The sequence below is a fragment of the Burkholderia sp. ZZQ-2 genome, assembly GCF_050768715.1.
Taxonomy (GTDB): Bacteria; Pseudomonadota; Gammaproteobacteria; order Burkholderiales; family Burkholderiaceae; genus Burkholderia; species Burkholderia cepacia.
Genome location: NZ_LDVA01000092.1, coordinates 1 through 56,383 on the forward strand (window position 1 = coordinate 1; position 56,383 = coordinate 56,383).

The 56,383-nt window shown below is 67.2% G+C and carries 52 protein-coding genes and 2 tRNA genes (1 of these 54 cut by a window edge); 24 read left to right on the forward strand and 30 right to left on the reverse strand.

The features are described from left to right. The coding region (locus ABY44_RS04295; protein ID WP_431640898.1) for a DUF4880 domain-containing protein at positions 1 to 242 on the reverse strand (242 nt) is incomplete at its 3' end. Positions 243 to 245: 3 nt separating this feature from the next. Further along, on the reverse strand, positions 246 to 755 hold the full coding sequence (locus ABY44_RS04300; RefSeq protein ID WP_060173837.1) for a sigma-70 family RNA polymerase sigma factor: 510 nt from the start codon (positions 753 to 755) through the stop codon (positions 246 to 248). Between the two features lie 473 nt (positions 756 to 1,228). Here ABY44_RS04300 and ABY44_RS04305 point away from each other — a divergent pair, with 473 nt between their 5' ends. The 3 genes from ABY44_RS04305 to ABY44_RS04315 all read left to right on the forward strand — a co-directional run bounded on the left by ABY44_RS04305 (position 1,229) and on the right by ABY44_RS04315 (position 4,026). Next, positions 1,229 to 2,389 (forward strand): porin, encoded by a 1,161-nt coding sequence (locus ABY44_RS04305; RefSeq protein WP_060173836.1) that lies wholly within the window; start codon positions 1,229 to 1,231, stop codon positions 2,387 to 2,389. After that, positions 2,389 to 2,565: a hypothetical protein gene (locus ABY44_RS04310; protein ID WP_155637968.1), complete on the forward strand. Its 177-nt coding sequence runs from the start codon at positions 2,389 to 2,391 to the stop codon at positions 2,563 to 2,565. The genes ABY44_RS04305 and ABY44_RS04310 overlap by 1 nt, the downstream gene beginning before the upstream one ends. Before the next feature lie 237 nt (positions 2,566 to 2,802). Then, positions 2,803 to 4,026 (forward strand): transglycosylase SLT domain-containing protein, encoded by a 1,224-nt coding sequence (locus tag ABY44_RS04315; protein WP_060173835.1) that lies wholly within the window; start codon positions 2,803 to 2,805, stop codon positions 4,024 to 4,026. Positions 4,027 to 4,057: 31 nt separating this feature from the next. Here ABY44_RS04315 and ABY44_RS04320 read toward each other — a convergent pair whose 3' ends face one another. The 3 genes from ABY44_RS04320 to ABY44_RS04330 all read right to left on the reverse strand — a co-directional run bounded on the left by ABY44_RS04320 (position 4,058) and on the right by ABY44_RS04330 (position 5,981). After that, on the reverse strand, positions 4,058 to 4,576 hold the full coding sequence (locus tag ABY44_RS04320; protein WP_226230569.1) for a hypothetical protein: 519 nt from the start codon (positions 4,574 to 4,576) through the stop codon (positions 4,058 to 4,060). A gap of 47 nt (positions 4,577 to 4,623) precedes the next feature. Beyond that, complete coding sequence (locus ABY44_RS04325; protein ID WP_060173876.1) at positions 4,624 to 4,959, reverse strand: hypothetical protein; 336 nt, start codon at positions 4,957 to 4,959, stop codon at positions 4,624 to 4,626. A 275-nt stretch (positions 4,960 to 5,234) separates the two neighbouring features. Beyond that, positions 5,235 to 5,981 (reverse strand): MipA/OmpV family protein, encoded by a 747-nt coding sequence (locus tag ABY44_RS04330; RefSeq protein ID WP_060173834.1) that lies wholly within the window; start codon positions 5,979 to 5,981, stop codon positions 5,235 to 5,237. 246 nt (positions 5,982 to 6,227) lie between these two features. Here ABY44_RS04330 and ABY44_RS04335 point away from each other — a divergent pair, with 246 nt between their 5' ends. Both ABY44_RS04335 and ABY44_RS04340 read left to right on the forward strand, forming a co-directional pair. Continuing rightward, positions 6,228 to 6,953 carry a response regulator gene (locus ABY44_RS04335; protein WP_059682155.1) on the forward strand — a complete coding sequence of 242 codons (726 nt, stop codon included), beginning with the start codon at positions 6,228 to 6,230 and terminating at the stop codon, positions 6,951 to 6,953. Next, on the forward strand, positions 6,954 to 8,330 hold the full coding sequence (locus ABY44_RS04340; RefSeq protein WP_060173833.1) for an ATP-binding protein: 1,377 nt from the start codon (positions 6,954 to 6,956) through the stop codon (positions 8,328 to 8,330). It begins immediately after the preceding gene. 54 nt (positions 8,331 to 8,384) lie between these two features. Here ABY44_RS04340 and ABY44_RS04345 read toward each other — a convergent pair whose 3' ends face one another. The 6 genes from ABY44_RS04345 to ABY44_RS04370 all read right to left on the reverse strand — a co-directional run bounded on the left by ABY44_RS04345 (position 8,385) and on the right by ABY44_RS04370 (position 16,028). Further along, entirely contained in the window at positions 8,385 to 9,425 is a 1,041-nt protein-coding gene (locus ABY44_RS04345; protein ID WP_060173832.1) for a FecCD family ABC transporter permease, read from the reverse strand. Beyond that, positions 9,422 to 10,438, reverse strand: a complete 1,017-nt coding sequence (locus ABY44_RS04350; protein ID WP_060173831.1) for an ABC transporter substrate-binding protein — start codon at positions 10,436 to 10,438, stop codon at positions 9,422 to 9,424. Before ABY44_RS04350 ends, ABY44_RS04345 begins: the two co-directional genes overlap by 4 nt. Further along, positions 10,435 to 11,202: an ABC transporter ATP-binding protein gene (locus ABY44_RS04355; protein ID WP_431640900.1), complete on the reverse strand. Its 768-nt coding sequence runs from the start codon at positions 11,200 to 11,202 to the stop codon at positions 10,435 to 10,437. The genes ABY44_RS04350 and ABY44_RS04355 overlap by 4 nt, the downstream gene beginning before the upstream one ends. Positions 11,203 to 11,231: 29 nt before the next feature. After that, positions 11,232 to 13,322, reverse strand: coding sequence for a TonB-dependent receptor (locus ABY44_RS04360; RefSeq protein ID WP_060173875.1), 2,091 nt, complete (start codon positions 13,320 to 13,322; stop codon positions 11,232 to 11,234). A gap of 711 nt (positions 13,323 to 14,033) precedes the next feature. Beyond that, on the reverse strand, positions 14,034 to 14,942 hold the full coding sequence (locus ABY44_RS04365; RefSeq protein ID WP_060173830.1) for a SphA family protein: 909 nt from the start codon (positions 14,940 to 14,942) through the stop codon (positions 14,034 to 14,036). Between the two features lie 162 nt (positions 14,943 to 15,104). Further along, entirely contained in the window at positions 15,105 to 16,028 is a 924-nt protein-coding gene (locus ABY44_RS04370; protein WP_027787832.1) for a LysR family transcriptional regulator, read from the reverse strand. A gap of 117 nt (positions 16,029 to 16,145) precedes the next feature. Here ABY44_RS04370 and ABY44_RS04375 point away from each other — a divergent pair, with 117 nt between their 5' ends. Genes ABY44_RS04375 through ABY44_RS04395 form a run of 5 tightly spaced genes read left to right on the forward strand, consistent with a single transcriptional unit; the run spans position 16,146 to position 21,200 of the window. Beyond that, positions 16,146 to 17,027 (forward strand): intradiol ring-cleavage dioxygenase, encoded by an 882-nt coding sequence (locus tag ABY44_RS04375; RefSeq protein WP_027787833.1) that lies wholly within the window; start codon positions 16,146 to 16,148, stop codon positions 17,025 to 17,027. After that, complete coding sequence (locus tag ABY44_RS04380) at positions 17,024 to 17,326, forward strand: Dabb family protein (protein WP_081072825.1); 303 nt, start codon at positions 17,024 to 17,026, stop codon at positions 17,324 to 17,326. Before ABY44_RS04375 ends, ABY44_RS04380 begins: the two co-directional genes overlap by 4 nt. A gap of 7 nt (positions 17,327 to 17,333) precedes the next feature. Further along, positions 17,334 to 18,401: a maleylacetate reductase gene (locus ABY44_RS04385; protein ID WP_060173829.1), complete on the forward strand. Its 1,068-nt coding sequence runs from the start codon at positions 17,334 to 17,336 to the stop codon at positions 18,399 to 18,401. Between the two features lie 50 nt (positions 18,402 to 18,451). Further along, positions 18,452 to 20,110 (forward strand): bifunctional 3-(3-hydroxy-phenyl)propionate/3-hydroxycinnamic acid hydroxylase, encoded by a 1,659-nt coding sequence (locus ABY44_RS04390; RefSeq protein ID WP_060173828.1) that lies wholly within the window; start codon positions 18,452 to 18,454, stop codon positions 20,108 to 20,110. A gap of 13 nt (positions 20,111 to 20,123) precedes the next feature. After that, on the forward strand, positions 20,124 to 21,200 hold the full coding sequence (locus tag ABY44_RS04395; RefSeq protein WP_060173827.1) for an alpha/beta hydrolase: 1,077 nt from the start codon (positions 20,124 to 20,126) through the stop codon (positions 21,198 to 21,200). A 183-nt stretch (positions 21,201 to 21,383) separates the two neighbouring features. Here ABY44_RS04395 and ABY44_RS04400 read toward each other — a convergent pair whose 3' ends face one another. Beyond that, positions 21,384 to 21,824 carry a nuclear transport factor 2 family protein gene (locus ABY44_RS04400; protein ID WP_060173825.1) on the reverse strand — a complete coding sequence of 147 codons (441 nt, stop codon included), beginning with the start codon at positions 21,822 to 21,824 and terminating at the stop codon, positions 21,384 to 21,386. 44 nt (positions 21,825 to 21,868) lie between these two features. Continuing rightward, the gene (locus ABY44_RS04405) at positions 21,869 to 23,893 is read right to left on the reverse strand and encodes an FAD-dependent oxidoreductase (RefSeq protein WP_060173824.1); all 2,025 of its coding nucleotides are present in this window, start codon (positions 23,891 to 23,893) and stop codon (positions 21,869 to 21,871) included. A gap of 150 nt (positions 23,894 to 24,043) precedes the next feature. Here ABY44_RS04405 and ABY44_RS04410 point away from each other — a divergent pair, with 150 nt between their 5' ends. Further along, positions 24,044 to 24,580, forward strand: coding sequence for a PadR family transcriptional regulator (locus tag ABY44_RS04410; RefSeq protein WP_021157238.1), 537 nt, complete (start codon positions 24,044 to 24,046; stop codon positions 24,578 to 24,580). Positions 24,581 to 24,680: 100 nt separating this feature from the next. Here ABY44_RS04410 and ABY44_RS04415 read toward each other — a convergent pair whose 3' ends face one another. The 6 genes from ABY44_RS04415 to wecB all read right to left on the reverse strand — a co-directional run bounded on the left by ABY44_RS04415 (position 24,681) and on the right by wecB (position 33,189). After that, positions 24,681 to 25,661: an NADPH:quinone oxidoreductase family protein gene (locus ABY44_RS04415; RefSeq protein ID WP_060173823.1), complete on the reverse strand. Its 981-nt coding sequence runs from the start codon at positions 25,659 to 25,661 to the stop codon at positions 24,681 to 24,683. 148 nt (positions 25,662 to 25,809) lie between these two features. Next, a complete protein-coding gene (locus ABY44_RS04420; protein ID WP_060173822.1) occupies positions 25,810 to 27,639 on the reverse strand; it encodes an acyl-CoA dehydrogenase in 1,830 nt (609 codons plus the stop codon). A gap of 108 nt (positions 27,640 to 27,747) precedes the next feature. Beyond that, positions 27,748 to 28,515: a class II aldolase/adducin family protein gene (locus ABY44_RS04425; protein ID WP_060173821.1), complete on the reverse strand. Its 768-nt coding sequence runs from the start codon at positions 28,513 to 28,515 to the stop codon at positions 27,748 to 27,750. Between the two features lie 68 nt (positions 28,516 to 28,583). Beyond that, entirely contained in the window at positions 28,584 to 30,908 is a 2,325-nt protein-coding gene (locus tag ABY44_RS04430; RefSeq protein ID WP_060173820.1) for a xanthine dehydrogenase family protein molybdopterin-binding subunit, read from the reverse strand. After that, on the reverse strand, positions 30,905 to 31,366 hold the full coding sequence (locus ABY44_RS04435; RefSeq protein ID WP_021157241.1) for a (2Fe-2S)-binding protein: 462 nt from the start codon (positions 31,364 to 31,366) through the stop codon (positions 30,905 to 30,907). Before ABY44_RS04435 ends, ABY44_RS04430 begins: the two co-directional genes overlap by 4 nt. A gap of 605 nt (positions 31,367 to 31,971) precedes the next feature. Continuing rightward, positions 31,972 to 33,189, reverse strand: a complete 1,218-nt coding sequence (gene wecB, locus ABY44_RS04440; RefSeq protein ID WP_059695625.1) for a non-hydrolyzing UDP-N-acetylglucosamine 2-epimerase — start codon at positions 33,187 to 33,189, stop codon at positions 31,972 to 31,974. Positions 33,190 to 34,512: 1,323 nt separating this feature from the next. Between wecB and ABY44_RS04445 the strand changes: the two genes are divergently transcribed. Then, the gene (locus ABY44_RS04445; RefSeq protein ID WP_060173819.1) at positions 34,513 to 35,601 is read left to right on the forward strand and encodes a hypothetical protein; all 1,089 of its coding nucleotides are present in this window, start codon (positions 34,513 to 34,515) and stop codon (positions 35,599 to 35,601) included. 49 nt (positions 35,602 to 35,650) lie between these two features. Next, on the forward strand, positions 35,651 to 37,468 hold the full coding sequence (glmS, locus tag ABY44_RS04450; RefSeq protein WP_059695619.1) for a glutamine--fructose-6-phosphate transaminase (isomerizing): 1,818 nt from the start codon (positions 35,651 to 35,653) through the stop codon (positions 37,466 to 37,468). A 46-nt stretch (positions 37,469 to 37,514) separates the two neighbouring features. On the opposite strand, the gene ABY44_RS04455 is transcribed toward glmS, so the two are convergent. Further along, positions 37,515 to 37,591: transfer RNA gene (locus tag ABY44_RS04455), tRNA-Arg, on the reverse strand. Between the two features lie 187 nt (positions 37,592 to 37,778). Beyond that, positions 37,779 to 38,609, reverse strand: coding sequence for an undecaprenyl-diphosphate phosphatase (locus ABY44_RS04460; RefSeq protein WP_027787856.1), 831 nt, complete (start codon positions 38,607 to 38,609; stop codon positions 37,779 to 37,781). 478 nt (positions 38,610 to 39,087) lie between these two features. Here ABY44_RS04460 and ABY44_RS04465 point away from each other — a divergent pair, with 478 nt between their 5' ends. From ABY44_RS04465 to ABY44_RS04485, 5 genes are all read left to right on the forward strand, one after another. Continuing rightward, on the forward strand, positions 39,088 to 39,999 hold the full coding sequence (locus tag ABY44_RS04465) for an aldose epimerase (RefSeq protein WP_060173818.1): 912 nt from the start codon (positions 39,088 to 39,090) through the stop codon (positions 39,997 to 39,999). Between the two features lie 161 nt (positions 40,000 to 40,160). Then, a complete protein-coding gene (locus tag ABY44_RS04470) occupies positions 40,161 to 40,862 on the forward strand; it encodes a peptidoglycan DD-metalloendopeptidase family protein (RefSeq protein ID WP_027787858.1) in 702 nt (233 codons plus the stop codon). Between the two features lie 368 nt (positions 40,863 to 41,230). Beyond that, on the forward strand, positions 41,231 to 42,850 hold the full coding sequence (locus tag ABY44_RS04475) for an acyl-CoA synthetase (protein WP_060173817.1): 1,620 nt from the start codon (positions 41,231 to 41,233) through the stop codon (positions 42,848 to 42,850). A 76-nt stretch (positions 42,851 to 42,926) separates the two neighbouring features. After that, on the forward strand, positions 42,927 to 43,250 hold the full coding sequence (locus ABY44_RS04480) for a DUF2288 domain-containing protein (protein WP_060173816.1): 324 nt from the start codon (positions 42,927 to 42,929) through the stop codon (positions 43,248 to 43,250). 10 nt (positions 43,251 to 43,260) lie between these two features. Next, complete coding sequence (locus ABY44_RS04485) at positions 43,261 to 44,631, forward strand: MATE family efflux transporter (protein ID WP_060173815.1); 1,371 nt, start codon at positions 43,261 to 43,263, stop codon at positions 44,629 to 44,631. A gap of 49 nt (positions 44,632 to 44,680) precedes the next feature. Here ABY44_RS04485 and ABY44_RS04490 read toward each other — a convergent pair whose 3' ends face one another. After that, a complete protein-coding gene (locus tag ABY44_RS04490) occupies positions 44,681 to 44,857 on the reverse strand; it encodes a hypothetical protein (RefSeq protein WP_091922310.1) in 177 nt (58 codons plus the stop codon). A gap of 136 nt (positions 44,858 to 44,993) precedes the next feature. On the opposite strand from ABY44_RS04490, the gene ABY44_RS04495 reads away from it, so the two are divergent. Next, a complete protein-coding gene (locus ABY44_RS04495; RefSeq protein ID WP_162922944.1) occupies positions 44,994 to 45,164 on the forward strand; it encodes a hypothetical protein in 171 nt (56 codons plus the stop codon). Between the two features lie 209 nt (positions 45,165 to 45,373). On the opposite strand, the gene ABY44_RS04500 is transcribed toward ABY44_RS04495, so the two are convergent. Beyond that, on the reverse strand, positions 45,374 to 46,180 hold the full coding sequence (locus ABY44_RS04500; protein ID WP_021157266.1) for a GNAT family N-acetyltransferase: 807 nt from the start codon (positions 46,178 to 46,180) through the stop codon (positions 45,374 to 45,376). Positions 46,181 to 46,350: 170 nt separating this feature from the next. Next, positions 46,351 to 46,812, reverse strand: coding sequence for a phosphohistidine phosphatase SixA (gene sixA / locus ABY44_RS04505; RefSeq protein ID WP_027787862.1), 462 nt, complete (start codon positions 46,810 to 46,812; stop codon positions 46,351 to 46,353). 161 nt (positions 46,813 to 46,973) lie between these two features. Between sixA and ABY44_RS04510 the strand changes: the two genes are divergently transcribed. Continuing rightward, positions 46,974 to 47,050: transfer RNA gene (locus tag ABY44_RS04510), tRNA-Pro, on the forward strand. A gap of 97 nt (positions 47,051 to 47,147) precedes the next feature. Here the strand turns inward: ABY44_RS04510 and ABY44_RS04515 are convergent. Next, on the reverse strand, positions 47,148 to 47,699 hold the full coding sequence (locus tag ABY44_RS04515) for a hypothetical protein (RefSeq protein ID WP_060173814.1): 552 nt from the start codon (positions 47,697 to 47,699) through the stop codon (positions 47,148 to 47,150). Positions 47,700 to 47,886: 187 nt separating this feature from the next. Between ABY44_RS04515 and ABY44_RS04520 the strand changes: the two genes are divergently transcribed. The 3 genes from ABY44_RS04520 to ABY44_RS04530 all read left to right on the forward strand — a co-directional run bounded on the left by ABY44_RS04520 (position 47,887) and on the right by ABY44_RS04530 (position 49,301). Continuing rightward, on the forward strand, positions 47,887 to 48,210 hold the full coding sequence (locus tag ABY44_RS04520) for a hypothetical protein (RefSeq protein ID WP_060173813.1): 324 nt from the start codon (positions 47,887 to 47,889) through the stop codon (positions 48,208 to 48,210). 40 nt (positions 48,211 to 48,250) lie between these two features. Next, entirely contained in the window at positions 48,251 to 48,688 is a 438-nt protein-coding gene (locus ABY44_RS04525; RefSeq protein ID WP_081072824.1) for a DUF3592 domain-containing protein, read from the forward strand. 178 nt (positions 48,689 to 48,866) lie between these two features. Next, entirely contained in the window at positions 48,867 to 49,301 is a 435-nt protein-coding gene (locus tag ABY44_RS04530; RefSeq protein ID WP_027787865.1) for a hypothetical protein, read from the forward strand. A gap of 80 nt (positions 49,302 to 49,381) precedes the next feature. On the opposite strand, the gene ppx is transcribed toward ABY44_RS04530, so the two are convergent. Continuing rightward, positions 49,382 to 50,896: an exopolyphosphatase gene (gene ppx, locus ABY44_RS04535; RefSeq protein ID WP_027787866.1), complete on the reverse strand. Its 1,515-nt coding sequence runs from the start codon at positions 50,894 to 50,896 to the stop codon at positions 49,382 to 49,384. 277 nt (positions 50,897 to 51,173) lie between these two features. Between ppx and ppk1 the strand changes: the two genes are divergently transcribed. Further along, on the forward strand, positions 51,174 to 53,237 hold the full coding sequence (ppk1, locus tag ABY44_RS04540) for a polyphosphate kinase 1 (protein ID WP_027787867.1): 2,064 nt from the start codon (positions 51,174 to 51,176) through the stop codon (positions 53,235 to 53,237). Positions 53,238 to 53,372: 135 nt separating this feature from the next. Here ppk1 and phoR read toward each other — a convergent pair whose 3' ends face one another. The 4 genes in view from phoR to pstB are tightly spaced (at most 57 nt apart) and all read right to left on the reverse strand, a layout consistent with a single transcriptional unit that may run on beyond the window. Beyond that, entirely contained in the window at positions 53,373 to 54,692 is a 1,320-nt protein-coding gene (gene phoR / locus ABY44_RS04545) for a phosphate regulon sensor histidine kinase PhoR (RefSeq protein WP_027787868.1), read from the reverse strand. A 57-nt stretch (positions 54,693 to 54,749) separates the two neighbouring features. After that, positions 54,750 to 55,451 carry a phosphate regulon transcriptional regulator PhoB gene (gene phoB / locus ABY44_RS04550; RefSeq protein ID WP_027787869.1) on the reverse strand — a complete coding sequence of 234 codons (702 nt, stop codon included), beginning with the start codon at positions 55,449 to 55,451 and terminating at the stop codon, positions 54,750 to 54,752. 32 nt (positions 55,452 to 55,483) lie between these two features. Continuing rightward, positions 55,484 to 56,188, reverse strand: a complete 705-nt coding sequence (gene phoU, locus ABY44_RS04555; protein WP_027787870.1) for a phosphate signaling complex protein PhoU — start codon at positions 56,186 to 56,188, stop codon at positions 55,484 to 55,486. A gap of 18 nt (positions 56,189 to 56,206) precedes the next feature. Next, positions 56,207 to 56,383, reverse strand: the 3' portion of a protein-coding gene (pstB, locus tag ABY44_RS04560) for a phosphate ABC transporter ATP-binding protein PstB (protein WP_027787871.1). 672 nt of this gene lie beyond the right edge of the window; the window shows 177 of its 849 coding nt (coding positions 673–849); its start codon lies off the right edge, out of view; it ends in the stop codon at positions 56,207 to 56,209.

Sequence of the window (56,383 nt, forward strand, 5' to 3'; positions counted from 1 at the left end):
CGCGGCGACAGCAGCGCCGCGTGTGCGGCCTGCGGGTCGAGCCCGGCCGTGAGCCCGCCCAATCTGTGCTGCATCGTTTCGATATGGCGCCATGCCGCGTCGTGCGCCGGATCCTCCGCGCGCCAGCGCGCGAGCGCGGCGTCGAACGCTTCGCCGGTGCGGCCGGCCTGCCGGTCGACCCACCATTCGACCGCGCGACGCGCAACCTGCGGCGGCACCGCCGGCGCTCCCGGGGCGGCCATCGGTCAGGCCGCCATCGCGAAGAAACACTGCGTGCCGGCCTTCACGAGATAACGCTTCACCGTCGCGAGCGACACGCCGAGTTCGCTCGCGATCTCGGCCTGCGTGAGCCCGTCGAGTTGCGCGAGCAGGAACGCTCGCTTCGCCGCGAGCGGCAGGCCGTCGAGCAGCCGGTCGATTTCGAGCAGCGTCTCGAACACGACGGCCCGCTCCTCCGGCGACGGCGCATGCGCTTCGGGGCGCTGCGCGAGCGCATCGAGATACGCGCGCTCGATCTGCTCGCGCCGCCAGTGGTTGCTCAGCACGCGCTGCGCGACCGTGGTGAGGAACGCGCGCGGCTCGTCGGCGCCGATCGGCTCGTCGCGTGCGAGCAGGCGCATGAAGGTGTCGTGCGCCAGATCGGCCGCGCGGTGCGCGCAACCGAGCTTCCGGCTCAACCAGCCGCGCAGCCACGCGTGGTGGCCGGTATAGAGGGCGTCGATTTCTCGATGGAGGGACAGCTGGTCAGCAGACATGGCCGGGTTCCGGGGTGCGCAGGCGTCAACGATCTTGTAAATGAGAATGATTATTATATACAAGACCGGATCGACGACCGGCGTGCCACGCGCGCAACGACAACGCGACAGGAAGGGAGACGCCGCCGCGATGCCGTCGCCCGATGCGTCGTTAACACATTCATTACACCGTGGCCAAATCGATTCATTAAATAGTTATTTGACGGATCGATAACAATATCCGGGCCGCCTCGACGCCCCGTCAAATCGATCGAGATTATCGCGAGATATGCAAGCCGGAATGACAAAATTGCGAAATGACAATCAATTGATACGCAATTTTCAATAATTCAAATCCCTCGATCGTCGAGACTGGAGCACATCCCTGTCTGCCTCAAGCCACAAAAGAGAATTTCGTTTTTCCGTTTTAATCGCACTCGGTAGTCTCCTGCCATTCCGGATCACGAATACAAGCCAATGCGCAAGGAGATGAAATGAAACGCACGACCCTCTCGCTGATTTCCATCGCGTCATTCGCGGCGATACCCGTCGCGCACGCGCAGTCGAGCGTCACGCTGTATGGCGTGATCGACACGTCGATCACCTACGTGAACCATGCGCAGGGCAAGGACAACGCGTGGATGCTCGGCAACAGCAGCGCCGGCAACCTGGCCGGCAGCCGCTTCGGCGTGAAAGGCACCGAGGATCTCGGCGGCGGGCTGAAGGCGCTGTTCCAGCTCGAGAACGGCTTCGACCCGAGCAACGGCCGGCAGGGCCAGGGCGGCCGCATGTTCGGCCGGCAGGCGTTCGTCGGCCTGACGAGCGATCGCTACGGCACGCTCACGTTCGGCCGCCAGTACGATCCGCTCGTCGATCTCGTGCAGGGCATCACCGCCGACAATTATCTCGGCAGCGTGTTCGCGACGCCCGGCGACGTCGACAACTACGACAACAGCTTCCGCGTCGACAACGCGGTGAAGTACACGTCGGCCGTCTATGCGGGCCTGCAGTTCTCCGCGATGTATTCGTTCGGCGGCATCGCCGGCAGCACCGGCGCCGCGCAATCGTATTCGGCCGCCGTGTCGTACAACAACGGGCCGTTCAGCGTCGCGGGCGGTTACTTCCACGCGACCAACAGCCCTGCGTCGAACGGGCTGCGCAACGGCTGGACCAGCTCGTCGGACGGCACCTTCGACGGCCCGATCAACAACGGCTATGCAAGCGCGCACTCGATCGGCATCGCGCGCATCGCGGGCCAGTACGTCGCCGGCCCGTTCACGTTCGGCCTCGGCTACAGCAACGCGCAGTACCGCCGCGATGCGAGCTCGGTATTCAACTCGAACGAGCACTACAACACCGGGCAAGGCTTCGTGAACTACCAGGCGACGAACGCGCTGCTGGTCGGCGTCGGCTACAGCTATACGCGCTCGGGCGGCGACACGTCGGCCACCTATCACCAGGTATCGGCCGGCGCGGACTACAACCTGTCGAAGCGCACCGACGTCTACCTGACCGCCGCGTACCAGCACGCAAGCGGCCAGACCGGCGACGGCAACGGCGGCTCGATGGGCGCGCAGGCGTCGATCGGTTCGTACGGCTACGCGGGCACGAGCGCGCAGACGATGGTCAACCTCGGCCTGCGTCACCGCTTCTGATGCAAAACGGCCGGCTGTCCGCCGTGCGGCCGGCCGAATCCGCATCGACCGATACGGCGGCACCGGCCGCCGGCGTGTTTCCCGATCGCCTTTTCATCGCCCATTTCACCCCGGACATCGGCTGCCTGTCGATTTTCATCCGGTTTGATTCAGCACCGATTTCCTGGAACGAATGACGCGATGCGTCAGTATTCCGGCGCCGCCATTGCCCCGGCATTCACCGTGAAATCCGGCCATATTTACCGATAATGCTTCGCCGCACGCCGCGATCGGACACGATAAAAAGGCGTGTCGGGCGCATGGGCAAATGCAAAGGAAAGTTTGACGCGAGCCATTTGCCTGCTCGCTATGGCACACTTCGCGTCTCGCGTAATTTCCTTGCACCGGGCGCCCGGATTCCGCCCCATCCTGCCATGCCGCGTCAGACCACCCGTTCGATCAGCCGAGAAACGCTGAAAATCGCCTCGACGATTGCGCTGTCGTGCGCGCTGCACGGTGTCGCGCGGGCCGATTGCCTCGACGACGCGGCCGCGTTCCAGCACGTGAGCGTCAGCCTGATGCGCGGCATCGCGCAGGTGGAGTCGGGCATGAACCCGAACGCCGTCAACACCAACACGAACGGCACGGTCGACATCGGGCTGATGCAGATCAACAGCACCTGGCTGCCGACGCTCGCACGCGAAGGCATCACGCGGGAGAGCCTGTTCGATGCGTGCACGAACGCGTATGTCGGCGCGTGGATCCTGTCGCAGAACATCCGCCAGCTCGGCGCCAACTGGAACGCGATCGGCGCGTACAACTCCGCGTCGCCCGACAAGCGCCTCGCGTATGCGCGCAAGGTCTATGATGCAATCCGGACCATGCCGGATTCGCCGGATACTCCCATGCCCATCCTTCCACCGTCCTTTACGCCGCCGCAACAGGCCCAGGCGTACAACCCGTTCGCGAGCCTGAGCGTGTCCGCCCCGCAGCAGGTCACGCGCCCGCGCACGATCTCGTCGGCTCCGCCGCCGGCGCCCCCGCAGGGCGGCCCCGCCGGCCCGGCCGGCACGTACAACTTCGGCTGGACGGTCACCGGGGCGGACCAGGCCAAGCCGACCCAGGTGTTCGACGACGGCGCGCGGGTCTACGTGCAGTTCAGCGACATGAAGCACCTGCCGGCGATCTTCACGGAAACGTCGTCAGGCCGCGTGCTGATGTCGTGGGAGCTGCAGTTCCCGTATGCCGTCCTGACGCGTCCCGCGCAAACGTTAATCTTCCAGCTCGGGCCGTTCGAGGCGCGTGCGCAGCGTGGTGGAGCCGGTGGCGCAGGCATGACTGCGCAGGCCGGTACGGCGAGCCCAGCGACGACGGCCGTATCCTCGAAGAAGCCGGCGAATGCCGCGACGAATACGGCAGCCGGTCCGGCGTCGGCAGCGACGACAAAACGCACGGCATCGGCCGATGCGCTCTGGTACGTGAATACGCCTTCGACGTCAGGAACGACGGCAGCCTCGCCGTCCACCGCGAACATTCCGGCCACGCTGCCGACGGCCATCACGTCGAACACGCCGCCGCCCGCGCCGGCCCAGGTGCCGGCTGCGGCCGCTCAGCCTTCGCGCGTCAGCACGGATGCGCTGTGGTACATCTCGAAGTAACGCATCCGGGATCGCCCGCGTAGCACGGCGATCATTTCTCCACGGTCGGCGGCAGCTCGGGCGCGTTCATGTCGTCCACCCATTGCAGTTCGGCCGTGCCGTTCTTCCTGAAATACACGCGCAGATAGCGCGACGTCGACGATTCCGGCTGCGGAATCGTCACGTCGATCGCCTTGTGCTCCGCCTGGGCGCCACGCCGGATCTCGGCCAGCGGTTGCGCGAACACCCATGTGAGCTTCGCCGTTTGCCCCGGCGTGACCCGGCAGCCGCACGCAAACCCGCCGCCGCCGCCGAAGGCCTCGCCTGCCTCCCGCGCCGAAGGATTGCCGAAGCATCCCGACTTGTGCTCGTTGTCGAGCCAGAACTCGTGAAGCTTTCGCGTGTACTCGTTATAGCCGGTGATGCATACGGTGCGCGGCCCGGATGCAGTGCCATCATGTCGTCCGCATCCGGCCAGCACACCCAGCGCCGCCAGTGTCAGCGCGCGGACCCCTGCCCGGGCCATCATCGACAGCCTCGCAGACGCGGCGATCCCGGGCACTGCACGCATGCCGACGACCCACGCTCGCGTACCCCTATCGCCACCGGCAAGCCCCCTCACCCGCGCCGCAGCCAGATCACCTTGCCGTCGCGAATGCCGAGGTCGCGTCGCTCCTGGCGATAGTCCATCGTGCCCGGCAGCGATTTGCCGTCGCGCTCGAGCACGCGCCACAGGCAGCCGTCGAGCAGCGCGGCCGCATCGGCCTCGGTTTTTCCGACCAGCGCGTCGTCCGGCGCGGCGTCCGCCTTGCACGCGCTCGCGGCGCCCGACGGTGCGGGGTTCATCACCGCGCCGCCGGCGGTGGCGTTGGGGTGCTTCGCGTTCATGTCCGCACATCCTGCAAAGGTTGCGCTCGCAACGAGTGCAACGAGTGTCGCGATCGTGTTCTTCATCGGTTTCTCCCTGTCGCGCCCCGGTGCGCCGTGTACGGCCTTCGTGCACGGCCCGGCGTCGCATGAATGATCGGTGCCGCGCGCCGCCGACCGTTCCTCGACGAAGGCCGGCCGGCGCATGTCGGCGGTGACGCGATACGGTCCGGCCGTGGCGGCGAACCGGGTCGCAAGTCCGGCACGGCGCCGGACCCGCCTGCATGTTACCGCACGCGATTCGCCGCGACGGCTGCAACACCGACGCCGACGCGTACGGCATGCGCGCGCCGGCAACTCACTCAGAACTTGTAGGTCACGCCCGCGATGCCGTAATAGTTGCTGCGCGACTGGACGATCGGACTGTCGCCGTAGCGACCAAGCAAGCGCGTCACGCCCCCCGTCGCGAGCACCGACCAGTGCTGCGACAGCGTCCAGTTCCACGCGATCGCCATCGACGCGCTGTCGATCCCGCCGCTCGTCGAATACGGCCGGAACCGGCTCGTCATCGACTGTGCATCGGTCACGCCGTAGAACGTCTGCGTGTAGCGCCCCGAGCCCCCGTGCACGGTTCCCGTCACGATGATCTCGTGCTGCGAGGTCTTGAACACGGGCACCGCGAGATCCACGTGCCCCGACACGCCGCGCGACGTATGTGTCACCGGGGTGTCGATCGTGACGCTCAGCTCCGCCGCGTTGAAGAGCGTCACGCCCGCGCGCACGCCCACGAGCACCGAGCCCGGAATCCGGCCCATGCCCTTCAGGTAGTCGGAGCCCGGCATGTCGAAGCGGTTCTCGTCCGCACGGCCCGCGTCGTAGCTCACAGCCGCCGACAGGAACACACCGTGCGGCAGGTCGAGCCGGTAGCCGGCGCCCTCGGTGCTGTCGATGAAGAAGCCGTTACCGAACTTCGCGGAAAGCCCCGGCGCAACGACGCCGCGGTACTGGTTGCTGCCCGGGTAGCGCGGTGCGAAACCGCCGCCAAGCGACAGCGAATACTGGTTTTCCGCGTGGGCGGCGGCGGCGAGGGTCAGGCCGGCGAGCGGCATGCAATAGCGGTAGCGGCGAAGTATTGGGCGCACAATATTGAGATAGAAGTGACGGAGCCCGCAGTCTAGGTGCCGCCCTGCGCCGAGACTGTCCTGAATCTTCGGAGAATCTGTGCTCAATTGTGTTTGATTGTTCGAGATTGTCGTACCGCTTCCCCGGCGTTCGGTGCGCCGGATAGAATCTGCGGGCCGCGCCGCACCCCGGCTTGCCACGGCGTGAGATGGCGCGCGCATCCTGAGGAGACCATGAACGAAGATCCGCTCAAATACCGCGTACTGCTGATCGAGGACGACGACCGCCTCGCGCAGCTCGTCCGCGAATACCTCGACAGCTATGAATTCGCGGTGACGGTCGTCCGGCGCGGCGACCTCGCCGTCGCGGCGGTGCGCGAGCACCAGCCGGCCCTCGTGATACTCGACCTGATGCTGCCGAACCTCGACGGGATGGAAGTCTGCCGGCGCATCCGCGCGTTCACCAACGTGCCCGTGCTGATCCTGACCGCGCGCGCGGACGTCTACGACCAGGTCGCGGGCCTCGAGACGGGCGCCGACGACTACGTGACGAAGCCGATCGAGCCGCGCGTGCTGGTCGCGCGCGCCCGCGCGCTGCTGCGCCGTGCGCAGCCGGCCGCCGCCGACACGCCCGTGGCCGCACCCGAAGCGCTCGTGTTCGGCGAGCTGGCGATCTCGCCGCCGAACCGCACCGTGACCTGGCGCGGCGAGCCGGTCGACCTCAAGACTGCCGAGTTCAACCTGCTGCTGATTCTCGCGCGCGCGGCCGGCACCGTGCTGAGCCGCGACGACATCCTGAAGCAGCTGCGCGGGATCGAGTTCGACGGACTCGACCGCTCGGTCGATTCCGGCATCTCGAAGCTGCGCCGCCGCTTCGAAGATGCGTCGTCGGAGCCGCACAAGATCAAGACGATCTGGGGCCGCGGCTACCTGTTCAGCCCTTCTGCGTGGGACGAATAAATGCTGCGCCCGTTGATCAGGCTGTACCTCGTCGTGATCCTGTTCGTCGTCGCGTCGATCCTGTTCATCCAGTTGTCGTTCGACCGGATCTTCTACGAACGCAGCGCACAGGCGCAGCGCGACTCGCTGACGACCTATGCGTTCGTGCTCAACGACTACCTCGAACGCCATCCGGGCGGGCAGCGCGCACTCGCGCTGCGCGAGCTCGCGAGACACGGCAACGAAGGATTCGGCTTCCTGTCGATGGCCGCCGCCCGTGCGCAGTTGAGCGGCGCGCCGCTGCGCGACCTCGATGCGGGCCGGATCGCGATCAGCTACAACAGCAAGGATTACTACATGCCGCTCTCGGACGGTACGGTCCTGCATGCGCGGCCGATCGAAGCGTCCGATCTCGACATCAAGATCTATGCGTACCTGCTGCTCGCGCTCGGCACGCTGTTCGCGGTGGTGCTGTGGATCCACTATCACTGGCGCGACCTGCGCAAGCTGCAGGATGCCGCCCGCGCATTCGGCACCGGCACGCTGTCGACGCGCGTGAAGCTGTCGGGCAAGTCGAACATCGACGAACTGTCGCAACAGTTCAACGACATGGCCGAGCGCATCGAGGCGTCGATCAAGCAGCAGCGCGAAATGATGCACGGCATCTCGCACGAACTGAAGACGCCGCTCGCGCGGCTCGAGTTCGGGCTCGCGCTGCTCGCCGAGCCTGGTGAAACGGGCCGGATGCGCGAACGCCGCGACGCGCTGCGCCGCGACGTGCGCGAACTCGACGAGCTCGTCACCGAGCTGCTGACGATCGGCCGGCTCGAACAGGGCGCGAGCCAGCTCGCACCGATGGAAGTCGTCGTCGACGCGCTGATCGACAGCGTGGCCGGCAACGTCTCGAACGATATCGCCGATCGCGGCATCTCGCTCGACGTATCGACGCTCGGTGCCCCCGCGACCCACGTGTGCGACCCGAAGCTGGTTGCCCGCGCGTTGCTTAACCTGATCCGCAACGGCGCACGCTATGCATCGCGCACCGTGCTGCTCGCCGCCGCACGCGACGCGTCCGGCGCGCTCGTGCTGAGCGTCGACGACGACGGCCCCGGCATTCCGGCCGCCGAACGCGCCCGCGTGTTCGAACCGTTCCAGCGGCTCGACTCCAGCCGCGACCGGCAAACCGGGGGCTTCGGGCTCGGGCTCGCGATCGTGAGGCGCGTCGCGCAGGTGCACGGCGGCGACGTGCGGCTCGAGGATTCGCCGCTCGGCGGCGCACGCTTCGTAATCACGCTGCCCGTGCGAACGCTGCCGGACAACCTGTTCGACGTGCCGGATACCGTCGCGCGGGGCGACCCATTCGGCCGCGGCACGGGCATGGCCATCCCGCGGCAATGACGCGCGCCGCAAGCGCCCTCGCCTGAGCGCCCGCCGCCGGTGCGCGCGCGCCGCTCAGCGGCGGCGCAACAGCGCGACGAAGAACAGGCTGCCGAACATCGCGGTCACGATACCGATCGGCAGATCCTCCGGCGCCGCGAGCGTGCGGGCGGCCACATCGGCCCACACGAGCAGGATCGCGCCGGTCAGCGCGGCAACCGGCAGCAGCCTGCCGTGCTCGGCACCGACGACGCGGCGGCACAGATGCGGCGTCACCAGCCCGACGAAGCCGATCGCACCGCTCACCGCCACCATCGCACCGGTCGCGAACGACGCGACGACGAACACCTCGCGCCGCATCCGCGCGCTCGGCACCCCGAGCGCGGCCGCGGCCACGTCACCCGACATCAGCGCATTCAGTTCGCGCCGGCGCGCGTACAGCGCGCCGCCGGCAAGCACCGCGCATGCGGCCGGCACCGGCAGCAGATCCCAGCGCGCGAGCCCGACGCCGCCGAGCATCCAGAACAGCACCGACGACGCGGCGCGCTGATCGCCGAGATACAGCAGCAGGTTGCCGAACGCGGCCATCATGAACGACACCGATACGCCCGCGAGCAGCAGCCGGTCCGATTCGAGCCGGCCGCGCCGGTAAGCGAGCGCGATGACGCAGGCGGTCGCCGCGAGCGCGCCGGCGAACGCGGCAGCCGACAGCGTGAACGGGCCGAATGCCGCACCGGCCAGCACGGTGACCGCGACGGCGCCGAGCATCGCGCCCGCGCTCACGCCGAGCAGGTGCGGATCGGCCAGGCGGTTCGCGGTCGCCGCCTGCAACGCGACGCCCACCGCTGCCAGCGTCGCGCCGACGATCGCGGCGAGCAGCGCGCGCGGCATCCGGATCAGCCAGACGATGCTGTCGTCGCCTGCCCCCGCCGCGAACGCGCCGGCCTCGCCGAACGCCGGCACGATGTGCGTGGCGACGATCCGCACCGCCGCCGGCATCGCGATCGGCGCCGGACCGAACGCGGCCGATACGACGATCGACACGACCAGCAGCAGCGCCAGCGCCGGCAGCACTGTACGCATGCCGGGCCGCGCAGCACGCACGTGCCCGCTCATCGCGCCGGCCCGGCGAACGCGGCCGGATACAGCGCGCGCGCCAGCGTCTCGACGGCCGCGACGTTCTCGGGGCCCGGCGTCGCCGCATCGTAGGGAATCACGATGAAGCGCCGGTCGCGAATGGCGGCCACGCGCGCGAGCGACGGCTGGCTCAACAGGAACTGCTGCTTCTGCGCGGCCGTCACGGCCGAATAGTCGACGATCACGATCACCTGCGGATCGCGCGCGACCACGCTTTCCCAGCTCACCTGCGTCCAGCTGCGCGGCAGGTCGGCCATCACGTTGCGCGCCCCGGCCGCCGTCAGCAGCGCGTTCGGCATCGCGAGCGCGCCGGCCGTCATCGGCTTGTCGGTGCCGCTGTCGTAGACGAACACGCGCAGCGGCGCCGGACGCCCGATCGCGCGCGACACCGCCGCGAGACGCGCGCGCATCGCAGCCACGACCTGCGCGGCGCGCGCGTCGACACCGAAGATCCGGCCGAGATTGTTCAGGTCGCGGAACACGTCGTCGAACGACGCGGCCGTCTGCTTCATCACGTGCGAGCACGATTCGGTCAGCTCGTACGTCCGGATGCCGAACGGCGCGAGGGTTGCCGGCGTCACCGCGCCGCCGACATGCATCCCGTAGTTCCAGCCCGCGAGATAGAAGTCGGCACGCGCGGCCGCCAGCACCTCGAGCGACGGATACTGGCTCGCGAGTTCGGGCACGCCGCGCAGCGCGTCGCGCACGCGCGCGGTGCCCGTCTTCCAGCCGCCGATGCCGGTGTAGCCGACGAGCCGGTCCTTCAGGCCGAGCACGAGCATCATCTCGGTCAGGTTCACGTCGTTGCTCACCGCGCGCGTCGGCGCGCGGTCGAACGTCACGTCGCGATCGCAACTGCGCACGGTGACGGGATAGGCACCCGCATGCGCGGCCGCGCAGCCGAGCAGGATCGCGGCAACCAGCCGGCGGAATGCGGATGACGACACAGACTGCAACGCGGAGGGCAGGACAGGAAACGGCATGGCGGTCATTCCGGATGAAGCGGCGTGATGCGCGGGCGGCTCGTGACCGGATGGCGATCGACGAGCGCGACGACGCCGAACACGTCGCGCAGCAGCGCTTCGGTCAGCACGTCGGCCGGCGCGCCCGATGCGACGACCCTGCCGTGCGCGAGCACGTGGAGCCGGTCGCAATACGCGGCCGCGAGATTGAGATCGTGAATCGTGGCGAGCGTCGCGATGCCGAGGCGCCGCACGCGCGCGAGCAGTTCGAGCTGATGACGCAGGTCGAGATGGTTGGTCGGTTCGTCGAGCAGCAGCAGTTCGGGCTGCTGCGCGAGCGCACGAGCCAGCAGCGCGCGCTGCTTCTCGCCGCCCGACAGCGACGCGAAGCGTTGCGCGCGGCGCTCGACGAGGCCGACGTCGTGCAGTGCGGATTCGACGATCCGGCGATCGTCCGCCGTCTCCGCGTCGAACGGCCGCTTGTGCGGCGTGCGCCCCATGCCGACCAGTTCGTCGACCGTCAGCCCGAAATCGTCGGGCGTCTCCTGCTGCAGCACCGCGATGCGCTGCGCGACCGCGCGCGGCCGCATGCGCCACACGTCCTGCGCGTCGAGCGCGACACGGCGCGCATCGGGCCGCGCGTAACGGAACACGCAGCGCAGCAGGCTCGTCTTGCCGCTGCCGTTCGGGCCGACCAGCCCGACGAACTCGCCGTCGGCCACGCTCAGAGTCACCGAATCGAGCACGGCGATCGCGCCGCCGGGAGACCAGCTCACGCGTTCGATGTCGAGCATGTGCGCCACGGGAGGCTCGCCGCGCCGCACTAGAAGCGCATCGTCGCGACGAGCTCCGCCGAGCGCGACGGGCCGAGCAGCCATTGCTCGCCGCCGTTCGACGTCGTCACCGCGTACGTGCGGTTCGCGAGATTGCGCAGGTACAGCGCGAGCTCGGTGCGCGACGTCGGCTGCCAGCGCAACGACGCACCGAACACCGTGTACGACGGCACCTGTATGCGGTTCGCGTCGTCGCCGTACGTCGCGCCGACGTAACGCATGCCCGCATTCGCTTGCCAGCGCTCGGCAAACGCCCAGCCGAGCCACAGGTTCGCCGTCTGCTGCGGCACGTTGGCCGGCGCATTGCCGGCGCGCGACACCGTCGCGCTGCCGACCTTCTCGTTGAACGCGTCATAGCGCGCGCGCAGCAGCGCGACGTTCGCGTCGACCGTCCAGCCGTGCGGCAGCCGCGCGCCGCCCGTCAGCTCGATGCCGCGCGACGATTGCCGGCCGACCTGCCGGCGCAGCGCAGGATTGAACGGATCGGTGCTGAGCAGGTTGCGCTTCGTGATGTCGTACACCGCGAAGGTCCAGTAGGCGCGGCCGTCGAGCAGCGTCTGCTTGACGCCGGCCTCCCACTGTTCGCCGGTGGCGAGCCGGTAGTTCGCCTGCGACGCGGACAGCGTCAACAGCGAGCCGAGGCCCTCCGCGCCTGTCGTGTACTGCGCATAGGCGCTGAGCGTCGGCGCGACTTCGAACACGAAGCCCGTGCGCCAGCCGACGTTCGCGAAGCGCTTGTCGAAGCCGGCGCCGCTCGCCGCCTGCTCGCGGCTGAACGCGATGTGGTCGTAGCGCAGGCCGCTCACCCACGCGAGCCGCGGCAGCACGTCGAGCCGGTTCTCGGCGAACACCGCCGCCTGCCGTGCCCGCGTGCTGAACTGCGGCACCGTCGGGTCGGGGCTCGTGAACACGCCGGGATCGAAACCGTGCGCGGGCACCGTCGATTCGCCACCATACGGCGAATTGTTGGTACCACTGAACGTGACCTGGCTGAATTCCGTGCCGACGACGAAGCGGTTCGCGCGGCCGAACAGCGTACCGTCGAAGCGTGCGCTCAGCCGATCGCCGATCTGCCGCTGGTGATGGCCGATGTCCAGATAGTCGCCGCGCGTGACGAGACCCGTCGCGGTGTCGAGCGCATACGATTCGGCATTGCGCCAGTGGCGGTTCGACGTCAGGTAGTAGAGCTGGTTGTCGATCGTCACGCCGGCCGTCGGCCGGTAGCGGGCCGACAGGCGCGTCCACTGGTCGTAGTAGGCAATCGTCGCATCGCCGACGTTGTAGTTGAGCTTGCGCAGCGACGGATCGAGCACGCCGTTCGGTGCCGGCACGCCATGGTAGGTCGCCGGCATCTGGCGGCCGTAATCGAAGTCGAGCGTCAGCGTGAGCTTCGGGCTCACATCGAACTTCAGCGCGCCGCCGACGGCCGTCGTATGCGTATCGGCCCGCTCGGCGAGGCCGTTCGCACGTGCATCGCTCGCGTAGAAGCGATACGACAGCCTCGGGCCGAGCGCGCCCGTCGTATCGAACGCAAAGCGCTTCGCGCCGTCGGCGCCGACACCGGCCTGCAGCGTCGTCTCGCGCGTGCGCTGCGGCCGCTTCGGCACCACGTTGACGACGCCGCCGATCGCCCCCTCGCCATACAGCACCGACGCCGGGCCGCGCAGCACCTCGATGCGCTCGACCGACCACGTGTCGAACGGGAAGGTGATCGTGCCGGCCGCCGGCATCAGCCGCACGCCGTCGAGCAGCGTCATCACCGATTCCTGCCCGCTGAAGCCGCGCACGCTCAATGCGGTGCCGCCGGTACCGGGCGCCATCGCGCTCGCGAACCCCGCGGTGCGCGTCACCGCGTCGAGCACCGTGCGATCGCCGCGTGCCTCGATCGTGCCGGCCGTGACCGACTCGACGCTTGCCGGCGTATCGAGACTTGCCAGCCCGAGCCGCGAGCCCGTTTCGAGCGGTTGCGTCAGCGGGGCGGCCGGTGCGGATCGCGCGCTGACGTTGATCGCCGGCAGCGCATGGCGGTCGTCGGGTGCAGGTGCGGCCGCTTCCGCGGCAAGCGCGGCGGACGTCGCCATCGCGCACCCCACCCAGGTTGCGCAACCATACGCGGCACGCGAGCGCCATCCCCCGTCGTACCGGCGCGAGCCGGCGTGCAGCCGCGCGTCGCGCGCCCGCATGTGTTTCGTCTTCGTCACTTCGTATCGGTCTTCGTGTGGTTTCGTCGCACGTGGCTTGCCCGACAGCGTCGGACGGCCATCGATCCAAACGTCGGATGATACGTTATATCAATTTATCCCGTCAGGGTTTTGTCAGGATCCGTGGGCCAGCACGCCCGGCCTATGGCTGAACCCGTGACGGGTCGCCTCGACAGCATCACTGGATAAATCGGCCGGTACGCCGGCTCACGTGTCGCCGACACGACCGCGTCGGCCGCCGGGAAGCCGGTCCGCCCGATGCATGTCGCTTTCGGCGACGCGATGCAAACGCAATCGCAAAAACGCACCGGCTCTCGTCGACCTGCCGCTCGCGAATATGCGACAACCGTCGCGTTGCATGACGTCCCGGTCGCACCGGGGAAACGGCTATCGGCCGATGCGCTGTTCGCATTCGATCGTGGCGCCCTGACCGATATCCTGGCCGGCGGTCGCGCCGACATCCGCCGGATCGCGGCCACGCCGAGCGCCAAGCGTCTCCGTCGGGATTGCGACCGGCACACGCAGACGACCGCTACGACCCGCCGCCGCACCCGTGACGCGCGCCGCGACCGGCCGGCGCAACTTCGCCGCCTAGATCGGAAAACTGAACTGCACCCACAGCTTGTCGCCCTGCGGCCGGTTGCGCACCGCGACCTCGTGCTGGTATTTCACGACCACGCCCGACGCCGGTCCCCACATGTAACGCAGCTGCGGGCCGATCGCGACCGACTGCCCGCGAAAACCGTCCGACGCGACCTTGATGCCGTCCTGCGTATCGTCGGTGAACTGCTTCAGGAACGTGCCCTGCACGCCGACCTGCACGCGCCGGTCGATCGAATAGCCGACCAGGTAATCGAGCACGGCCACCGCACCCGAGTGGTACCGCGTCGCATGGTTCGGCGAATTCAGCTCCAGCAGCGTGGTCGTCGAGATCTCCCAGTCGCGGCCCGGAAACCAGGTCGTGCTGACGTACGGCAGGAACGCATACGTGTTCAACCCCGTGTTCGCGATCCGGTTCGCCGCATACGCGCCGCTCGGCACCGCGAACGACGGCGAGAAGAACGCGAAGAAGGTCTTCGATGCGTTCGCGTAGTTGATCATGAACGGCTCGAGGATCACGTCACCGAGCGACGTGCGGTTTCCCGTACCGCCCGGCGTCGACAGATGCAGGTGCACGATCGGTACGATCGCGCTGCTCGACAGCGAGAACGGCCCGAACGTCGCACCCCAGGTGTGGACCACGCGCGGCGTTTCCGCGACGACGCTCAGGTGAAACCCCGGCACCGCGCTGCCGCCGTCCGGCCCGGCAAACCGGTTCGATACCGAGTACAGCGCGTAGTTGAAGTACTGCGTGTTGCCGGGCGGCGGAAGCAGCCCGTTCAGCACGGTGTTGACGCCGAACGGATAGCTGACCTGCCCGTTCTCCGTGGCCGACGCCGGAACCTGCATGGCGCCGGCGATCAGGAATGCCAAGGGTACCCGTCGCAAGGTGAATTTCATGTCGTCTCCAGACCGGATTGTTATCGTGTCATCGCGTGCCGGGCATCGCAGGCCCGGGGAGACGCAATGTAAAGCGCACGACAGCGGCGAAAAAGACGACCTTCAGGAGAACAGTTCTTCGTTACACGGAGAAATGCGCGGCGGTGCGGCGACGGCCCACGATCAGCGGCCGACTTCCTTCCATTTGCGCGCGAGCCCGAGGCGTTCGAAACGCTCGATCAGGAACTCGGTGAAGACACGGATCTTCGCCGGCTGGTGACGGCGGCTCTGGTACGCGATGTTGACGGTGAGCGCCGGCAGTTGCCAGTCGGTGAGCACCGGCACCAGCTTTCCCGCGACGATATCCTCGTGGATGATGTAGAGCGGCTGGATCAGGATGCCGAGCCCGGCAAGCGCCGCCGCGCGGATCACCTGCCCTTCGTTCGCATCGAGCACGCTCCTGATCGTGACCGACTGCTTCTTCGCGCCGCGGCGGAAATGCAGCACGTACGGATCGTTCGCGAGGTTGTAGACCAGCAACCGGTGGTCGCACAGCGCATCGGGCGTCGCCGGCGCGCCGTGCTTCGCCAGATACCCGGGCGACGCGGCCAGCACGCGCCGTGTCTCGGCGAGCTTGCGCACGGTGATGCCCGAATCCGCTTCGTGCTCGCGCGTGCGGATCGCCACGTCGATGCCCGCCTCGATGAAATCCGGGTAGCGGTTCGCCGCGATGATCTGCACGTTCAGGTTCGGGTAGCGCCGGTGAAACTCCGGCAACGCCGGCGCGATATAGATCGACGCGAACGATACGGAAGCGGTCACGCGCAGCGTGCCGGCCGGGTTGACGCTCGTTTCGTTGACCGCCGCATCGGCCTCCGACAGCTCCGTCAGGATCGCGACGCAGCGCCGGTGGTATTCGTGCCCCGCGTCGGTCAGCCACAGGCGGCGCGTGGTCCGCTCGACGAGCCGCGCCCCCAGCCGTTCCTCCAGCGCATTCAGGCAGCGGCTCGCCGCCGCGCTCGACATGCCGAGCCGCTCGGCGGCCTTCGACAGGCTCCCCAGCTCGGCGACCTGCACGAAAAATTCGATCTGCGTCCACTTGTCCATGCGTTGGATTCTTCCACTTGGCGGAGAACAAAACTCCTCCAAACCATCTTTTTTACGATCCGGGGAGGAATTAATGTTACGTCAACGCGCCATCCAACGACATCAGGAGACAACCCCATGCGCAATCTCAACGAAGACACCATCACGCAGGCCGTGATCGCATCGCTCTCCGGCTGTCGCGACGAGCGGCTGCGCACGGTCATGACCAGTCTCGTCCAGCACCTGCATTCGTTTGCGCGGGAGACCCGACTCACCGAGGCCGAATGGCAGGCCGCGATCGGCTTCCTGACCGCGGTCGGGCACATCACCGACGACAAGCGCCAGGAATTCATCCTGCTTTCCGACGTGCTCGGGCTGTCGACCCTCGTCACCGCGCAGAACCATGCGAAACCGGCCGGCTGCACGGAAGCGACCGTGTTCGGCCCGTTCTATGTCGACGGCAGCCCCGAGTTCGCGATGTTCGACGACATCGCGAACGGCGCATGCGGCGAGCCCTGTTTCGTATCCGGCCACGTGCGCGGCATCGACGGCATGCCGGTCGCGCACGCGTCGCTGGAAGTCTGGCAAGCCGACGAGGACGGGCACTACGACGTCCAGCTTCCGGCCGACGACGGTTCGGTCACGCATCGCGCGCGCGGCCGGCTGCGCACCGGCGCCGACGGCCGTTACGCGTTCCGCTCGATCCTCGCCGAACCGTATCCGATTCCGCACGACGGCCCCGTCGGCGCCATGCTCGATGCGCTCGGCCGTCATCCGTGGCGCCCCGCGCACCTGCATTTCATGATCGCGGCGCGCGGTTACGAAACGCTGATCACGCACGTGTTTCGCGACGGCGATCGTTATCTCGACTCCGACGCGGTATTCGGCGTACGGTCGACGCTCGTCGCCGACTGGGTGCGGCACGCGCCCGGCATCGCGCCGGACGGTTCGCGCATGGACACGCCGTTCTACACGCTCGATTACGACTTCGTGCTCAATCCCGCCGGGCGCGGCGCGTGATCCGGCACGTCGTGATGTGGAACGTCGCAGGCGAAACCGACGGCGAACGCGCGGCGGCACGCGCCAGTGTGAAGCGTGCATTCGAAAGCCTGCGCGGCCGGATTCCAGGCATGACGCACCTCGAGGTCGGCGCGGATTTCAGCGCGGCCGATTACGCGTGCGACCTGATTCTCGTCGCCGAATTCGAGTCGCGCGAAGCGCTCGACGGATACGCGACGCATCCTGAACACGCACGCGTACGCGACTCACTGGCCGGCCTGCGCATCGCGCGCTACCAGGTCGACTACGCAATGGAGTGACGACGACATGAATTTCATTTACCAGGCACGCCCCGCACGCGTGATCTTCGGCGCAGGCAGCCTCGACCATCTCGAACGCGAAGTGCTGGAACTGGGCGCGCAGCGTGCGCTCGTGCTCTGCACGCCGGAGCAGCGCGACCTCGCACTACACATCGTCGAGCGGCTCGGCGCGCGCGCGGCCGGGTTGTACGATCGCGCGACAATGCACGTGCCGATCGAAATCGCCCGCGATGCGCAGGCGTTCGCCCGGTCGTGCGGTGCGGATTGCGCGATCGCGATCGGCGGCGGCTCGACGATCGGCCTCGGCAAGGCGATCGCGCTCGAAAGCAGCCTGCCTATCCTCGCCATCCCGACGACGTATGCGGGCAGCGAGATGACCCCGATCTACGGCCTGACGGAAGGCGGCATCAAGCGCACGGGCTCCGACGCGCGCGTCCTGCCGAAAACGGTGATCTACGATCCCGCGCTCACCGTCACGCTGCCCGTCGAGCTGTCCGTGACGAGCGGGCTCAATGCGATCGCGCACGCAGCGGAAGGCCTCTACGCGAACAACGCGAACCCGGTGATGAGCCTCGTCGCCGAAGAAGGGATTCGCGCGCTGGCGCGCGGCCTGCCCGGCGTGCGTCGCAACACCGCCGATCTCGGCGCACGCGGCGACGCGCTTTACGGCGCATGGCTGTGCGGGATGGTGCTCGGCAACGTCGGCATGGCGCTGCATCACAAGCTCTGTCATACGCTCGGCGGCAGCTTCAACCTGCCGCACGCGCCGACCCATACGGTCGTGCTGCCGCATGCGCTCGCGTACAACGCGGCGCACGCGCCGGACGCGATGCAGCGCATCGCCCGCGCGATCGGCACGAACGACGCGGCGCGCGGCCTCTACGCACTGGCGCTCGACAACGGTGCGCCCGTTTCGTTGAAGGCGATCGGCATGCAGGAAGCCGACCTCGATCGCGCGGCCGATCTCGCGGCCGCCAATCCGTACTGGAACCCTCGCCCGATCGAACGCGACGGCCTGCGCGCGCTGCTGCAGGACGCGTTCGACGGCAACCTGCCCGGCTCGACCGCGCGCTGAATCGAACACACGACAAACCAACAAACGCCACCATCATGGAGACATCCCACATGAATACCGAATCGAGCGCGCACGGCGACGGCACCGCCGAACACTGCGACGTCGCGATCGTCGGCTACGGCCCGACCGGCCTCGTCGCCGCATCGATGCTGGGCCGCGCCGGCCATCGCGTGATCGTCCTCGAACGCTGGCCGACGCCCTACGGCCTGCCGCGCCTCACGCACATCGACGGCGAAACCGCGCGCATCGTGCAGGCCAGTGCCGACGTCGATCACGCGCTGCGCAACGCGAAGGCAGTCGACACCTACCATTACTGCGACGCGAACGGCGACCTGCTGCTCGAACTGAACTGGACCGGCCGCGCATGCGGCTATCCCGCGCACATCTCGATCTACCAGCCCGACATCGAGGACGCGATCGATGCGCGCGCCAGCGCCTTCAGGAACGTGACGATCCTGCGCGGCTGGGAAGTCGACGCACTGCGGCAGGACGACGACGGCGTGACGCTGACCGCGCATCCGTCCCGCTGCGGCCAGGACGCGCAATGGACCGACAGGCCGCGCGTCATTCGCGCGCGCTACGTGATCGGCGCCGACGGCGCGAACAGCCTCGTGCGCCGCACGCTCGGCATCGAACGCTCCGATTTCGGCTGCAACGAACGGTGGCTCAACCTCGATTCGGAAAACAAGCGCGATCTCGGCGACGGCTGCGCGCGCACGACGATCTACTGCGATCCGGCGCGCGCGTACATGCACATGCCGATCGGCACGAAGCGCACGCGTTTCGAGCTGCGCGTGCTGCCGAACGAATCGACGGCCGAATGGGAAACGGAAGAAGCCGGCTGGAAGTGGCTCAACGACCACTACGGCTACGGCCCGGACGACCTGACGCTGCTGCGGCACGTCGTCTACACGTTCGAGACGCGCATGGCCGAACGCTGGCGCGCCGGCCGCGTGCTGCTCGCGGGCGATGCGGCGCACACGATGATGCCGTACATGGGGCAAGGCGCGTGCTCCGGCATGCGCGACGGCATCAACCTCGCGTGGAAGCTCGACCTGGTGCTGACCGGGCGCGCGTCCGCCGACCTGCTCGACACCTATGAAGCCGAGCGCCGCCCGCACGTGACGGCGATCACGCAGATGTCGCTGTTTCTCGGGCAGGTCGTCAACGAGGACGATCCGCGCAAGGTCGCCGAGCGGGACGCGGCGTTCCGCTCCGGCAACATGCCGCCGATGCCGCCGTTCCCGAAGCTCGGCCACGGCATCGTGCACGCGCAAGCCGACGGCACGCTGCTGCCGACGACGGGCGCACCGGCCCCGCAAGGCCGCGCGCGTCGCGGCGCGGCCGAGGGCCGTTTCGACGACGTGGTCGGCCAGGGTTTCCAGCTCGTCACGCGCGAGCACCCTGCCCGCCATCTCGACGACGCGCAGCGCGCATTCCTCGCGCAGCTCGGCTGTCACGTGGCCGTGCTGGCCGACGACGTGTGCGCGCCGGATGCCGTGGTCGATCTCGACGGCGAGCAGCACGCGTTCATGCACGCGCACGGCATCGCCGCGTATATCAAGCGGCCCGATTTCATCGTGTTCGGTTCGGTAAGCGACCTGCGCGATCTCGGCGCGCTCGTCGACGCGCTGCGCGCCGCACTGCACTGGTCCGCCGTTTCGAGCGAGCCTGCCGCGGCTTCGGCAGCCGTCACCCACGCATCGTGAAGGAGACCGACGCATGACGACCGAACTGTCACCGTTCGCGCTGTCGCTGCAGCGCGCGATGCCCGTCACGCGCCTGCTCGATTGCGGGATGGACTACGCGGACGCAACCGCGCTGCACGCCCGCACGTCCAACGGCGAGCCGTGGGACGTCGCGGCCGAAGCGCTGGCCGACGCGCAGCTCGCGCGCGCCGCGCAGGCGGCGGATGCCGGCCATCTTGTCACGGCCGCCGACGCGCAGGCGATGGCCATCGCGAACCTGCTGTTCGCGCAGATGGCGTTCAACCACGACGTGCCGCGCAAGCGCGCGCTCTATGCGCGGCTCGTCGACGCGTCGCACGGCCTTGCGCGCTGGTCCGACAAGCGCATCGAACGCGTCGAAGTGCCGTACGGCGATGCGCGCCTGATCGGCTGGCTGGTGCGGCCGCCGGCGGAGCGCGTACGCGGCACCGTGATCGTGTTCGGCGGCCAGAGCGGCTGGGGCTTCGCGTACTGGCCGATCGCGCGCGCACTCGCGGCACGCGGCCTCGCCACGCTGCTCGCCGAGGGGCCGGGCCAGGGCGAGACGCGGCTCGAACAGCGGATCTTCGTCGACGTCGACATGAGCGCCGCCTATCGGCGCTTCGTCGATCACGTCGCCGATCGTGTGCCCGGGCCGATCGGTATCTGGGGAAACAGCATCGGCGGATTGTGGGCGGCGTCGACTGCCGCGAGTGACCGACGGATCGCGGCCTGTTGCGTGAACGGCGCGCTCGCGGCGCCGACGCTGCTGCCGTTCCGCACGTTCGTCGAGCAGGCCGCGGCGATGCTCGGCAACGACGATCCCGATGCCGTGGCGGCGAACTTCGCGCGGATGCGTTTCTCGTCCGAACGCAACCGTATCGCGTGTCCGCTGCTGGTGCTGCACGGCGGCGAAGATCCGCTGATCCGGATCGACGATCAACAGCCTTTTCTCGATGCCGCGACGTCCGGCGATGCGACGCTCAAGGTCTGGCCGGACGGCGAGCACACGATCTACAACCACGCGTCCGAGCGCACCGCGCTCGTCTGCGACTGGTTCGCCGAGCGGCTGGCGCGAGCGGCAGCCGTGTGAACACGCATGCGGTGCCGGCCGTGCCGACGGTCGACACCGCGCGTGGCATCCGGCATGACGACGTCGCACCGCCGCCTGCCGCGACGCCGTCGATTTCCACGCGCGTGAAGCCGTACTTCGCCATCCGCTCACGATGGCCGACCGAACCGGGACACGCGTGCAGTTGTGCGGTCATCGTCCGCTTCAACCGCCAACCTTGAACGCCGGCAGCTGCTGCCCGAGCCGCGCCCCCATTTCCGTACCGAGCGCCTGCAGCGCATTGAACGGCCGGACCATCACTTCGAATTCCACGATCCGCCCTTCTTCGTCGAAGCGGATCATGTCGATCCCCTTCAGCGCCTTGTCGCCGACGCTCGCGCTGAATTCCAGCACCACGCTCAGGCCATCGTCGGTGACGAACTGGCGGTAATAGACGAAATTCTCGAGGATCGTGATCACCGTGCGCAGCGCCATCAACAGCGCGGGCGCCGGCCCGTACGGCTTGAACGCCATCGGCGAACGGAACACCGCATCCGGGTGAACGATCGATTCGAGCGCACTGAAATCCTTGCTGTCGATCATCGCGTGCCACACGTCGAGCGATTTCGCGACAGCGGGATGAACTTGCAGCGGTGAGTGTGTCATCGGAAGTCTCCTGACTCATCGGACGGAAAAGAAACGAATCGGCGTCAAAGCGTCGCGGCCAGCGTCGTGCCCTGGTGAATCGCGCGCTTCGCATCGAGTTCGGCGGCCTCGTGTGCGCCGCCGATCAGATGCACGCGGCATCCGGCGGCCTGCAGTTGCTCTGCCAGTTCGCGCGACGGCTCCTGCCCCGCGCAGATCACCACGTTGTCCACCGGCAGCGTCTGTTCGACGCCGTCGATCGTCACGTGCAATCCTTCGTCGTCGATGCGACGGTACGTCACCGCCGACGACATGCCGACGCCGCGCGCCTTCAGCGCCGTGCGGTGGATCCACCCGGTGGTCTTGCCGAGCCCGTCGCCGATCTTCGATGCCTTGCGCTGCAGCAGATGCACCTGCCGCGCGGCCGGCTCGGGTTGCGCACGGCCCAGCCCGCCGGCACTCGCATACGATCGATCGACGCCCCATTCGTTGAAGAACCGGTCCGCGTCCACCTGTTCGCCGCCATCGCGATGAACCAGATATTCCGCGACGTCGAAACCGATGCCGCCGGCGCCGACGATCGCAACGCTGCGGCCCACGGCCTTGTCGTCGCGCAGCACGTCGAGATAACCGAGCGTCTTCGGATGCCCGACGCCGTCGATCGGCGGCGTGCGCGGCACGATGCCCGTCGCGATCACCACCTCGTCGAATTCGCCCTGCAGCAGCATCTCGGCGCTCGCGCGCGTGTTGACATGCAGCGTGATGCCGCGCAACTCGATCTGCCGGCGGAAGTAACGAAGCGTCTCGTTGAACTCTTCCTTGCCGGGCACCTTCTTCGCGATGTTGAACTGGCCGCCGATCTCGGCCCCCGCTTCGTACAGCGTCACCGCGTGACCGCGTTCGGCCGCCGTGACCGCGAAACCGAGGCCCGCCGGACCGGCGCCGACCACCGCGATACGCTTGCGCTGCCGTGCGGGGCGGATCACGAGCTCGGTTTCGTGGCAGGCGCGCGGATTCACGAGGCAGGACGTGATCCTGCCGCTGAACGTATGGTCGAGGCACGCCTGGTTGCAGCCGATGCACGTGTTGATTTCGTCCGCGCGCCCTTCCCGCGCCTTGCGCACGAATTCGGCGTCGGCGAGGAATGGCCGCGCCATCGACACCATGTCGCAATAGCCGTCGGCGAGCAGCTGTTCGGCGACTTCCGGCGTGTTGATCCGGTTGGTCGCCACGAGCGGGATGCCGACCTTGCCCATCAATTGCCGCGTGACCCACGCGTACGCGGCGCGCGGCACCTTGGTCGCGATGGTCGGAATGCGCGCCTCGTGCCAGCCGATGCCGGTATTGAGGATCGTCGCACCGGCCGCCTCGATCGCCTGCGCGAGCCGGATCACCTCGTCGAGCGTCGAGCCGCCTTCGACGAGATCGAGCATCGACAGCCGGTAGATGACGATGAAGTTCTTGCCCACCCGCTCGCGCACGCGCCGCACGATCTCGACCGCGAAACGGATGCGATTCTCGTAGGCGCCGCCCCACGCGTCGTCGCGGTGGTTCGTGCGCGCGGCAATGAACTCGTTGATCAGGTAGCCCTCGGACCCCATGATCTCGACACCGTCGTAGCCCGCATGCTGCGCAAGCGCCGCGCATCGTACGAAATCGGCAATCGTCTCGTCGACTTCGTCGCCGCTCAACGCATGCGGCGTGAACCGGTTGATCGGCGCTTTCAGCGCACTGGGCGCGGCGAGCGCCGGGTGATATGCGTAGCGCCCGAAGTGGAGAATCTGCAGCGCGATCCTGCCGCCCTCCGCATGCACCGCGCGCGTCACGACGCGATGGCGTTCGGCTTCCGCTTCGGTCGTCAGCATCGCGCCGCCCGGCGCCGGGCGGCCGCGTTCGTTCGGCGCGAAGCCACCCGTGACGATCAGGCCGGCCTCGCCTCGTGCGCGCTCCGCGTAGAACGCCGCCATTCGCTCGAATCCGTGCGGCGCTTCCTCGAGGCCGACGTGCATCGACCCCATCAGTACGCGGTTCCTGAGCGACGTGAAGCCCAGTTCGAGCGGGGTCGTCAAATGCGGATAGCGGGATGCCATCGAGTGTCTCCATTTTTATGCAACAAGTTGCACAGATGGTAGTTCACCGCGTTCGTTTACGCAACAAGTTGCATAAACGTGGCCCATGGCTTGTACTGTGGCCCCGATATGGCAAGATGCGGTTCATTCCGCTGCCTCCGCCGATCCGACATGTCCCTGCCTCACGCACTCCTCACCGCGCTCGCCGAACGTCCCGGTTCGGGGTCCGAGCTCGCCGACCGCTTCGATCGCTCGATCGGCTATTTCTGGCAGGCCACGCACCAGCAGATCTACCGCGAACTGGGGCGCCTCGAGGAAACGGGCTGGATCGAATCGCTGCCCGCCGAATCGGGGCGCGGCCGCAAGCGCGCGTACCGGATCCTGCCGGCCGGCAAAAAGGAACTGCGGCGCTGGATCGCCGAACCGGAAGATCCGACGCCGCTGCGCGAAGCGTTGATGGTGCGCCTGCGCGCGGAAGCGGTGCTCGGGCCGGCCGGCCTCGAGGACGAAATCAGGCGGCGCATCGCGCTTCACCAGGAAAAGCTCGACCTGTATCTGCAGATCGAGGCGCGCGATTTTTCGACGCCCGACGATTCACGCACGAAGCGCCTGCAGCATCTGGTGCTGCAGGCCGGCATTGCGAATGAGCGGTTCTGGGTCGAGTTTTCGCAGCATGCGCTCGACACGCTGCGCCTGCCGAAGGACTGAACCGGGTTCGCGCAGCGGCCGCCGGCACGGCTGCACCGGTGTCGCACCGGCGCACGCGGCCGTCGTGGCGCGCTTCGCGCCGCGACGCGCCATACCGTAGTCACGCGTCCGGCAGAATCACCACCTTGCCCTTCACCTGCCGGTTTGCCATCCGCGCGATCGCGTCGGTCGCGCCGGCCAGCGACACGCGCTCGGTGATCGCGGGCCGCACCTTGCCGGCCGCGAACCATTCGGCCAGCAAGCGCATGTTCGCGACATGCTGCGCCGGGTCGCGGCGCACCGCGTCGCCCCAGAACACGCCGAGAATGTCGCGCTCCTTGAGCAGCGCGAGGTTCAGCGCGATCTTCGGAATCTCGCCGGCCGCGAACCCAACGACGAGGAACCGACCGCGCCACGCGGTCGCGCGCAGCGCCGCCTCGCTGTATGCGCCGCCCACCGGATCGTAGACGACGTCGGCGCCGCGCCCGCCGGTCAGTTCGTCCACACGGCGGCGCAGGTCTTCGGTTGCATAGTCGATCGTCTCGTCCGCGCCGGCTTCACGGCACAGCGCGAGCTTGTCCGCGCTCGACGCCGCCGCGATCACGCGCGCGCCGAGCGCCTTCGCGATCTCGATCGCGGCGAGCCCGACCCCGCCCGCCGCGCCCAGCACGAGCAGCGTCTCGCCCGCCTGCAGCCGCGCTCGCTGCTGCAACGCATGCAGCGACGTGCCGTATGCGAGCACGAGCGCCGCGCCCTGCTCGAACGTCATCCCCGGCGGCAACGGAGCGATCTGGTGCGCATCGGCCAAACACTGCTGCGCGAACCCGCCGTGCCCCGTGAACGCGACCACCGAATCGCCGGGCCGCCACGCGGTAACGCCCTCGCCGACCGCGTCGATCACGCCGGCAAACTCGGCACCCGGCGAAAACGGCAGCGCCGGCTTCACCTGATACAACCCCTGGACGATCAGCGCGTCGGGAAAATTGAGCGACGCGGCCTTCACCCGGACCCGGACCTGGCCGGCCGCCGGTTCGGGAATCTCGACGTCTTCGATGCGCAGGCTGTCGATCGGGCCAAATGCGGTACACAACAGGGCTTTCATGCGCTTCTCTCTCCTTGCGCGGCGCGGCCGCGCATCGATGCGGTTTGCGGGATGTTCCCGCGCGCCCGGTTCAAGACGCATGTGCGATGGCCATCCGAGCCGGCCTTCGCGACATCGTCAGCATTCCGGAATGTCGGTGCGGCCACGTTCAGAACCACGCGTCGCGCATGTCGAGCGTCGTCGTGTCGACGCTCGACAGCAGATCGAGCTGTGCGTCCACTTTCGGCAATTCCCAGCGGAAGAAGTAGCGGGCGGCCGCACGCTTGCCGTCGTGGAAATCGCCGGTTTGCCCGTGCGCGGCGAGCGTCACGTCGAGCCACAGCCACGCGACGACGAGATGGCCGAACGCTTCCAGATAGACACTCGCGTTCGCGAGCCGCGCCTGCTGATCGCCGATCGCGCCGAGCTGCCGCGTGACGTCGACCAGCCGCGACCAGCGCTGCGCCAGCGCATCGGCCTGTTCTCGCAGGCCGGCATCGAGCGCCCGCGCGCGTTCGACGCTCGCGCCGATTCTCCCGTCGAGTGCGCGCAGCAGTGCGCCATCGTCCTGCGCGACCTTGCGGCCCAGCAGGTCGAGCGCCTGGATTCCGTGCGTGCCTTCGTGTATCGGGTTGAGCCGATTGTCGCGATAGAGCCGCTCGACCGCGTAATCGCGCGTGTAGCCGTAGCCGCCGTGCACCTGGATCGCGAGGTCGTTCGCCGCGAGACACCACTGCGACGGCCAGCTTTTCGCGATCGGCGTCAGGATGTCGAGCAGCCGCTCGGCCTGGGCGCGCACGGTCGCGTCGTCGTGCGCGCGCGCTTCGTCGACCAGCTTCGCGCAGTACAGGATCAGCGCGAGACCGCCTTCGACATAGGCCTTCTGCGCGAGCAGCATGCGCCGCACGTCAGGATGCTCGACGATCGGCGCCTGCGGCGCGGCGGCATCCTTGCCCGCCGGCCCCAGCGGACGCCCTTGAGGCCGGTTCCGCGCGTAGTCGAGCGCGTGCAGATAACCCGTGTAGCCGAGCGCCACCGCGCCCGCGCCGACACCGATGCGCGCCTCGTTCATCATGTGGAACATGTACGCGAGGCCGTGGTTCGGCCGGCCGACCAGATAACCGATCGCACCCTCCCGCCCTTCCGGCCGGTAGCGCGTGCCTTCGCCGAAGTTCAGCAGGCAGTTGGTGGTGCCGCGGTAGCCCATCTTGTGGTTCAGCCCGGCGAGCACCACGTCGTTGTGCTCGCCCTGCGCGGCGCCGTCGGTACCGGGCAGGTACTTGGGCACGATGAACAGCGAGATGCCCCGCGTGCCGGGAAGCAGCCGGCCGTGTTCGTCGGGGATCTTCGCGAGCACGAGGTGGACGATGTTCTCCGTCAACTCGTGTTCGCCGCCCGAGATCCACATCTTGTTGCCGGTCAGCCGGTAGCGCGGGCCGAGCGGCGAGTCGCACTCGAAATCCGCGCGCGTCGCGATGTCGGACAGCGACGACCCGGCTTGCGGCTCGGACAGGCACATGGTGCCGAAGTAGCGCCCTTCCAGCTCCGGGCGCGCAAACGCGTCGATCTGCGCGGGGGTACCATGCGCGACGAGCAGGTTCGCGTTGGCGACGGTCAGGAACGGATAGGCGGCGGTCGCGATGTTCGCGGCCTGGAAGAACAGGAACGACGCGGCTTCGACCAGCTTCGGCAAGCGCATGCCGCCGAGCGCTTCGTCGTGGCCCGCGGCGATCAGCCCGGCGTCCGCGAAGGCGCGCACGGCCGGTTCGACGTCGGGGATCAGCGTCACGCGCTCGCCGTCGAAGTGCGGTTCCTCGCGATCGCCTCGTGCCGCATGCGGCGCGAACAGGTCTTCGGCAATCCGCTCGCTGGTATCGAGCACCGCGTCGAAGGTCTCGCGACTGTGCTCCGCGTAGCGCGGCAGCGCGACGAGCGCCTCCGCATCGAGCCAGTCGTACAACAGGAACGCGAGATCGCGTCGCGACATCAACAAGCTCATCGTGCTGCCTCCCGGGGGCCGGCTTCGTCAGCCGAATGAAGGGTTCCGTGATTGCGAATGCTGGCAGGAATTTAGCACGGTCGTTCGCAAACAACAACGACGGATGCGCTAGTCCGCGTACCCCGGATTGCGCCGATCGAGCCGGCGCAGCAGCCCGGGCCAGACAAGCGCGCCGGCCCCCATGCCGCGCGTCACCGCGGCGATCTGCTGCTTGATGCCGTCGAGAATCGGCTGTGCGACCGGCAACAGCGCGGTGCCGCCGGCCTGCGCGCGCACCTGGATCATGCAGGCCGCTTCGAAGAAATACATCGCGACGAACGCATCTGCCGGCGTCGCCCCGACGGTCAGCAGGCCGTGGTTGCGCAGCATCAGGTTCGTGTGGGCGCCGAGGTCGCGCACGAGGCGCGCCTTTTCGCCTTCGTTGAGCGCAATGCCCTCGTAGTCGTGATAGCCGAGCGACGCCAGCACGCCGAGCGACTGCTGCGACAGCGGCAGCAACCCGCCCGCCTGCGCCGACACGGCGACGCCGTTGATCGAATGCGTATGCATCACGCACAGCGCGTCGTCGCGGGCCGCGTGCACCGCGCTGTGGATGGTGAAGCCGGCCGGGTTGATCTCGTACGGCGATTCGGACACCTTGCGTCCTTCGAGATCCACCTTCACCAGCGACGATGCCGTGATCTCGTCGAACATCATGCCGTACGGGTTGATCAGGAAATGATGCTCCGGGCCGGGGACGCGCGCGGAAATATGGGTGAACACGAGATCGTCCCAGCCGAACAGCGCGGTGAGGCGGTAAGCCGCCGCCAGGTTGACTCGCGCGTCCCATTCGGTGGGGGAAACCGCCTGCTTCACGCTGACATCGGACGAGGCCATGTCGACACTCCTTGTTCAAGGATGGAAGCGTACCGGGCCGCACGATACGGCCCGGCCCAGGGATTGCGTCACCCCGCGCGGGGCTTCGCGAGCTGATCGGCAACCGGCAGGCTGCGGATGCGCGTGCCGGTCGCCGCGAAGATCGCATTGGTCAGCGCGGGCGCGACGGGCGGCAGGCCCGGCTCGCCCACGCCGCCGAGCGGTGTCGCGAAATCGTCGGGCGCGACGAGATGCACGCGGATTTCACGCGGCGCCTCGTTCATTCTCAGCACCTGGAACCCGTTGAAGTTGCTCTGCTCCGGATGGCCGTCCTTGAACGTGATCTCGCCGTGCAGCGCGATGCCGAGCCCCATCACCACCGCTCCCTCGAGCTGCGAGCGTACGCGCTCCGGATTGACCTGCGGCCCGCAGTCGATCGCGATGTCGACCCGCGGCACCGTGATCTTGCCGTCGGCATCGACCTGCACCTCGCACACCGCCGCCGTATACGACACGAAGCTGCGATGCGCGGCGATCCCGAGCCCGTGCCCCTTCGGTAGCTTGCGCCCCCAGCCCGCCTCGCGCGCGACCGTCTCGACCACGCGCCGCAGCCGCCCGGTGTCGACCGGATACAGCGCCGGATCCTCGCCGTAGTTCACGTTCTTCACCGTGATGTGCGGCTCGAAACGCCGCGCGGGCCCGATCAGTTCGAGCAGGAAATCCTTCGGGTCGCGGCCGGCCGCGTGCGCCAGCTCCGACACGAAACTCTGGATTCCGAACGCATGCGGGATGTTGTAGACCGAGCGGAACCAGCCGATCCGCGTGTGCGCCTGCGCGGCCGGGTTCTCGATCCGCACGTTCGGGATCGCGAACGGCAGGTCCGCGATCCCCTGCGCGAGCTCGCCCGGCTGCTCGTGCACGATGCCGGCCCTGAAGGTCGACTGGATCGACGGCGCAACCGTGCGATGCTGCCACGCGACCACTTTCCCCGACGCATCGATCCCGCCGTCGAACGCTTCGAGCGACACGGCATGGAAGTAGTCGTGCGCGAGGTCGTCCTCGCGCGTGAACGTCAGCTTGACGGGCGCGCCGACCGCCTTCGACAGCAGCGCCGCCTCCACCACGTAGTCGGGCTTCGACTTGCGGCCGAAACCGCCGCCGAGCAGCGTCACGTTGACCGTCACGCGCTCGCCCGGCAACCCGAGCGCCTTCGCGACCTCGTCGCGCGTGGTCTGCGGCGCCTGCGTGCAGGTCCACACTTCGCATCGGCCGTCCGCCACGCGCGCGACGGCCGCGGGCGGCTCCATCGTCGCGTGCGCGAGATGCGGGATGTAGTAGGTCGCACGCACGCGTTTCGCGGCGCCGGCCAGCGCCGCCGCCGCGTCGCCGTCGTTGCGGATCACGTCGCCCGGTTGCGCGGCAGCCGCTTCGAGCGTCTTCCGATACGCGGCCGAGTCGTAGTTCGCATTGGGCCCGTGCTTCCAGTCGATCTTCAGTTGCGCGCGTGCCTGGATCGCCGTCCACGTGTCGCGCGCGACGACGGCCACGCCGCCGAGCGGCTGGAAGCCGGACGGCAACGGCGTCGGCGCGAGCGGCACGACCTTGACGACGCCCGGCAGCTTCTCCGCCGCCGACGCGTCGAACGACGCCACCGTGTCCCCGTAGGCCGGCGGGCGCGCGACGACCGCGTACAGCATGCCGTCGAGCCGCGTGTCGATCCCGTAGTGCGCACGGCCCGCGACGATGTCGCGTCCGTCGATCAATGCCGTTTGGCCCTTGCCGATATAGCGGAATTCGGCTGGCGCTTTCAGCGGTACGGTTGCCGGATCGGGTGCCGGCAACGCGGCCGCTTTCGCCGCCAGTTCGCCGAAGCCGAGCTTGCGTCCGCTCTTCGTGTCGACGACCTCATGCACGGTTGCCTTGACCTGCCGCGCATCGATGCCCCACGCCGCGGCGGCAGCCTGTTCGAGCATCGTGCGCGCCGCCGCGCCCGCGCGGCGCAACGCGGCGAAGCTCTGGCGCAAGCTGCGCGACCCGTCTGTATTCTGGTTGCCGTAGCGCGGCTCGTCGCCGACGGCCTGTGCGACCTTCACGCGCGCCCAGTCCGCGCCCAGCTCGTCCGCCACCACGAGCGCAACGCTCGTGCGCACACCCTGCCCCATCTCGGAGCGGATGCAGGTCACGGTGACCGTGCCATCGGGTGCGATCGCGACGAACAGGCGCGGATCGTCGCGCAACCCGTGCGGCATTCCCGCGCCGCCGTATCGCGGATCTGCACTGACGGGCGGCTGGCCCGGCACGGCCGCGCGCACGAGCGACGGCACGCCGAACGCGAGCAGCAACCCGCCGGACGCGAAGCCGAGCAGCAGCGCGCGACGGCTTTCGTTATGGACGGAGAGTTCGGGCGCGCTCATGCGGCACCTCCGCGGCGCACGGCCAGGCGGATCGCCGCGCGTATGCGCGTGTAAGTGCCGCAGCGGCAGATGTTGCCGGACATCGCATCGTCGATGTCGGCGTCGGTCGGATGGGGATTCGTCTTCAGCAACGACGCGGCCTGCATGATCTGCCCGGACTGGCAGTAGCCGCACTGCGCGACGTTCAGTTCCTGCCACGCCTGCTGCAGCGGATGGGTCAGATCGGTCGACAGGCCCTCGATCGTCGTCACGCGCTTGCCGGACGCGGCCGCGACCGGGGTGATGCACGACCGGATCGCGACGCCATCGACGTGCACGGTGCACGCGCCGCACAGTGCCATCCCGCAGCCGAACTTGGTGCCGGTGTGGCCGAGAACATCGCGCAGATACCAGAGCAACGGCATGTCGGGATTGCCGTCGAAGTGTTGCTCGCTACCGTTGACGGTCAGCGTGATCATCGTTCACCTCCTGGTTGCGATGCCCGCTTCGGGCAGGCATCGGGTGGGGATTCGAACGGCGCGGCGCACATTCCGAACAACCAGGCAGGGCGCCGTGTCGTAGGCCGCGTTGCCTGCAGGCACGGCCCGGCAGATGCTGCAAACGATGCTGCGGCCCGGTTGCCTGCGCAACATGGCAACGAATTCCCGGCCGCTCGCTCGTCCGCATGGATCGCCGATCCGCATTATCGAACCATTTCGGATTTGCCGTCGGATCGGGGGGATTCGGGCGTTTCAGGTAATCGGAGCGGGAAATTTGCCCGGAGATGGCGTGCCGCGACCGGTCACGCTTGCCGGAAAGGTGGGCTGGCGATTCAGGTTTCGACGTTTCGATGCACGGCCGCAGGTGGTTCGCTCTCGTTCTTGCACGGCGACTGGCCACGTTCGCCGGGCGCTGCGGCGCCGCGGTAGCAAAGGCGGACGACCAGACCCGCCCTGTGCAATCAGCGGGCCGAGAAACCGGAAATGATCGAGCGCGCAAACGCAAACGTCCGGCCGGCCTCCCGGCCGGACCGGATCATCCCGCGATTGCAACGAGCGGTTCAGACGCTAGCGCGCCACGATGCTCACCGCGACCTCAACGCCTGCAACCCCAGCGTGAGCGCGTTGAACGGCATTTCCGCCGCCCCCATCGAAAAGCTCGTCGCCTTCGTGGGTACGCCCGAGTTCCGCATCAGCGCGTGAACGATCCGCTCGCTCGCATGACCGTCGCCGTACGGATTGCTCGCGCGCGCCATCTCCCCGTAAGCGCTCTCGCTGTCGAACAGCCGCGACGCTTCCCACACGATCCGCTCCTGATCGGTACCGACGAGCCGCGCGGTACCGGCCTGGATCGCCTCGGGCCGCTCCGTCGTCTCGCGCGTGACGAGCACCGGCTTGCCCAGCGCGGGCCCTTCTTCCTGAATGCCGCCCGAATCGGTGATGATGAAATGCGCACGCGACATCAGGAATACGAACGACAGATATTCCTGCGGCTCGATCAGGTAGATGTTCGGCAGGTTACCGAGCCGTGCGCGCGCCGGCTCCCGCACGTTCGGATTCATGTGCAGCGGATAGACGAACTGGGCGTCGGGATAGCGCTTCGCGAGCGCGCACAGCGCATCGCAGAAATTCTGGAACGGTTCGCCGAAACTTTCGCGGCGATGGCCCGTGATCAGCACCATGCGCCGCGACGGCTCGAGAAACGGAAACTGTCCCGCGACCTTCTCCGTCAGCGCCGTCGTGCAATCCAGCATGCGCTTGACCTCGTGCAGCGCATCGATCACGGTATTGCCGGTCAGCACGACCGCCGCGCCCGGCACGCCCTCGCTGAGCAGGTTGTCGCGTGCCTGCCCGGTCGGCGCGAAATGCCACGACGATACCGCGTCGGTCACGCGGCGGTTCAACTCCTCCGGCCACGGCGACCAGATGTCGCCGCTGCGCAAGCCGGCCTCCACATGCCCGACCGGCAAATAGCGGTAGAAAGCCGCCAGACTGACCGCGAGCGTGGTCGTCGTATCGCCGTGCACCAGCACGACGTCCGGGCGCAACTCGTCGAAGACGACGCCGATTGCCTGCAGAATGCCGGTCGTCACGTCGGTCAGCGTCTGGCTTTGCCGCATCACGTTGAGATCGTAGTCGGGCTTGATGTCGAACAGCGTCAGCACCTGATCGAGCATTTCGCGGTGCTGCGCGGTCACGCATACCCTGGCGTCGACACCCGCCTGTGCTTTTAATGCACGCACCAGCGGTGCCATCTTGATGGCCTCCGGCCGAGTCCCGAACACAAGCAAAATCTTTTTCATCGTTATCCTCGTTGACCCATATCGCGCTGAATGACCCTGCTCGCGGCGCGAAGCATGTAATCAGACGGCACCTTCCGTACTCGCACGCGATCGACACGCTGCAGTGTCGCGGAGCGAGCGCGCCGCCCTGTCCACGTGGTCTGCGCCACGCGAATCGTCGTACTACCGGCGTCTCGTTGCACTTGATCAGTCACGTCATGAGTCGTTCCTCGCTTGGCCAGGCGTCACGTCCGTTCGTCACGTCCCCCTCCACTACAGCAATATTCAAACCAGTCGCACTGCGGCCGTGTCCGGTTCACACCGCATGCACCGTGCACACGCGATGCACGATGAAATGTTTCACAACTGCTACGCGTGTCGCATCGCCGGTCAAGCGCGATACAGGCAAAAATCCGGGCAGTTTCATGGCCCCTTCAACGGCGTCGTCCGATGAATCGCGGACGCGTGTCGCGCATTCGTTTCGCATCGGATCTCGCGGATCTGTCGAAGCGCGTTGCGTTTACTCGATCCGCCACTTTTGTCTGTGCAGCGGACGGCGCAATCGGCCGCTCGGCCGCGATCCCGCACGAGGGATTTACCTGACATGCAACGTCGTTCACGTCGCACGAATCGATGCATGCGAAATGTTGCGAATGTGTAACGCTGATCCGAAACGGGGCGGATACATCGACGCGCGGCCAATGCGGCGCATGCGCCTGCATGAATCGCATCGGCACCCCGGCCGATGCGCACACAACGAACGACACCGCGCGCATCACCGCGCAAAGTCACGCTGCCGGCGCGGTACGCGTTCGACAGACGATTCGCTGGACCCATCGAACGTGCGGGCTGCAATCCCGGTCGCGCGCGGGCAATCGGCCTGCACGCGGGCTGATTCTTCGATGAATCAAAATCCGCCGCCGCTGTCCGCGCCACGCCCCCGGCCTCCGCCCCTGCTCCTTGCTGCGCGCGGCATCGCGGCCGATGGCTCACGCCTTGCTTAATGACAGTCAGGTGTACCTCGAAGCACGCGCCGGACAGCGGACGAACGGGGACGCCCAAGCAACGAAGCCGGGAGGAAACGCGACGCGTCCGCCGGGAGCTAAAAACAAGCGCTCCTGCGCACCGCGCGTGCCGACGTGTCCTGTTGCAATACGCGATCCGCGGGCCAGGTTCAGGCTCCGATGCACGGAACTGCCTCGTGGACGCATATCCCGGTACGAGCCTCGGGTTCACCCGCATCACCGTGAACCGAGCCGCAACGTCGACACGCTCGCCAGGCGCGACGCGGCCAACGCCGCACCCGGCGACGATTGCACAGGACCCCGCGCAGGAGCCCAAGACATGAAACGGCCCGCGCTTTCCCCGACCGCACGCTCGCGCGTCGCGGCCACCATCGCACTGTGCCGCCTGTGGCACGTCGCCTGCTGTCTCGCCGCGTGCGGCTTCGCACTGCACGCGAGCGCCGCCGAGCTCCGGCTCGAAGGGCTGTACCAGCGCACCGACGGTGCGATCACCGTGCGCCTGAACGGCGTCGGCATCGATCCGTATTTCGCGGCAAAAGCGCTGCTCGCCGCGTCCGACGCGCAACTCGACGCCCGTCAGGCCGCACTCGCGTGGATCGCATGGTTGCTGCCGCGCCAGCGCCCGGATGGCGGCTTCGATCGCTACTGCGTGAAGGACGGCCGCTACCGCTCATGTGCCGAAGCGGAAACCGACGACGCGATGACGGCGACCTGGATCGAATTGCTCGCCCGCTTCGCGCCGCCCGGCGGCTTGCCCGCCGCGTGGGAACTCAGCCTGAACCGCGCCGCCATGCATCTGGAGACGCTGCTCGACAAGCCCTCCGGCGTGTATCAGATCTCGTCTTCACTGCACGTCGCGCTGCTGATGGACAACGTCGAGGTACACAGCGCGTTCCAGGCACTCGCGGCGTACTACGTCCGGCGCGCCGACTACACGCATGCGGGCCCGTGGAGCCTGCGCGCCGACCAGCTTGCCTCCGCGATCCTGAAGGTGTTCTGGCGCGGCACGGCATCCGGTTTTCGCGCCAGCACGCAGCAGGTCAGCGATGCGAGTTTTTACCCGGCGAAGATCGCGCAGATCCTCCCGCTCCTTTCCGGTATTCAGGTTCCCGAACAATCCAGCGAGGCGATCTATGCACGGTGGATCCGGAAGTACGGCAGGAGCTGGCCGCAACTTGCCAACACCGACTACCCGTGGAGCCTGATCGCGCTGGTCGCGGTCAAGATGAACGATTGGAGCACGGTTGCCTGCTGGCAAGCGCGATCGGGGCCATACCGGCACGGCGCGCACTGGAACGTATTGGAAGAGTCGCTTTATCTGGCATTCGAAAGCCGGATGGCCGATCCCGTCATCCCCGCTCGATGCGGGCTCACGACGGCGGCGGCAACGGCAACCGCATCGCGCTGACGCAACGGCGCGTGCGGTCCATGATCACTAAACGGGAAGGAGGCGTGTCATGTGTGGCATCGTCGGCGCAGTCGCGCAACGGGACATCGTCCCGATTCTGATTGAAGGTTTGCGTCGCCTCGAATATCGCGGCTACGATTCATGCGGCGTGGCAACGGTCGTCGACGGCCAGGCGCGCCGCGAGCGCAGCGTGTCGCGCGTCGCCGATCTCGACGCGCACGTGCGCACCGCCGGCCTGACCGGCAGCACCGGCATCGCGCACACGCGCTGGGCGACGCACGGTGCGCCGGCCACCTGCAACGCGCATCCGATCTTCTCGCGCGACGAAATCGCGCTCGTGCACAACGGCATCATCGAGAACCATGAAACGTTGCGCAAGCAACTTTCCGACGCGCACTACGAATTCGACGGCCAGACCGACACCGAGGTCGTCGCACACCTGATCCACAGCAAGTATCGCGGCGACCTGCTCGCCGCCGTGCGCGCGGCAACGTCGCAACTTCACGGTGCCTACGCGATCGCGGTGTTCAGCAAGCACGAGCCGCAGCGGCTGATCGGCGCACGGGTCGGCTCGCCGCTCGTCGTCGGCGTGACGGATGGCGAATGCTTTCTTGCGTCCGACGCGCTCGCGCTCGCCGGCATCACCGACCGCTTCATCTTTCTCGAGGAAGGCGACATCGTCGAGTTGACGCCGGGCGGCGTGCGCGTACTCGATCGCGGTGGCGCGCCGGTCGAGCGCGCGGTACAGACCATTTCGTCCGCGCAGGCCGCGGTCGAACTCGGGCCGTACCGGCATTTCATGCAGAAAGAGATATTCGAGCAACCGCAGGCCGTGGCCGCGACCATCCCGGATGCCGGGCTGTTCGATCCGGCCGTATTCGGCCCCGACGCCGCGCGCGCATTCGAGCAGATCGACAACGTGCTGATTCTCGCGTGCGGCACGAGTCACTATTCCGGCCTGACCGCGCGCCGCTGGCTCGAAACGATCGCGCGCGTGCCCGCCCAGGTCGAGATCGCGAGTGAATACCGTTACAGCGACGCGCTCGCAACGCCGAATACGCTGGTGGTGAGCGTGTCGCAATCCGGCGAGACCGCCGACACGCTCGCCGCGCTGAAGTATGCGCAGGCGCTCGGCCATATCGATACGCTGGCGATCTGCAACGTGCCGACCAGCGCGATGATGCGTCAGGCAGGCCTGCGCTTCCTGACGCGGGCCGGCCCGGAAATCGGCGTCGCGTCGACCAAGGCGTTCACGACGCAGCTCGTCGCGCTGTTCATTCTCGCCGTCACGCTCGGGCGGCTGCGCGGCTACGTCGACGATGCACAGCTCGCGCGCTACACGATGCAATTGCGGCGGCTGCCCGGCGCGCTCGAGGACGTACTTGGGCTCGAGCCGCAGATCGAGCGCTGGGCGGGGGAATTCTCGCAGCATGAAAATGCGCTGTTCCTCGGACGCGGGCTGCACTACCCGATCGCGCTCGAAGGTGCGTTGAAGTTGAAGGAGATTTCGTACATCCATGCGGAGGCGTATCCCGCGGGTGAGCTCAAGCACGGGCCGCTCGCGCTCGTGACGCACACGATGCCCGTCGCGACGATCGCGCCGAACGATGCGCTGCTCGAGAAGCTGAAGTCGAACATGCAGGAAGTGCGGGCGCGCGGCGGGCAGCTCTACGTGTTCGCCGACGCAGATACGCGGATCGACAACAGCGAAGGCGTGTCGGTGCTGCGGATGCCGGATTACTACGGGTTGTTGTCGCCGATCCTGCACGTCGTGCCGCTGCAGTTGCTCGCGTATCACGCGGCGTGTCTGCGTGGGGCGGATATCGACAAGCCGAGGAATCTGGCGAAATCGGTTACGGTGGAGTGAGGGGGGTACCGCGGGCGGACTGGTGAAGGTCTTCAAGTGCTGAGACTGGCCCGCCCTACACGACTCGAACGTGTGACCTACGGCTTAGAAGGCCGTTGCTCTATCCAGCTGAGCTAAGGGCGGTCGGGGAGAAAAGACACGGCCTGCACGAGCCGCATCTGACGCAAGACTTCGAGCACCGGCAAAACCGGCAAACCACAAACCACAAACCAGACTCGAAGCCCCGAAACAAAACGGGCCCGGCATGAAGCCGAGCCCGAAATTATACCCGATCATCGCGTCACATCATGCGAAACCGGCCAACGCAGCCTCAGACCGGCTGCGGATGCATCATGAACCAGCCGAGGCAGAACACGCCGGCGATCACGCAATACACGCCGAACGAAGCCAGCCGGCCACGCCCTTCGAAATAGCGCATCAGGAACCGCACGCTCAGGTACGCGGCGATCGCCGTCAGCACGCCGCCGAGCAGCGCATCGGCGAGCTGGTCGCGCGCATGGAACAGCTTCGGCAGTTCGAGCACGCCCGCCGCGAAGATGATCGGCGTACCGAGCAGGAACGAAAATTCCGCGGCCTTCTCCGCCGTCAGGCCCGCCGCATTGCCGGCGATCATCGTCAGCCCGCTGCGCGAGAAACCCGGAATCAGCGCGCCGATCTGTGCGAGACCGACGAAAAACGCCTGCTTGAACGTCATCTTTTCGGGTGCCTGATGCGCGCGGCTACGCTGGATGCGATCGCCGAGCCACAGCAGCACGCCGTTCACGATCAGCGCGATCGCGACGATCCGCAGGTCGTGGAACACGCGTTCGATGCGCTTCTCGAGGAGCAGCCCGACGATGCCGGTCGGGATCGTACCGATGATGAGCGCCCACATCAGGTGCCCGTCGTCGTTCTTGCGGCCGCCGAGCTGCGCGAAGAAGCCGCCGATCAGCGCGATCCAGCGCGCGCGGAAGTACCACAGCAGCGCCAGCGCGGTGCCGAGGTGCAGCGCAACGAGGAACGGCAGCAGTTGCGGTGCGTGCTTGTCGATGTGCATGCCGAACAGCGCCGGCACGAGCAGCGTATGGCCAAGGCTGCTGACGGGAAAGAGTTCGGTGACGCCCTGCAGGACGCTCAGGAATACCAGAAACCAGAGACTCACGCGTCGGTCCTTTTAATGAAGATTGAGCGGGAAGAGAAGCGGACGACGCGATGCGCGTCCGAAAAAACGCGCCCCGATTATGCCGAGCCCGGATTACTGCGCCAAGGCATTTGGCGGGATATTGCGGCAATGCACACAAACGCTTGCAACTTGTAAGCGCCCGGAAAGCAAAAAGCCCGCCATTTGCATGGCGGGCCTTTCGATTTCGGCAGGAATTGCCGTCAGCGGCCGAGCTGATAGAAAAATAATACCGTGCTGCCCGTGAACATGCCGAACAGTGCGAGTCCCATTGCCATTGCCAGATCCATGGCCCCCTCCACGAAGTGTCATGACCCGGCAACCTCACCGGTTTAGAGGCATTATCCCGACCGTTGACGGTCTTAAAAACTCGCGATTTCCCGAGAAGGGTTTTCCCCAAGCCGCCACGGCCCGATAATGGAGCGCGCCGTTCCCGTTCACCCGCCCAACCCGATTCGCCATGCCGACCTTCCAGCAACACGACATTCACGAACTTCACGCCGGCCCGTCGCTCGTCCGGGTCGCTCCGCAATTCGGCGGCCGCCTGCTGTCATGGGATGTCGACGGCGAACCGGTCATCTTCTGGCCGGAAACGGCCGACTGGAGCAACCTCGCGCGCGTGCGCGGCGGCAACCCGCTGCTGTTCCCGTTCCTCGGCCGTCACCGCGTCGACGGCGAGCTCGGCCGCTGGCGCGACGCCGCCGGCGTGGTACGCGACCTGCCGATGCACGGCTTCGCGCGCGACCTGCCGTTCGCCGCGCAACCGTCGGCCGACGGCGCCTCGTTGTCGATGACGCTCGACGCGACCGACGCACTGCGCGCGAGCTACCCGTTCGATTTCCGGTTCGAAACGACCTACCGGCTGGCCGACTCGCACACGCTCGAAGTCGCGCTGACGACAACCAATCGCGGCGACACGCCGCTGCCCTACTACGCCGGTCACCATTTCTATTTCGCGCTGCCGCACGGCGAACGCGCGGAAACCACGCTCGAACTGCCGCCCACGCATCGCTGCGCGCAGCAGCCGGACGGTTCGATCAGCCCGCCCGAGCCGGGCGAAGCGCGCTATCGCCTCGACAACCCGGATATCCTCGACCGCTTCCACTGCCTCGACGGCGTGCCGGCCACGCCGGTGCGCATCGTGATGCCGGGCCGGCGCCGCACGATCGAGATCGCGCTCGACGTGCCGGGCTCGATCCCGTGGTACGCGGTCACGACCTGGACCGAAAAGCCGGATTCCGACTTCTATTGCGTCGAACCGTGGCTCGGCCTGCCGGACGCGATCCACAACGGCCTCGGGCTGCGCATGCTCGCGCCGGGCGCGACCGAAACGGCCACGCTGCGGATTCGCGTCCTCCCGCTCGCCAGCTGAAACGTGGGCCGAGACGCCGGCCACGCGGGCTGAGACGCCGGCCGAACCGGCGTCCGACGCCCCGGCAACGGCACAAACTGCGGTGCGCGGGTCGAACCCGTTAAAATCGGACGTTTTGTGTTGCCTGCCGCGTCACGAGCGGCAGGGTCTTGCGAGGTTCAATGTTCGGAACAACAACGAAGCGACTCTTCGCAGCCGCCTGCGCCGCCCTGCTCGTCGCGTGCGGCTCCGCGCCCGTCGGCCCCGGGTTCTATCGCGTCGAACGCGGCGATACGCTCTACAAGATCGCGCGCGACAACCGCACGTCGGTATCGAACATCGTGCGCTGGAACCAGATGACGAACCCCGATGCGATCGAAGTCGGCCAGGTGCTGCGCGTCGCGCCGCCGCCCGGCACGACCACCGCATCGACGCCGTCGACCACCGGCACCGGCAGTGCCGGCCGGGCCCGCCCCGCGCCTTCCGCACCGGTTGAATCGGCCGTCAAGCCGGCCACGAGCATCGCGCTGATCTGGCCGGCGGCCGGCAACGTGGTCCGCACGTTCGACGGCTCGAAATCGAAGGGGATCGACATCGCGAATTCGCCGGGTACACCGGTGGTCGCGGCCGCGCCGGGTGTGGTGGTCTACGCGGGTAACGGGCTGCGCGGCTACGGCAACCTGATCATCCTCAAGCACAACGCCGACTACCTGACCGCCTACGCGCACAACCGTGCGCTGCTGGTGAAGGAAGGCCAGTCGGTCACGCAGGGGCAATCGATCGCCGAGATGGGCAACAGCGACAGCGATCGCGTCGCGCTGCATTTCGAATTGCGCTACGGCGGCCGGTCGATCGACCCGTCACGCTACCTGCCGGCGCGTTGAGCGCCCGACGAACGACACGCGACGCCGGCACGCATCGCGTGCCGTCGCGGTGAAAATCGGGAAAGGTGATGTCAGCGCTTGCGCAGACGTCCGGTGAAACGGCCGGACAACGGATCGACGCGACAAGCGAACGCTACCAGCACGCCGATTCCGATCAGGCTGAACCCCGCAGCTATCAGAAGCAAATCCATGGTCACACACTGATTTTTAAGTGATCTTATGCGTCATTGCGGAATCGTGCACTGAGCCGCAGCAATTGGACGAGTGCGAGGATTCCCTACCCTCAGGCGTCATTGTGGATTCCCCTGCGTGAAACCCTGATGTAAGCCGTTCGCCTGACACCACGCCGCCACCCAGGAGACACTGCGATGCTGCCCGCCACCGACCGCTACGACGACCTGCTCTCCCGCTTCGCGTGGGACGTTCCGGCCCGCTACAACATCGGCGTGGACGTCTGCGACAAATGGGCGGACGGCAGCGGACGCCTCGCGCTGATCCACGAAACGGCGCAAGGCGACGTGTCCCGCATCACATTCGACGACCTGAGGAATGCCTCTAACCGGCTCGCGAACAGCTTCGTGCGCGCCGGCCTGCGGCGCGGCGACCGCATCGGCATCTTTCTCGCGCAGGGCCCCGAAACGGCCATCGCGCACCTCGCCGCGTACAAGCTCGGCGCCATCGCGGTGCCGCTCTTCACGTTGTTCGGCGTCGATGCGCTCGAATACCGGCTCGCGAACAGCGAGGCGGCCACGCTCGTTACCGATGCGGCCGGCTACGCGAAAATCGCATCGCTGCGCGCGCAGTTGCCGGCACTGCACACCATCTATTGCATCGGCGACGATGCGCCCGACGCTCCCGGCCTGCTGCGCTACGACGCGGCGCTCGCCGCCGAGACGCCCGACTTCGTGCCGGCTGATACGGCCGCCGACGATCCGGCGCTCATCATCTATACGTCCGGCACGACGGGCAAGCCAAAAGGCGCGCTGCACGCGCATCGCGTGCTACTTGGCCACCTGCCGGGCGTCGAGATGTCGCAGCAGTGCTTCCCGCGCGACGCGCGCCTGTTCTGGACACCCGCCGACTGGGCATGGATCGGCGGCCTGCTCGACGTGCTGCTGCCATCATGGCATCACGGCGTGCCCGTGCTCGCCCGCCGCTTCGAGAAATTCGACGGCGACGCCGCGTTCGCGCTGATGGCCCGGCACGGCGTCACCCACGCGTTCCTGCCGCCCACCGCACTGAAGCTGATGCGCACCGTCCCGGCACCGCGCGAACGCTACGCGCTGTCGCTGAAATCGGTCGCGAGCGGCGGGGAGACGCTCGGCACCGAACTGACGGCCTGGGGACGCGACGCGCTCGGCGTGACGATCAACGAGTTCTACGGGCAAACCGAGTGCAACATGGTGCTGTCGTCGTGCGCGGCGCTGTTCGATGCGCAGCCCGGCGCAATCGGCAAGGCGGTGCCCGGCCATGCGGTCGCGATCGTCGACGCGGACGGCACGCCGCTGCCGCCCGGCGTCGAAGGGCGCATCGCGGTGCGCCGCCCCGATCCGGTGATGTTCCTCGAGTACTGGCGCAACGCCGACGCGACCCGCGACAAGTTCGCGGGCGACTACCTGCTCACCGGCGATACAGGCATGATCGACGCCGACGGTTTCGTCCGCTTCGTCGGCCGCGACGACGACGTGATCACGAGCGCCGGCTACCGGATCGGCCCGGGCCCGATCGAGGACTGCCTGCTCACGCATCCGGCGGTGCGGATGGCGGCCGTCGTCGGCGTGCCCGACGCGACGCGTACCGAGATCGTCAAGGCGTTCATCGTGCTGAATCCCGGTCACGCCGGCGACGATGCGCTCGTTCAGGCACTGCAGGCCCACGTGCGCACGCGCCTCGCCGCCCACGAGTATCCGCGCGCGATCGCGTTCGTCGACAGCCTGCCGATGACCCCGACCGGCAAGATCGTGCGCCGCGCGCTGCGCGACGCGTAAGCGGGCCGCCACCCGCGCCGCCCGCCCGGCCGGATGGTTTATAGTGGCGCCACCACGCAGTCTTTCCAAGAAAACGATGTCCTCTGATCACCACGCCGCCGCGGGCGCGTCGCACAGCCCCCTCTACGCCAAACTCCTCGGCGAAACCGCCAAGATCGACTGGTGCGATCTCGAACGCTTCTTCGCACAGGGCAAGCTGCTGTCCGTTGCGCGCGACCTCGATCTCGTCAGCGTCGCGGAAGCGGTTGCCGCCGACGACGCCGAACAGGTCACGCGCTGGCTGTCCGCGGGTTTCGTCGCGCGCATGCCGGCCGAAACCGCCGCCGATTACGCGGCGCGCAACCCAGAGCTGTGGGCAGTCGTCGTCTCGCCGTGGGTGTGCGTGCAGGAACGCGCCTGACGCGTCCGCCATGTCCGAATCCGCGTTACCGCACGGGGCCGGCACGGGCTCGGCCACCGTCACGCACCGGCGCGTCCTCGCGCTCGCGTTTCCGATCGTCCTGGCGAACCTGACCCAGCCGATCCTCGGCGCCGTCGACACGGCCGTCGCCGGCCACCTCGACGGCGCGCAGTATCTCGGCGGCGTCGCGCTCGGCGGGCTGTTCTTCAATTTCGTGTTCTGGGGATTCGGTTTCCTGCGAATGGGGACGACCGGTCTCGTCGCGCAGGCGCACGGTGCCGGCGACGCCGCCGGGATCCGCCTGAACGTGCTGCGCGCGTTGATCGTCGCGTTCGCGCTCGGCGCCGCGGTGCTGGCGCTGCAGGTGCCGCTGCTGTCGTTTGCGCTGTCGGCGCTCGGCGGCAGCGATGCCGTCCGCGCGACTGCGCTGTCCTACAGCCACGCGCGTATCTGGAGCGCACCGTTCGCGCTCGCGAACTACGTCGTGCTCGGCTACCTGCTCGGTGTGCAGCGCGTGCGGCTCGCGCTCGTCGCGCAGGTGTTCATCAATGCGGTCAACATCGGCGCCGTCCTGCTCTACGTGTATGGCTTCGGCTGGGGCATTGCCGGCATCGGCGCCGCGACGGCCACGGCAGACGCATGCGGCTTCGCGCTCGGCGCATGGATGCTGTGGCGGCTACGGCCGCGCGGCCTTGCGCCGATCGCGGTACGTGCACTCGCCGACCGCGTCGCACTCAAGCGGCTGATCGCGCTCAATCGCGACATCTTCCTGCGCACGCTGTGCCTGCTCGGCGCATTCGGCTGGTTCGCGCACCTCGGTGCGAAACAGGGCGATGCGACGCTCGCGGCAAACGCGCTGCTGCTGAATTTCCAGACGTTCATGGCGTACGGCCTCGACGGCTTCGCGCATGCGGCCGAGGCACTCGTCGGCGCGGCGGCCGGCGCACGCGACCGCAGTGCCTTCCGGCAGGCCGTGCGCGTCACCCTGCTCTGGTCGGCGCTCGGCGCGCTGCTGTTCGCGCTGGTGTACTGGGCCGCCGGCAGCTGGATCGTCGCGCGCCTGACCGATCAGGCCGAGATCCGCGAGGTTGCGCTGCGCTACCTGCCGTGGGCCGCGATTTCACCGATCGTGTCGGTCTGGGGCTTCCTGCTCGACGGCGTCTTCATCGGTGCGACGCAGACACAATCGCTGATGCGCGCAATGGTCGCGTCGCTCTCGATCTTCGTTGTCGCCACACTCGCCGCCGTCGGCACCTTCGGCAATCACGGCCTCTGGTTCGCGCTGCTGCTGTTCATGGCCGCGCGCGGCGCGACGCTGGCGCGCTACCTGCCGGGGCTGTTGCGGCGCATCGGCACCGATACACCCGCGGCCCGCGCCTGATGGCGCGCCGAACCGGCCCTAAGCGGGTCCGAGCGGCCTTAAACATCCGTTACTGCGCCGGTTTGGGCGGCGGTGCATCGAGCATCGTCGGCGGCGTCATGTCGGTCGGCACGCCGTGATAGTCGGCCGGATCTTCCGGCGGATGGCCGCGACGGGCCTGATGAGGATCGCTGGTACAGGCAGCGAGAAAAGATGCGGCCAGCACGGCCAGCATGAAACGGGTCATCGGGTAAGGCTCCGGAAATCGGCGCGCCCATCGCACGCCGGGACCGCGCCGAGTCTAGCGGAAATCCTGCTTCGGAGTCGCGCCGCGCATGTCCTACTATGTACGCATGGCGCTGTGCCGTGGAAAGGAGGCTGCCATGTCGTCTGAGGAAATTGCCGGCCTGATCGGCCTGTTCATCGGCCTGATGGTGTTCGTCGCCCTGTCGTTCTTCGAGTCGCGCGAATACAAGCGCAGCCATGGCGGCGAAGGGATCATCCATCACTGGATGGCCGAACACCACCTGCTCGACTGGCGGCGCAAGCACTAAGCGCGCCGCTGCCGTCCGGCCCTCCCCCGGGCCGTTCCCGAACGTGCCGTCTCACGGCACGCCGGTGATCGCGTATCGCCGAAATTAACGGGGCCCGATTCACACACGTCGATCAAATGGACGAACGCCGTCGCGCGGCTCATGCCGCACGACGGCGTTCGCGTGCACGCGCCCGAACCAGCAGGCGGGCGCGACGCGGTTCAGACGGCTCAGCCCAGGAAGTGGCGGGCGTAGCGCGCGTTGATGTCGGACAGACGGAACAGCGTCAGGAAATCCGCGCAGTTGAAGTCGGGATCCCAGGCCGGCGCACCGCAGATCTTCGCGCCGAGACGCAGGTAACCCTTGATCAGCGGCGGCGGCGCTACAACGGTGCCCGTCTGCAATTCGTCGACCGGCAGGGCCGTATGCGGGAACGCACGATACTCGGGCGCCGTCAGCGAACCTGCCGACAGCGACTGGTACAGGTTCGCCGCATAGTGACCGCCGTCGGCCATCGACACGCTCGCGCAGCCGAGCATCGTCTCGTAGCCGTTCTGCATCATGTACGTGCCGAGACCGCCCCACAGCGCCATGATGACGGCGCCGCTGCGGTAGTCGCTGTGCACGCACGAGCGGCCGACCTCGACCATCTTGCCGCGCAGGTGCGTGAGGCGCGACAGGTCGAATTCGCCTTCGGCGTACAGGCGGCCGACACGCGCCGCCTGGTGCGGCGGCAGCACGCGATACGTGCCGACGACCTTCAGGGTGTCGAGATCGCGAACCAGCAGGTGGTCGCAGTACGCATCGAACGGATCGACGTCGAGACCGGAGGGGCCGCTGACCTGCGCGCCCATCTCTTCGGCGAACACGCTGTAACGCAGGCGCTGGGCTTCGCGCAATTCGTCTTCCGTACGCGCCCACGCGGCGCGCAGGCGATACTCCGATGTGACGGTTTCAGCAGCGCGCGGCAGGAGGCGCCGCGACGTGTCGAGGGGCAGCGAGGCAAAAGGGAGCGTAGGCGTCGGCAGTTCTCGCATTAGGCTTTCCTGATCGTAAGGAATAGGACGACATGCCCGCCAATGTAGTAATCGGCCGTGACCGTTATGTGGCACGACCGTGTCCTTTCAATGACGTGTCGCCGAATTGACTTTAGCAGAAAGCTTGCGAAACCGTATGACGAAACCCTTCAAAGCGCTTCAGGCGGGCCTCACACCAGGTCGGGCGTCAATACTGCCCGCAGCACGGCCTGCCGGCTGCCGTCGCGCGTGCGGCTCGCGAGCCACACGATTCCGCCCTTCTTGACGCTCCAGCTGTCGTCGCCGCCGGCGATCAGTTGCGCGGCGACGCTGCCGAGCGTCGGCTGGTGGCCGACGATCACGACCGTCGGCGCGATGCCGTCCGGCCAGCCGGCCGCCGCCAGCACGTCGTCGACGCTGCCGCCCGGCGCGAGCGCCTCGACCGTCCGGTACTGGTCGGTCAGCGCCTCGACGGTCTGTACGGTGCGGGCCGCCGGGCTCGCGAGGATCACGGTGTTCGTCTCGAGCCGGCCACGCAGCCACTTGGCCATCGCCTGCGCGTCCTTGCGGCCGCGGACGGTCAACTGTCGCGCGAGATCGCTCGTCGCGTAGTCTTCGGCTTCGGCGTGGCGCCACAGGATCAGGTTCATCATGATGTTCTCCTTGCTTCGGCGGGCGGCCCCGCGCCCATGCGTGCGGGCCGGCCGATTACCGTGCGAATTGTCGCAAATTGCGGCTCGTTCGCCGCCGCGGCATTTACCCGCATATAGGGATTGACCGGATCAGCCATTCAAAGATAGAATCTTTGGCTCGTCGGAGCGTAGCGCAGCCTGGTAGCGCATCTGATTTGGGATCAGAGGGTCGAAGGTTCGAATCCTTTCGCTCCGACCACCGGAATCAAGGGGTTACAACACGAAGTGTTGTAACCCCTTTTCCATTTCGGGCCCGTGAAAGATCCCGGGCAACCGCCGCATTTCGCGCCACGTAGTCACTCGATCCGCACGAGATCACGCGGCGCGAGCGGCAATCGATCGGCAGGCGTGCTTTCCGATGGCCGCCCTTTCGATCCGGAATATCGATAAACCAGATACTTCCCGTCCGTCTCGCCGCCTTCGTAGGGGATGATCACCCACATCTCCCGACGCCCCGAATACAGCCACCGCGGAAGCGCCTTCTCCGCGAAATAGATCCGCTCTTCGACATGCGTGACCGGATTCAGCCGGATTGCGACGCCCTTCAGGTAAGGCGATCCGTAGTTCAGTACGAAGACGAGGGTCTTGCCGACGCACCTAGACAACGCAATCCTGCCCACGAAATCGGTCTCCGGCATGTCAAGGAACGCGCGCCCGGTCTTGTGCCCCCGCCGCACGAACAGCGCATCGCCGTCCAACCCATGCGAGCGGGCGTCGAGCGCAATGCGGCTCCCGTCCGCCAGCGGGCAGGAAAGCACCTGACGCAGGCCGCCGGCCTCATCGATTCCCGGCGTCGCGCCGAACGTCGCTGTTGCCATCGATAAAAGACCGACGACGAGCACTTTCATTCGACCGTTACCGGTCAGTTGCGTCGCGAATCGACTCATTGAGGTGCAGCATCGCGGGTTATCCACTTCGGTACGCTCGCACGAATCACCTTTTCCCAGGGACAAACCGGCGCCTCAACGGGGCCAACTCGAACCCGTAGCGGTACCATTATCGGCGCCCCAATGCCAAACCGGAGTTTCGTCGACCATGCCGACATCCCTGTCGTCCCTGCAACTGCCCGAAGGCCTCGGCACCATCGGGAATCTGGCTGTCGAGTTCGTCGAGGATGAACGGAAAACATACGAGATGTGGATGCTCGAAACGGACCTTCCTTTCGACGAAGCCGTGTCGCGGTTTTCAGCCTTCGTCAAGCGCCATTTCGGCGGCGACGAGCGGGCTTCGTCCGCCGACCGCTTCGGCTTCCGCAGCTGGGCGGCCTCCTGGTCCCGCGAGAGACAGGAGATCTCGGCCCAGCTCACCGGCACCGACGACGGCAGCTCGGGTTACCTCCGCAATGCGTACGATGCGTGAATGAACCCACTTGCCGCCCCCAACACCATCCGGACCTCGCATGACAGCCTCCTCGACTGATCGCCCGGCAAAACCGGCGATGAATATCGCGACCGTCATCGCCATGATCATCGGCGCCGCCGTACTCGCTTTCTGCGTCGTGCAGGCCTACCGGACGACGGTCTTCCTTTCGCACGCCTCTCGTGCACCCGGTGTAGTCGTCAAGTCGAGCGGACACCCGACCATACGCTTCGAAACGGCCCAGGGCCAGCGCATCGAGTTCGTGCAGAACGGCGGCATGGACGGTCCGCCCGGAACTGTCGTGCAAGTCGCGTACGACCCTGCCGCGCCCGCGGAAACGGCCCGGGCCGCCACGTTCCTCGCGATATGGGGCGATGTGCTGTGGGGATTGCCGGCAGGCCTCGGCTTTCTTGTCCTGCCGCTGTTCGGCGCCCGGTTCGTGCTCACCGGGCGGTACGGGAACGCGATAAGCCGTTGAGCGGCGACGAACGGATTCATGCGATGTCCGGGCATTCGCGGCAAGTCCGAACGCTTTCATCGTCGGTCACGCTTGCAAAGGTCACGAATCGAACGAGGTGGCCGGCCCAGCCGCCGCAACCCGGATACGACACTTCCGGGAACACGCGATAATGCGCGTGGACAACCTGCATCCGCGCATGACAAACAACATTCTCAAGACCGCCCTGTGCGCATCGCTGCTCGCGCTTGCGACCGCCGGCACCGCATCGGCCAAGGCACTCGACGACGCACTCGACTGCCACTCGACCGGGCACAAGTTCGTCGCGCCGCTGCTCGCAGCCGGCGATATCCAGTCGGAGCCGATGCACGTCGAATCGAACTCGGTCAATGCATTCCGCACGAGCCACTCGCTGACCGCATACGGCTTCGGCGTCTACGTCGTGCTCGGCTACCAGGCGAACGACCCGATCTTCCGCACCGGCGACGGCACGCCGATCGGCGACTGGGCCTATGGCGTCGTGGTGCGCGGCACGAAAAGCGCGGTGGAAGAAGCCGTGCGCAAGGCCGGCAGCGACGCGACCGTCAGGCAGGCGTTTCCGTTCCTGACCGCGATCGTCTGCTCGTCGGACTGAGCGGCCGTCAGGACGATCATGCGGCAATCCTGAGGGCGGCAAGCCAGCCTGCCGCCCGTCCCGGCCCCGCTATCGGCCTTTTACGCGCCCGTATACACCACGCGATACGGGATTCCGACCTTCTCCCATTCCGCCGCCTCCTGGCTGAGGCTGTAGTCGGTCAGCGGGTTCTGCTCGACCCACGCGCTCGGCAGGCGCACTTCATACCCGCCCTTCTTCATCTGCGAAACGGAAATGTCGGGCAGCCCCGCGTCGGTTCGGCGCCGGCACAGCAGCGCCGCGAGCCGCAGGCAGAACAGTAGCGGCCACTCGACTTCGCGTGCCTGCGACAGCTTGCCGAGCTTGCCCGCATGACCGAGCACCAGCGCGGCGAGCCGCGCCTGGTCGGTGCGCGAAAAACCCGGCATGTCCGCGTTGCTCGCGATATAGGCCGAATGCTTGTGATACGCGCTGTGCGAGATCGACAGGCCGATCTCGTGCAACGCGGCCGCCCAGCCGAGGAACATCCGCCCTTCCTCGCGCGCTTCGTCGTCGGCTTCCTCGAGTTCGTCGTAGAAACGCCCCGCCAGCGCGCCGATCCGCTCGGCCTGCGCACGATCGACACCGTAGCGGCGCGTAAAGCCCTCGACGGTCACCGCGCGCATGTCCTCGTGCTGCGTCCGGCCGAGCAGGTCGTACAGCACCCCGAGGCGCAGCGCGCCGTCGGTCGTATCGACGTAGTCGACCCCGAGTTCCTCGAACACCGCGAGCATGATCGCGAGGCCGCCCGCGAGCACCGGCACGCGGTCGGGCTTCAGCGCGATCAGCTTCAGCCGGTTGACGTTCTCCGACTTGATCAGCGCACGCTTCAGGCGCTCGAGGCCGCCGCGCGAAATGCCGTGCGTGATGCCCGGATCGTTGAAGCCGTTCGCCTCGACGAGTTCCGCGAGCGCACGCGCGGTGCCGGACGAACCGATCGCCTGGTCCCAGCCGGCCTTCTTGTACTCGCTCGAAATGATCTGGATCTCGCGCTTGGCCGCGAGTTCGGCCTGCCGCATCGTGTATTCGTCGACGTTGCCGGCGGGGAAGAAGGCGCGGCTGTGGCTCACGCAGCCGATGTAGAGGCTCTCCATCACGATCGGCGTGTAGTGCGAGCCGATGATGAATTCGGTGGAGCCGCCGCCGATGTCGACGACGAGCCGCTTGCCGGCGCTCGCCGGCACCGAGTGCGCGGCGCCCGCGTAGATCAGGCGCGCTTCTTCGCGGCCTGCAATCACTTCGATCGGAAAACCGAGCGCCGCTTCCGCCTCGCCGAGAAACTCGCCCGCGTTCTTCGCGACGCGCAGCGTGTTGGTGGCCACCGCGCGCACATGATCGGGATGGAAATCGCGCAGGCGCTCGCCGAACCGCTTGAGCGCCTCCCAGCCACGCTCCTGCGACGCGCGATCGAGCATCTTGTCGCTCGACAGGCCCGCGGCCAGCCGGACGGGCTCGCGCAGCGCATCGACGGGATAGATCTGGCTGCCCGCCGGCGTTTCCTCGACGCGTCCGACGATCAGCCGGAAGCTGTTCGAGCCGAGATCCACGGCAGCCAGCAAGTGGGGGGTTGTAACCATCAGAGGGGCTCCGTGCGCGTTCGCCCGCGGCGGCCGGTGCGACAGCCTTGGGCGATCAATCAAAGGCGACATTTTAAGCGTGGAACGCTTGCCGTTGCCACGCTTCACGGGCATGCATACTGCTCGTTTGCATATCGTCGAAACATTTATGGGACGAAACGATTACAGCGTAGAATTTCCCGATATAAATACATCATTGTCATCAGCACGTCATCGTACCGTGAGAGTTTCCGAGCGTCCTTTCGAATCATCGCCCGAATCCCCCCCTACTCTGCCGATGTCCGTCCGTTATCCGCTTCTCAATCGTGAACTCGGCATCCTCGGTTTCAACGAGCGCGTGCTGGCCCAGGCAGCCGATCCGCAAGTCCCGTTGCTCGAGCGCCTGCGCTTCATCTGCATCACCAGCAGCAACCTCGACGAATTCTTCGAAGTCCGCATGGCCGGCCTTCAGGAGCAGATCCGCGACAACCCCGGCGCCCTGACGCCCGACGGCATGTCGTTACAACATGCTTACGATCTCGTGGTCGAACGCGCGCAGCGGCTCGTCCATCGACAGTACACGATGCTGCACGAAACCGTGCTGCCCGCGCTCGAGCAGGAAGGCATCTACTTCCATGCGAGCGACACGTGGAACGACGAGCAGCTCGAATGGGCGCGGCACTACTTCCTCGACGAGCTGCTGCCCGTGCTGACGCCAATCGGCCTCGATCCCGCCCACCCGTTCCCGCGCGTGCTGAACAAGAGCCTGAACTTCGTCGTCGAGCTCGAAGGCCGCGACGCATTCGGCCGTCAAGCCGTGATGGGCATCGTGCAGGCGCCGCGCGCGCTGCCGCGCGTCGTACGCATGCCGCACGCGCTGTCGGGCTTCGAGCACGGCTTCGTGCTGCTGAGCTCGTTCATGCAGCGCTTCGTCGGCGAACTCTTCCCGCAACTCGTCGTGAAGAGCTGCAACCAGTTCCGTATCACGCGCAACAGCGAACTGTTCGTCGACGAAGACGAGATCACGAACCTGCGCGTCGCGCTGCAGGGCGAACTGCCCGCGCGCCACCTCGGCAACGCGGTGCGCCTCGAGGTGTCGGCCGACACGCCGCCGCACATCGTGCGACGCCTGCTCGACGAAAGCGAGCTCGGCGACAAGGACTGCTATCGCGTGGCCGGATCGGTGAACCTCGTGCGGCTGATGCAAATTCCCGATCTCGTCGACCGACCCGACCTGAAGTTCACGCCGTTCACCGCATCGACGCCCGCCGCGATCACGAACGCGCCGACGATGTTCGACGCGATCGACAACGGCGACATCCTGCTGCACCACCCGTACGAGAGCTTCCAGCCGGTGCTCGAACTGCTGCAGCAGGCCGCGAAGGACCCGAGCGTCGTCGCGATCAAGCAGACGATCTACCGCACCGGCACCGATTCGCCGCTGATGGACGCGCTGATGGAAGCCGCGCGCAACGGCAAGGAAGTGACCGTCGTCGTCGAACTGCTCGCGCGCTTCGACGAGGAAACCAACATCAACTGGGCGTCGCAGCTCGAGGCCGTCGGCGCGCATGTCGTGTACGGCGTGGTCGGCCACAAGTGCCACGCGAAGATGATGCTGATCGTGCGGCGCGTCGTGCAGGGCGGCAAGGCGTCGCTGCGCCGCTACGTGCACCTCGGCACCGGCAACTACCATCCGCGCACGGCACGCCTCTACACCGACTTCGGGCTGATGACGGCCGACCAGAAGATCTGCGAGGACGTCCATCACGTGTTCCAGCAACTGACCGGCATCGGCGGCGAACTCACGCTGCACGAGCTGTGGCAGTCGCCGTTCACGCTGCATCCGCGCATCATCGACTCGATCCGCGCGGAGATCGACAATGCGCGTGCCGGCAAGCGCGCGCGCGTCGTCGCGAAGATGAACGCGTTGCTGGAACCGACGGTGATCGCCGCGCTGTACGAAGCGTCGCAGGCCGGCGTCAAGGTCGACCTGATCGTGCGTGGTGTCTGCGCGTTGAAGCCCGGCGTGCCGGGGCTGTCGGAAAACATCACCGTGCGCTCGATCGTCGGCCGCTTCCTCGAGCACCACCGGATCTACTATTTCCACGCGAACGGTGCCGAGGACGTCTATCTGTCGAGCGCCGACTGGATGGACCGCAACCTGTTCCGCCGCGTCGAAGTCGCGTTCCCGATCCGCGATCGCAAGCTCAAGCGGCGCGTGCTGGCCGAAGGGCTGTCGGTGTGCCTCGGCGACAACCAGTCGGCATGGCAGATGCACAGCGACGGCCACTACCGCCGGCGCCGCGCCGGCAAGACGATCCGCAACGCGCAACTCGGGCTGCTCGCGAAGTTCTGCTCGTGAACCGGCAACGCGGCGCGAGTTGCGCGCCGCGCACCAGCGTCGCCAACGAAAAAGCGCAGCCCGCGGGCTGCGCTTTTTCGTTGCGGATCCGGCATGCCTCCGCTCGCAAAACGAGCGACAGACGCCGTTACGCGATCATGCCTCGTACGTGGCCGGCCGGATCGCGATGACGCGCGAACCCGGGAACCGCGCAGTGAACGTGCTGCCGCGCCCTTCCTCGCTCTGCACGTACAGGTGTGCGTCGTGCCGCTGCAGCACGTGCTTGACGATCGCGAGCCCGAGCCCCGTGCCGCCCGTGTCGCGCGAACGGCTACGGTCGACGCGATAGAAGCGCTCGGTGAGCCGCGGCAGGTCGGCGGCCGGAATCCCGAAGCCGCTGTCCGTGACGGAAAACACGCCTTGCGCGCCTTCGCGCCGCCAGGTCACGACGATCTTCCCGCCGTCCGGCGTATAGCGGATCGCGTTCGTGACGAGATTCGCGAATGCGCTGAACAGTTCAGTCTGCGCACCGGTGACGCCGAGCGTCTCGTCGATCGAGAACGCGATGTCGTGATGCCCGTTCGACAGCGTCTGCGCGTCCTCCTTCAGGTGGTCGAACACGGCGCGCATGTCGATCGCGCGATCGACCGGCGGCTTGCTTTCGCCCTCCAGCTTCGCGAGCACCAGCAGGTCGGTCACGATGTGCCGCATCCGCGATGCCTGCTGCTCCATCATCTCGAGATAACGCGCGCGGTCTTCCTCGTTCAGCGGCAGCTCGCGCATCGTCTCGAGAAAGCCCGACAGCACGGTGAGCGGCGTCTTCAGTTCGTGCGACACGTTCGCGACGAAGTCGCGCCGCATCGCGTCGGTCCGCTCGAGCTCGGTGATGTCCTGCGTGAGCAGCAGCTTGCGGTTCTCGCCGTACGGAAACACCTGCACTTCCAGCACGTTCTGCCGCGAGTCGCCCATGCCCCGCATCACGAGCGTCTCGTCGTAATGCTGCGCGTTCAGGTAGCGGACGAAATCGGGATGGCGTACCAGGTTGGTGATGTGCTGGCGCAGGTCGCGCTTTGCATCCAGGCCGAAATGGACCTCGGCGATCGCGTTGCACCACTCGATCTGGTCGTGATCGTCGAGCATCGCGACGCCGTTCGGCGACGCCTGGATCGCCTGGATGAAGCGCGAATGCTGCTGCTCGACCTGCCGCACCTGCGCATGCCACTGCTTCGCGAGCTTGTGCAGACGATAGTAGATCTCGCCCCAGATGCCCGGCGCGCTCGGCACTTCACCGTAGACCGGCGCATCGAGCAGCCGCCACAGACGCTGCGTGTGAAAGGTACTGAAAAAGCCCTGCGCGACCAGCATCACGACGACGAACACGAGGCCCGCGGTCGGGCCGGCGAACACGCCGACCAATACGCCGATCAGCACGAGCAGCACGAGCGACACCAGAAAGCGCGCCCAGATGATGTTCATGATTCAGCGCCCGAAAGAATGAACGGCATGCCGTGGCACACGGCAGGCCCGAATACGTTACGCGTGCTTGGCGAGCCGGTAGCCGCTGCCGCGCACGGTCTCGATCATCGCATCGCAACCGGCCGGTTTCAAGGCCGCGCGCAATCGTTTGATGTGCACGTCGACGGTCCGCTCCTCGACGAACACGTGGTCGCCCCACACCTGGTCGAGCAGTTGCGTGCGACTGTGCACGCGCTCCGGATGCGTCATGAAGAAATGCAGCAGGCGGAACTCGGTCGGGCCGAGATCGAGCTTGATCTCGCTGCCTTCCGCATGCGCGGCGACGCGATGCGTGGCCGGGTCGAGGCGCAGCCCGTTGATCGACACGACGTCCTCGGTCAGCTGCGGCGCACGACGGCGCAGCACGGCCTTGATCCGCGCCATCAGTTCCTTCGGCGAGAACGGCTTCGTCACGTAGTCGTCCGCGCCGATTTCGAGGCCGAGCACCTTGTCCTGCTCGTCGCCGCGGGCGGTGAGCATGATGATCGGGATGTGCTTGGTCCGTTCGTTGTTGCGCAGGTCGCGCGCGAACGCGATACCGGATTTGCCCGGCAGCATCCAGTCGAGCAGCACGAGATCGGGCAGCACGTCGCTGATCAGGTTCTGCGCCTGTTCGGCGTTGTACGCACGAATCGGGCAGTGACCGGCGTGCTGGAGATTCACCGAGATCAGTTCGGAAATCGCGGGCTCATCTTCAACGACGAGAATGTTGCTGGGCATCGGCACCTCTTTTTTCCCCTGTACGGAGTCGATTAACTGTTGGCTTCGCGATCGAGCGTGTCGCGCGGCTGGTGCCGCACGTCCGTGCCCTTCACGATGTAGATGATGAATTCGGCGATGTTCTTCGCGTGGTCGCCGATCCGCTCGATCGCCTTCGCGATGAACAGGTATTCGAGGCCGACCGAGATCGTGCGCGGATCTTCCTGCATGTACGACACGAGCTTGCGCACGAACGCACGGAATTCCAGGTCGATCTCCTTGTCGTCCTTGACGATCTGCGCGGCGGCCACCGTATCGAGACGCGCGAACGCGTCGAGCGCGCGGCGCAGGATCGTCACGGCCATCTCGCCCGACACCTTGATCTCGGCGATGTTGACCGCACGCGCGGCCGGCTCGTCGACCAGGCGGCGCACGCGCTTCGCGATCTTCTCGGCCTCGTCGCCTGCGCGCTCGAGGTTCGTAATCGTTTTCGAAATCGACATCAAAAGACGCAGGTCACGCGCGGCAGGCTGCCTCCGCGCGATGATGTTGCCGCACTCCTGGTCGATGTCGACTTCCATCGCGTTCAGCGTTTCCTCGGCCGCGATCACCTTCTCGGCCGTATCGCGATCGAACTCGTTCAGCGCGTGCATCGCGCCGACGATCTGCGACTCGACGAGCCCGCCCATTTCCAGCACTTTCGACGACACGGCATTGAGGTCCGCGTCGAACTGGCTCGACAGATGTTTATCCGACATGGCTGTTGTTCTCCGTCATCAACCGAAACGGCCGGTGATGTAGTCTTCCGTTTCCTTGCGCACCGGCTTGATGAAGATCTTTTCGGTCTCGCCGAATTCGATCAGCTCGCCCAGGTACATGTAGGCCGTGAAATCCGAGCAGCGCGCCGCCTGCTGCATGTTGTGCGTGACGATCACGACCGTGTAGTCGCTCTT

Bases quoted from the DNA above. Each gene is read 5' to 3' on its own strand.
- ABY44_RS04300 (WP_060173837.1), bottom strand. From the start codon at position 755: ATGTCTGCTGACCAGCTGTCCCTCCATCGAGAAATCGACGCCCTCTAT.
- ABY44_RS04305 (WP_060173836.1), top strand. From the start codon at position 1,229: ATGAAACGCACGACCCTCTCGCTGATTTCCATCGCGTCATTCGCGGCG.
- ABY44_RS04310 (WP_155637968.1), top strand. From the start codon at position 2,389: ATGCAAAACGGCCGGCTGTCCGCCGTGCGGCCGGCCGAATCCGCATCG.
- ABY44_RS04315 (WP_060173835.1), top strand. From the start codon at position 2,803: ATGCCGCGTCAGACCACCCGTTCGATCAGCCGAGAAACGCTGAAAATC.
- ABY44_RS04320 (WP_226230569.1), bottom strand. From the start codon at position 4,576: ATGCGTGCAGTGCCCGGGATCGCCGCGTCTGCGAGGCTGTCGATGATG.
- ABY44_RS04325 (WP_060173876.1), bottom strand. From the start codon at position 4,959: ATGAAGAACACGATCGCGACACTCGTTGCACTCGTTGCGAGCGCAACC.
- ABY44_RS04330 (WP_060173834.1), bottom strand. From the start codon at position 5,981: ATGCCGCTCGCCGGCCTGACCCTCGCCGCCGCCGCCCACGCGGAAAAC.
- ABY44_RS04335 (WP_059682155.1), top strand. From the start codon at position 6,228: ATGAACGAAGATCCGCTCAAATACCGCGTACTGCTGATCGAGGACGAC.
- ABY44_RS04340 (WP_060173833.1), top strand. From the start codon at position 6,954: ATGCTGCGCCCGTTGATCAGGCTGTACCTCGTCGTGATCCTGTTCGTC.
- ABY44_RS04345 (WP_060173832.1), bottom strand. From the start codon at position 9,425: ATGAGCGGGCACGTGCGTGCTGCGCGGCCCGGCATGCGTACAGTGCTG.
- ABY44_RS04350 (WP_060173831.1), bottom strand. From the start codon at position 10,438: ATGACCGCCATGCCGTTTCCTGTCCTGCCCTCCGCGTTGCAGTCTGTG.
- ABY44_RS04355 (WP_431640900.1), bottom strand. From the start codon at position 11,202: ATGCTCGACATCGAACGCGTGAGCTGGTCTCCCGGCGGCGCGATCGCC.
- ABY44_RS04360 (WP_060173875.1), bottom strand. From the start codon at position 13,322: ATGGCGACGTCCGCCGCGCTTGCCGCGGAAGCGGCCGCACCTGCACCC.
- ABY44_RS04365 (WP_060173830.1), bottom strand. From the start codon at position 14,942: ATGAAATTCACCTTGCGACGGGTACCCTTGGCATTCCTGATCGCCGGC.
- ABY44_RS04370 (WP_027787832.1), bottom strand. From the start codon at position 16,028: ATGGACAAGTGGACGCAGATCGAATTTTTCGTGCAGGTCGCCGAGCTG.
- ABY44_RS04375 (WP_027787833.1), top strand. From the start codon at position 16,146: ATGCGCAATCTCAACGAAGACACCATCACGCAGGCCGTGATCGCATCG.
- ABY44_RS04385 (WP_060173829.1), top strand. From the start codon at position 17,334: ATGAATTTCATTTACCAGGCACGCCCCGCACGCGTGATCTTCGGCGCA.
- ABY44_RS04390 (WP_060173828.1), top strand. From the start codon at position 18,452: ATGAATACCGAATCGAGCGCGCACGGCGACGGCACCGCCGAACACTGC.
- ABY44_RS04395 (WP_060173827.1), top strand. From the start codon at position 20,124: ATGACGACCGAACTGTCACCGTTCGCGCTGTCGCTGCAGCGCGCGATG.
- ABY44_RS04400 (WP_060173825.1), bottom strand. From the start codon at position 21,824: ATGACACACTCACCGCTGCAAGTTCATCCCGCTGTCGCGAAATCGCTC.
- ABY44_RS04405 (WP_060173824.1), bottom strand. From the start codon at position 23,893: ATGGCATCCCGCTATCCGCATTTGACGACCCCGCTCGAACTGGGCTTC.
- ABY44_RS04410 (WP_021157238.1), top strand. From the start codon at position 24,044: ATGTCCCTGCCTCACGCACTCCTCACCGCGCTCGCCGAACGTCCCGGT.
- ABY44_RS04415 (WP_060173823.1), bottom strand. From the start codon at position 25,661: ATGAAAGCCCTGTTGTGTACCGCATTTGGCCCGATCGACAGCCTGCGC.
- ABY44_RS04420 (WP_060173822.1), bottom strand. From the start codon at position 27,639: ATGAGCTTGTTGATGTCGCGACGCGATCTCGCGTTCCTGTTGTACGAC.
- ABY44_RS04425 (WP_060173821.1), bottom strand. From the start codon at position 28,515: ATGGCCTCGTCCGATGTCAGCGTGAAGCAGGCGGTTTCCCCCACCGAA.
- ABY44_RS04430 (WP_060173820.1), bottom strand. From the start codon at position 30,908: ATGAGCGCGCCCGAACTCTCCGTCCATAACGAAAGCCGTCGCGCGCTG.
- ABY44_RS04435 (WP_021157241.1), bottom strand. From the start codon at position 31,366: ATGATCACGCTGACCGTCAACGGTAGCGAGCAACACTTCGACGGCAAT.
- wecB (WP_059695625.1), bottom strand. From the start codon at position 33,189: ATGAAAAAGATTTTGCTTGTGTTCGGGACTCGGCCGGAGGCCATCAAG.
- ABY44_RS04445 (WP_060173819.1), top strand. From the start codon at position 34,513: ATGAAACGGCCCGCGCTTTCCCCGACCGCACGCTCGCGCGTCGCGGCC.
- glmS (WP_059695619.1), top strand. From the start codon at position 35,651: ATGTGTGGCATCGTCGGCGCAGTCGCGCAACGGGACATCGTCCCGATT.
- ABY44_RS04465 (WP_060173818.1), top strand. From the start codon at position 39,088: ATGCCGACCTTCCAGCAACACGACATTCACGAACTTCACGCCGGCCCG.
- ABY44_RS04470 (WP_027787858.1), top strand. From the start codon at position 40,161: ATGTTCGGAACAACAACGAAGCGACTCTTCGCAGCCGCCTGCGCCGCC.
- ABY44_RS04475 (WP_060173817.1), top strand. From the start codon at position 41,231: ATGCTGCCCGCCACCGACCGCTACGACGACCTGCTCTCCCGCTTCGCG.
- ABY44_RS04480 (WP_060173816.1), top strand. From the start codon at position 42,927: ATGTCCTCTGATCACCACGCCGCCGCGGGCGCGTCGCACAGCCCCCTC.
- ABY44_RS04485 (WP_060173815.1), top strand. From the start codon at position 43,261: ATGTCCGAATCCGCGTTACCGCACGGGGCCGGCACGGGCTCGGCCACC.
- ABY44_RS04490 (WP_091922310.1), bottom strand. From the start codon at position 44,857: ATGACCCGTTTCATGCTGGCCGTGCTGGCCGCATCTTTTCTCGCTGCC.
- ABY44_RS04495 (WP_162922944.1), top strand. From the start codon at position 44,994: ATGTCGTCTGAGGAAATTGCCGGCCTGATCGGCCTGTTCATCGGCCTG.
- ABY44_RS04500 (WP_021157266.1), bottom strand. From the start codon at position 46,180: ATGCGAGAACTGCCGACGCCTACGCTCCCTTTTGCCTCGCTGCCCCTC.
- sixA (WP_027787862.1), bottom strand. From the start codon at position 46,812: ATGATGAACCTGATCCTGTGGCGCCACGCCGAAGCCGAAGACTACGCG.
- ABY44_RS04515 (WP_060173814.1), bottom strand. From the start codon at position 47,699: ATGAAAGTGCTCGTCGTCGGTCTTTTATCGATGGCAACAGCGACGTTC.
- ABY44_RS04520 (WP_060173813.1), top strand. From the start codon at position 47,887: ATGCCGACATCCCTGTCGTCCCTGCAACTGCCCGAAGGCCTCGGCACC.
- ABY44_RS04525 (WP_081072824.1), top strand. From the start codon at position 48,251: ATGACAGCCTCCTCGACTGATCGCCCGGCAAAACCGGCGATGAATATC.
- ABY44_RS04530 (WP_027787865.1), top strand. From the start codon at position 48,867: ATGACAAACAACATTCTCAAGACCGCCCTGTGCGCATCGCTGCTCGCG.
- ppx (WP_027787866.1), bottom strand. From the start codon at position 50,896: ATGGTTACAACCCCCCACTTGCTGGCTGCCGTGGATCTCGGCTCGAAC.
- ppk1 (WP_027787867.1), top strand. From the start codon at position 51,174: ATGTCCGTCCGTTATCCGCTTCTCAATCGTGAACTCGGCATCCTCGGT.
- phoR (WP_027787868.1), bottom strand. From the start codon at position 54,692: ATGAACATCATCTGGGCGCGCTTTCTGGTGTCGCTCGTGCTGCTCGTG.
- phoB (WP_027787869.1), bottom strand. From the start codon at position 55,451: ATGCCCAGCAACATTCTCGTCGTTGAAGATGAGCCCGCGATTTCCGAA.
- phoU (WP_027787870.1), bottom strand. From the start codon at position 56,188: ATGTCGGATAAACATCTGTCGAGCCAGTTCGACGCGGACCTCAATGCC.